The organism is Nostoc sp. DedQUE02 (genome assembly GCF_034531035.1).
GTDB lineage: Bacteria > Cyanobacteriota > Cyanobacteriia > Cyanobacteriales > Nostocaceae > Nostoc.
Window position 1 is genome coordinate 1 of record NZ_JAVRBY020000035.1, and the last position, 57671, is coordinate 57671.

At 40.3% G+C, this 57671-nt stretch carries 47 protein-coding genes, 1 pseudogene and 1 CRISPR repeat array (1 of these 49 running past the window's edge); of the genes and pseudogenes, 23 read left to right on the forward strand and 25 right to left on the reverse strand.

The annotated features are described in order from the left end of the window. Positions 1-239: 239 nt before the first annotated feature. Positions 240-429: pseudogene (locus tag RMX98_RS22900) on the reverse strand (hypothetical protein); the annotation flags it as partial. Between the two features lie 334 nt (positions 430-763). Here RMX98_RS22900 and RMX98_RS22905 point away from each other — a divergent pair. Beyond that, positions 764-1249, forward strand: a complete 486-nt coding sequence (locus RMX98_RS22905) for a DUF4174 domain-containing protein (protein ID WP_322676190.1) — start codon at positions 764-766, stop codon at positions 1247-1249. A gap of 12 nt (positions 1250-1261) precedes the next feature. Here RMX98_RS22905 and RMX98_RS22910 read toward each other — a convergent pair whose 3' ends face one another. Further along, positions 1262-1525 carry a hypothetical protein gene (locus RMX98_RS22910; protein ID WP_322676249.1) on the reverse strand — a complete coding sequence of 88 codons (264 nt, stop codon included), beginning with the start codon at positions 1523-1525 and terminating at the stop codon, positions 1262-1264. 984 nt (positions 1526-2509) lie between these two features. On the opposite strand from RMX98_RS22910, the gene RMX98_RS22915 reads away from it, so the two are divergent. The 5 genes from RMX98_RS22915 to RMX98_RS22935 all read left to right on the forward strand — a co-directional run bounded on the left by RMX98_RS22915 (position 2510) and on the right by RMX98_RS22935 (position 12371). Beyond that, the gene (locus RMX98_RS22915) at positions 2510-2689 is read left to right on the forward strand and encodes a chlorophyll a/b-binding protein (protein WP_322676191.1); all 180 of its coding nucleotides are present in this window, start codon (positions 2510-2512) and stop codon (positions 2687-2689) included. A 172-nt stretch (positions 2690-2861) separates the two neighbouring features. Further along, a complete protein-coding gene (locus RMX98_RS22920; protein ID WP_322676192.1) occupies positions 2862-3185 on the forward strand; it encodes a hypothetical protein in 324 nt (107 codons plus the stop codon). Between the two features lie 358 nt (positions 3186-3543). After that, a CRISPR array of direct repeats spans positions 3544-4380; the repeat unit is 37 nt; unit sequence ATTGCAATTAACTAAAATCCCTATTAGGGATTGAAAT. Between the two features lie 377 nt (positions 4381-4757). Then, positions 4758-5303 (forward strand): RidA family protein, encoded by a 546-nt coding sequence (locus RMX98_RS22925; protein ID WP_322676193.1) that lies wholly within the window; start codon positions 4758-4760, stop codon positions 5301-5303. A 630-nt stretch (positions 5304-5933) separates the two neighbouring features. Continuing rightward, the gene (locus RMX98_RS22930) at positions 5934-11369 is read left to right on the forward strand and encodes an AAA family ATPase (RefSeq protein WP_322676194.1); all 5436 of its coding nucleotides are present in this window, start codon (positions 5934-5936) and stop codon (positions 11367-11369) included. Positions 11370-11966: 597 nt separating this feature from the next. Then, positions 11967-12371 (forward strand): pentapeptide repeat-containing protein, encoded by a 405-nt coding sequence (locus tag RMX98_RS22935; RefSeq protein ID WP_322676195.1) that lies wholly within the window; start codon positions 11967-11969, stop codon positions 12369-12371. Positions 12372-12556: 185 nt separating this feature from the next. Here RMX98_RS22935 and RMX98_RS22940 read toward each other — a convergent pair whose 3' ends face one another. Next, the gene (locus tag RMX98_RS22940) at positions 12557-13243 is read right to left on the reverse strand and encodes an HAD family hydrolase (protein ID WP_322676196.1); all 687 of its coding nucleotides are present in this window, start codon (positions 13241-13243) and stop codon (positions 12557-12559) included. 553 nt (positions 13244-13796) lie between these two features. Beyond that, the gene (locus RMX98_RS22945) at positions 13797-14669 is read right to left on the reverse strand and encodes a D-alanyl-D-alanine carboxypeptidase family protein (protein ID WP_322676197.1); all 873 of its coding nucleotides are present in this window, start codon (positions 14667-14669) and stop codon (positions 13797-13799) included. Positions 14670-15192: 523 nt separating this feature from the next. Here RMX98_RS22945 and mnmG point away from each other — a divergent pair. The 3 genes from mnmG (at position 15193) to RMX98_RS22960 (ending at position 18878) form a co-directional block, all read left to right on the forward strand. Next, entirely contained in the window at positions 15193-17115 is a 1923-nt protein-coding gene (gene mnmG / locus RMX98_RS22950) for a tRNA uridine-5-carboxymethylaminomethyl(34) synthesis enzyme MnmG (RefSeq protein ID WP_322676250.1), read from the forward strand. A 47-nt stretch (positions 17116-17162) separates the two neighbouring features. After that, on the forward strand, positions 17163-17324 hold the full coding sequence (locus tag RMX98_RS22955; protein WP_322676198.1) for a hypothetical protein: 162 nt from the start codon (positions 17163-17165) through the stop codon (positions 17322-17324). 195 nt (positions 17325-17519) lie between these two features. Further along, positions 17520-18878 carry a hypothetical protein gene (locus RMX98_RS22960; protein ID WP_322676199.1) on the forward strand — a complete coding sequence of 453 codons (1359 nt, stop codon included), beginning with the start codon at positions 17520-17522 and terminating at the stop codon, positions 18876-18878. A gap of 292 nt (positions 18879-19170) precedes the next feature. Here the strand turns inward: RMX98_RS22960 and RMX98_RS22965 are convergent, their stop codons facing one another. The 6 genes from RMX98_RS22965 to RMX98_RS22990 all read right to left on the reverse strand — a co-directional run bounded on the left by RMX98_RS22965 (position 19171) and on the right by RMX98_RS22990 (position 24475). Then, positions 19171-19791: a hypothetical protein gene (locus tag RMX98_RS22965; RefSeq protein ID WP_322676200.1), complete on the reverse strand. Its 621-nt coding sequence runs from the start codon at positions 19789-19791 to the stop codon at positions 19171-19173. A 136-nt stretch (positions 19792-19927) separates the two neighbouring features. Then, positions 19928-21292: a tRNA (N6-isopentenyl adenosine(37)-C2)-methylthiotransferase MiaB gene (gene miaB, locus RMX98_RS22970; RefSeq protein WP_322676201.1), complete on the reverse strand. Its 1365-nt coding sequence runs from the start codon at positions 21290-21292 to the stop codon at positions 19928-19930. A gap of 143 nt (positions 21293-21435) precedes the next feature. After that, entirely contained in the window at positions 21436-22002 is a 567-nt protein-coding gene (locus RMX98_RS22975; RefSeq protein WP_322676202.1) for a retropepsin-like aspartic protease, read from the reverse strand. A gap of 302 nt (positions 22003-22304) precedes the next feature. After that, positions 22305-23096 (reverse strand): nucleoside phosphorylase, encoded by a 792-nt coding sequence (locus RMX98_RS22980; protein ID WP_322676203.1) that lies wholly within the window; start codon positions 23094-23096, stop codon positions 22305-22307. Positions 23097-23147: 51 nt separating this feature from the next. Continuing rightward, on the reverse strand, positions 23148-23732 hold the full coding sequence (locus tag RMX98_RS22985; protein WP_322676204.1) for an ISAs1 family transposase: 585 nt from the start codon (positions 23730-23732) through the stop codon (positions 23148-23150). Positions 23733-24331: 599 nt separating this feature from the next. Next, positions 24332-24475, reverse strand: coding sequence for a hypothetical protein (locus RMX98_RS22990; RefSeq protein ID WP_322676205.1), 144 nt, complete (start codon positions 24473-24475; stop codon positions 24332-24334). 1175 nt (positions 24476-25650) lie between these two features. On the opposite strand from RMX98_RS22990, the gene RMX98_RS22995 reads away from it, so the two are divergent. Further along, positions 25651-28494: a calcium-binding protein gene (locus tag RMX98_RS22995; RefSeq protein ID WP_322676206.1), complete on the forward strand. Its 2844-nt coding sequence runs from the start codon at positions 25651-25653 to the stop codon at positions 28492-28494. 137 nt (positions 28495-28631) lie between these two features. Here RMX98_RS22995 and RMX98_RS23000 read toward each other — a convergent pair whose 3' ends face one another. Then, positions 28632-29204, reverse strand: a complete 573-nt coding sequence (locus RMX98_RS23000; RefSeq protein ID WP_322676207.1) for a dual specificity protein phosphatase family protein — start codon at positions 29202-29204, stop codon at positions 28632-28634. Positions 29205-29431: 227 nt separating this feature from the next. Between RMX98_RS23000 and RMX98_RS23005 the strand changes: the two genes are divergently transcribed. Continuing rightward, positions 29432-29641 carry a hypothetical protein gene (locus tag RMX98_RS23005; protein WP_322676208.1) on the forward strand — a complete coding sequence of 70 codons (210 nt, stop codon included), beginning with the start codon at positions 29432-29434 and terminating at the stop codon, positions 29639-29641. 8 nt (positions 29642-29649) lie between these two features. Here RMX98_RS23005 and RMX98_RS23010 read toward each other — a convergent pair whose 3' ends face one another. Both RMX98_RS23010 and RMX98_RS23015 read right to left on the reverse strand, forming a co-directional pair. Further along, positions 29650-29910, reverse strand: coding sequence for a hypothetical protein (locus tag RMX98_RS23010; RefSeq protein WP_322676209.1), 261 nt, complete (start codon positions 29908-29910; stop codon positions 29650-29652). A 175-nt stretch (positions 29911-30085) separates the two neighbouring features. Then, positions 30086-31210, reverse strand: a complete 1125-nt coding sequence (locus RMX98_RS23015; RefSeq protein ID WP_409881465.1) for a sulfate ABC transporter substrate-binding protein — start codon at positions 31208-31210, stop codon at positions 30086-30088. Positions 31211-31479: 269 nt separating this feature from the next. On the opposite strand from RMX98_RS23015, the gene RMX98_RS23020 reads away from it, so the two are divergent. Together RMX98_RS23020 and RMX98_RS23025 are read left to right on the forward strand one after the other, a co-directional pair. Continuing rightward, positions 31480-31683, forward strand: a complete 204-nt coding sequence (locus RMX98_RS23020) for a hypothetical protein (protein WP_322676210.1) — start codon at positions 31480-31482, stop codon at positions 31681-31683. A gap of 83 nt (positions 31684-31766) precedes the next feature. Beyond that, positions 31767-32276, forward strand: a complete 510-nt coding sequence (locus tag RMX98_RS23025; protein ID WP_322676252.1) for an HAD family hydrolase — start codon at positions 31767-31769, stop codon at positions 32274-32276. Positions 32277-32593: 317 nt separating this feature from the next. On the opposite strand, the gene RMX98_RS23030 is transcribed toward RMX98_RS23025, so the two are convergent. The 5 genes from RMX98_RS23030 to RMX98_RS23050 all read right to left on the reverse strand — a co-directional run bounded on the left by RMX98_RS23030 (position 32594) and on the right by RMX98_RS23050 (position 39541). Beyond that, positions 32594-33466 (reverse strand): sodium:proton symporter, encoded by an 873-nt coding sequence (locus RMX98_RS23030; RefSeq protein ID WP_322676211.1) that lies wholly within the window; start codon positions 33464-33466, stop codon positions 32594-32596. Positions 33467-33593: 127 nt separating this feature from the next. Beyond that, on the reverse strand, positions 33594-35960 hold the full coding sequence (locus tag RMX98_RS23035) for an arylsulfatase (protein WP_322676212.1): 2367 nt from the start codon (positions 35958-35960) through the stop codon (positions 33594-33596). Further along, entirely contained in the window at positions 35950-36906 is a 957-nt protein-coding gene (locus RMX98_RS23040) for a formylglycine-generating enzyme family protein (protein ID WP_322676213.1), read from the reverse strand. Before RMX98_RS23040 ends, RMX98_RS23035 begins: the two co-directional genes overlap by 11 nt. A gap of 728 nt (positions 36907-37634) precedes the next feature. Continuing rightward, a complete protein-coding gene (locus tag RMX98_RS23045; RefSeq protein ID WP_322676214.1) occupies positions 37635-38282 on the reverse strand; it encodes an HAD-IA family hydrolase in 648 nt (215 codons plus the stop codon). A gap of 257 nt (positions 38283-38539) precedes the next feature. Further along, positions 38540-39541 carry a TauD/TfdA dioxygenase family protein gene (locus RMX98_RS23050; RefSeq protein ID WP_409881467.1) on the reverse strand — a complete coding sequence of 334 codons (1002 nt, stop codon included), beginning with the start codon at positions 39539-39541 and terminating at the stop codon, positions 38540-38542. Positions 39542-39836: 295 nt separating this feature from the next. Between RMX98_RS23050 and RMX98_RS23055 the strand changes: the two genes are divergently transcribed. Further along, on the forward strand, positions 39837-41108 hold the full coding sequence (locus RMX98_RS23055; protein ID WP_322676215.1) for an MFS transporter: 1272 nt from the start codon (positions 39837-39839) through the stop codon (positions 41106-41108). Between the two features lie 244 nt (positions 41109-41352). Here RMX98_RS23055 and nifE read toward each other — a convergent pair whose 3' ends face one another. Then, the gene (gene nifE, locus RMX98_RS23060) at positions 41353-42765 is read right to left on the reverse strand and encodes a nitrogenase iron-molybdenum cofactor biosynthesis protein NifE (RefSeq protein WP_322676216.1); all 1413 of its coding nucleotides are present in this window, start codon (positions 42763-42765) and stop codon (positions 41353-41355) included. A gap of 668 nt (positions 42766-43433) precedes the next feature. On the opposite strand from nifE, the gene RMX98_RS23065 reads away from it, so the two are divergent. The 4 genes from RMX98_RS23065 (at position 43434) to RMX98_RS23080 (ending at position 47063) form a co-directional block, all read left to right on the forward strand. Beyond that, entirely contained in the window at positions 43434-43610 is a 177-nt protein-coding gene (locus tag RMX98_RS23065; RefSeq protein WP_322676217.1) for a hypothetical protein, read from the forward strand. 128 nt (positions 43611-43738) lie between these two features. Continuing rightward, positions 43739-44743 carry an aldo/keto reductase gene (locus RMX98_RS23070; protein ID WP_322676218.1) on the forward strand — a complete coding sequence of 335 codons (1005 nt, stop codon included), beginning with the start codon at positions 43739-43741 and terminating at the stop codon, positions 44741-44743. Between the two features lie 7 nt (positions 44744-44750). Beyond that, positions 44751-45485, forward strand: coding sequence for a CatB-related O-acetyltransferase (locus RMX98_RS23075; protein ID WP_322676219.1), 735 nt, complete (start codon positions 44751-44753; stop codon positions 45483-45485). Positions 45486-46532: 1047 nt separating this feature from the next. After that, the gene (locus RMX98_RS23080) at positions 46533-47063 is read left to right on the forward strand and encodes a hypothetical protein (protein WP_322676220.1); all 531 of its coding nucleotides are present in this window, start codon (positions 46533-46535) and stop codon (positions 47061-47063) included. Between the two features lie 299 nt (positions 47064-47362). On the opposite strand, the gene RMX98_RS23085 is transcribed toward RMX98_RS23080, so the two are convergent. The 4 genes from RMX98_RS23085 to RMX98_RS23100 form a co-directional block, all read right to left on the reverse strand. After that, on the reverse strand, positions 47363-48850 hold the full coding sequence (locus RMX98_RS23085) for a helix-turn-helix transcriptional regulator (RefSeq protein WP_322676221.1): 1488 nt from the start codon (positions 48848-48850) through the stop codon (positions 47363-47365). Between the two features lie 387 nt (positions 48851-49237). After that, positions 49238-49474 carry a hypothetical protein gene (locus RMX98_RS23090; RefSeq protein ID WP_409881469.1) on the reverse strand — a complete coding sequence of 79 codons (237 nt, stop codon included), beginning with the start codon at positions 49472-49474 and terminating at the stop codon, positions 49238-49240. An 88-nt stretch (positions 49475-49562) separates the two neighbouring features. Beyond that, positions 49563-50045, reverse strand: a complete 483-nt coding sequence (locus tag RMX98_RS23095) for a hypothetical protein (RefSeq protein ID WP_322676223.1) — start codon at positions 50043-50045, stop codon at positions 49563-49565. Between the two features lie 227 nt (positions 50046-50272). Further along, positions 50273-50728, reverse strand: coding sequence for a CAAD domain-containing protein (locus RMX98_RS23100; RefSeq protein WP_322676224.1), 456 nt, complete (start codon positions 50726-50728; stop codon positions 50273-50275). 751 nt (positions 50729-51479) lie between these two features. Between RMX98_RS23100 and RMX98_RS23105 the strand changes: the two genes are divergently transcribed. The 3 genes from RMX98_RS23105 to RMX98_RS23115 all read left to right on the forward strand — a co-directional run bounded on the left by RMX98_RS23105 (position 51480) and on the right by RMX98_RS23115 (position 53512). Continuing rightward, positions 51480-52349 (forward strand): DUF2382 domain-containing protein, encoded by an 870-nt coding sequence (locus RMX98_RS23105; RefSeq protein ID WP_322676225.1) that lies wholly within the window; start codon positions 51480-51482, stop codon positions 52347-52349. A gap of 135 nt (positions 52350-52484) precedes the next feature. Continuing rightward, the gene (locus RMX98_RS23110) at positions 52485-52922 is read left to right on the forward strand and encodes a hypothetical protein (protein ID WP_322676226.1); all 438 of its coding nucleotides are present in this window, start codon (positions 52485-52487) and stop codon (positions 52920-52922) included. A gap of 68 nt (positions 52923-52990) precedes the next feature. Beyond that, positions 52991-53512: a hypothetical protein gene (locus tag RMX98_RS23115; protein ID WP_322676227.1), complete on the forward strand. Its 522-nt coding sequence runs from the start codon at positions 52991-52993 to the stop codon at positions 53510-53512. Positions 53513-54010: 498 nt separating this feature from the next. On the opposite strand, the gene RMX98_RS23120 is transcribed toward RMX98_RS23115, so the two are convergent. Further along, on the reverse strand, positions 54011-54304 hold the full coding sequence (locus tag RMX98_RS23120) for a hypothetical protein (protein ID WP_322676228.1): 294 nt from the start codon (positions 54302-54304) through the stop codon (positions 54011-54013). A 340-nt stretch (positions 54305-54644) separates the two neighbouring features. Here RMX98_RS23120 and RMX98_RS23125 point away from each other — a divergent pair, with 340 nt between their 5' ends. Continuing rightward, the gene (locus RMX98_RS23125) at positions 54645-56672 is read left to right on the forward strand and encodes a GAF domain-containing protein (RefSeq protein WP_322676229.1); all 2028 of its coding nucleotides are present in this window, start codon (positions 54645-54647) and stop codon (positions 56670-56672) included. 97 nt (positions 56673-56769) lie between these two features. After that, on the forward strand, positions 56770-57153 hold the full coding sequence (locus RMX98_RS23130; protein ID WP_322676230.1) for a response regulator: 384 nt from the start codon (positions 56770-56772) through the stop codon (positions 57151-57153). 232 nt (positions 57154-57385) lie between these two features. On the opposite strand, the gene cheB is transcribed toward RMX98_RS23130, so the two are convergent. Then, positions 57386-57671, reverse strand: partial view of a chemotaxis-specific protein-glutamate methyltransferase CheB gene (gene cheB, locus RMX98_RS23135; RefSeq protein ID WP_322676231.1) — the 3' portion only. Its footprint extends 845 nt past the window's final position; the window shows 286 of its 1131 coding nt (coding positions 846-1131); the start codon falls outside the window, past its right edge — the gene reads right to left on this strand; the stop codon is at positions 57386-57388.

Consider the following 57671-nt stretch of genomic DNA (forward strand, 5'->3'; position numbering starts at 1 on the left):
AACCCTTTGCCGGAGTATATTATTGGAACCGTGCTTTACAACAAGCACAAAACTTGCCAGGTAATTCTGCGATCGCTTTGAAAAAATTTTTAGTATCCGTCCGTGCAGACCGGGGTAGCATTTTTCGTACACATCAGCTGCTTACGGGGGACAAAAAGGGCTAGGATGGAGATAAAATAAGCCTCATAGCCCTTTTGCCATATATCTATTTCAGGGTATTTTGTCTCCCCTCAAGCATCAGCTGCTGCAATCAAATAGTTCGACTTTTGACGGCTGTGACCAAAGCGAACGCGGCAATATTCTTCAAAGGTTTTATGCGTGGAGCGATGTAATCTGCGATCGCCTACGGCGTAGCCCATCGCGCAATTCTGCCAGTGCCTTACCTGCCTCAAAAAACGCTCTTTCCATACGGCGCTCTAAGTGAAGGCGGTAAGCGTAGCCATGCCGACTATGTAGTTTTTTTGAGATATCTCAACAAGATAAATTCTGTGGCTTGTTCCAGCAGATTTGTAGTTAAAATGACTAAATATGCAAAATATTAATTTAGCGATCGCTCTCTAGTTCGAGTCATCCCAATACTTGTCGGTTAAGGGGAAAAGGGGAAGGGGAAAGAAAAAACCTTTAACCTTTACCCTTTAACCTTTTCCCCAAACCCAATGCCGAGTTGAAAATGCACAAAGCGTGCAGTATTGTCACCGGATAGAGTCAGAGAGAGAAAATTAATGATAGGTTGAGATGATAGAACGCTCATCTCAACCCCAAAGTGAATAACTCAGCATTAATCGCCCTCACCCTTACCACGTCTATAGTTTTATCGCCAATCAGCATTGCTGCTACTGTCCAAGGTTCAACTCATGCCATCAAAATGTCTTCATTTAAGCTTAGTTCCCAAAAATGGCAAAACCGCGTGTTACTAATCTTTGCACCGTCTGTTGATAACCATAGCTATCAGCAACAGATGCAGTTATTTAACCAGCACCAAAATGGTTTTAAAGAACGTGATTTAGTTCTTATTCGGGTTTTACCAAATGAAAGCTATACCAACGGACAGTTAATAGATGAGTCTTCTACTGTTAAGTTGCGAAATCATTTTGGGGTTGATAAAGAAAGTTTTCGCGTCATTTTGGTAGGTAAAGATGGTGGTGTTAAACGCAGTGACAATACACCAGTCCAAGCGACAGCAATTTTTGAGCAAATTGACGCTATGCCGATGCGCCAGCAAGAAATGCAAAATAGAAGCAGAAAATAATACAAGGGTAATTTAAGATACTTTCGGTTGCTGCCATAAAATGAGTTTCAATTCAAGGCAGTTGCAAACCCCATTACTAATTTCTCCTTCGTGGTTGGCTAGCCAATCATAAATTTGTGCAGCTTTTGCTAATGCTACTTTTTCTGAATGATAAAGCCGAGGAGTAGGGCAGTAGGTTTGACCATTGATGTGTATACCTGCAATCTGCCAATAATCGCTCTCTGGTATAACTTCTAAAAACCCATTACTGTAAGACTCGATTATTCCTAAGTTCATACAACCATCAAACTTTTTAACGTTCGCCACAACAAAGCCGATGCCAGCCAATTCTTACTAGTCAAAGCTGGAATCACCAGGAGATGTAATAGCAACCCCTATTAATGATTGTGGGTTTGTAGTCAACGAAAATCTGAATTATTGGTCACTTTTTGGCTTTATTTCGTTATTGACAGCAGTCCTTCGTAAATTTTGCCTTTGACAGCTAGTTTTTGCAACAACCTCGAAGGACGATACCGAGAATTTGGTGTTGCTGAATCGAGGTATGAATTTGGATGTAGAGACGTTGCATTGCAACGTCTCTACAAGGATTTTGAAATAACGCAAAATTATTTTTCATACCGCAATCAGCAACGCCGAGAATTTTAATTGAGGATTGAGAAAGATGCAGCGCCGATAAAACATTATAAGCGATCGCTAACCGATACTGAACCGAGATACTGATACCATCGGCGAATTACAGCCGCCATATTTTTCTAAGGCTTTGCAAAGAATCTTCTTATCGCTGCTTTATAACTTCTGGATGCTATAGAAACCGCAGATATGACTAAATTTAAGATATCCGACTCAAGACAATGGCAATCTCTGCCCTTGGTGATAGGTCGCACTATTGTTATTTTTACCAGCATTTTGCTATTTTCAGAATCAAATGTGGCAATTGCTAGGCATATCCGGTAAATATTGCACAGATGACGCAGACAAATTCGGCGGATGCAAGTCTCGCTGCGGCTGAACTTGCATATCAAGAAGGGAAGCAATTATATGAGCAAGGAACAGCAGAATCTTTGCTACAGGCGATCGCATAATTTGAGGTAGCACTTCCACTATATCAGCAGGCAGGCGATCGCTCATTTTGGCAAAATCTATTCAGATTTTTCTTCAGCTTTTCTTTATTCACTCAATGTTGCATTTTGTTATACATTTGTTACATTACTTTACAGACAGTTAAAACTGCTACAACACTTGAACTTTGGAGTTTTACTCATGTCAGATTTTAAGAATCCTGCGCCTATTGTTTCAGAAGATCCTAATGCTGTGCGTTTTGGCTTCACTCCTCAGAGTGAAAATTGGAACGGTCGTCTTGCAATGATTGGTTTTCTATCTGCGATTTTGATTGAAGCTTTTTCTGGTCAAGGCTTACTCCATTTCTGGGGTATCCTCTAAATTGATGGTAGTAAGGTAGCACAGCTGTGCTACCTTAAACAGTCAGTCTACCAAGTAATTCGTTTTTAACTTATGGCGGTTGTTGAAATTGGTGCAAAATATCAGATTTTTCCGGTTGAGCCAAAATATCAGTGAATAATTACTTTACATTGAATATGTATAGCTAAAACTCATGGAATTACCCCAACGCGTATCAGTCCGCTACAAAGACGCGTCCTTCAGCACTAATGAAATCCGTTTGAGAACTTTTCGGCTTGGGTTACAAATATGGGAAGAACAAACCAAACCTAGAAAAACAGAGCTTTATCAGTTTATATCGTCTTGCCTGAAACAAGTTGACCGCCAAGATCGTTTTATGTTTTCTCTGCTGTTCATAGAATTAACAGACCTCATACGCAATTCTTCGCTAGAAAGGGGAACAAAGGAGGTTCTGATTAAAACAGCTTTTAGAGAATTTGCTTGTGCGATAACAGACTTTGAAGACGTTGCCAAATAAGTTTGTTCATAAGGGTGCTGGTATTGCATAAGCGTAGCCTAACCCAGGCATTGCCCTGAAGTCAGCGAATCTAATCAACTAGGATATTTATAAGTAAGCTGCTTTCTGATTAGATTAGTTTTTTCGCTGAGTACGCGGATGGGTAGGTGTTCGGGAAGGGGTGACTACAAAAATGGCTGAATTATCCTATATGCAACAATTTGAGAGCGTTAGCATTTCTAAACCATCCGCGCACCTTATGGGGACTAGTTTTCAGCCATTTCCCTCTAGCCAAATCACAACTCTTCGTGTTATGATTTTCCCATTCGCGCAACCGAACCTTGAAAACCAAATACAGCAAGACTTTTAAAAGCCAGCGATTGCAATTAACTAAAATCCCTATTAGGGATTGAAATAGCAGGCAACAGAGTACTTGAAATATGCGCTGAATTGCAATTAACTAAAATCCCTATTAGGGATTGAAATAAAAGCAATTACCTATTATCAGCGATAGATTCTCTAAATTGCAATTAACTAAAATCCCTATTAGGGATTGAAATTCTGATGAACTTTTGTATTTCTACATCTTCCATATTGCAATTAACTAAAATCCCTATTAGGGATTGAAATATGAATTCTAATAGAGCTGCTAGTAAAGCACCCATTGCAATTAACTAAAATCCCTATTAGGGATTGAAATTATTGGGAATTGCTTGTCAGATTGGTACAGTGCAAATTGCAATTAACTAAAATCCCTATTAGGGATTGAAATCATATCATCCAACAATTTACGCCATACCCTATTAATTGCAATTAACTAAAATCCCTATTAGGGATTGAAATACGTTGTCGCCAGGATATTCAAAATCACTCTTTTGATGATGACAGAATTGCAATTAACTAAAATCCCTATTAGGGATTGAAATACGTTGTCGCCAATAGCGTTGACACTTGGCTAACGATATTGCAATTAACTAAAATCCCTATTAGGGATTGAAATATCATTGCCTTTTTTATTGCCTGGTATCCCATCGAGATTGCAATTAACTAAAATCCCTATTAGGGATTGAAATGTGACAAATAACCAAGGCGGGAAACAGAGTAAAGTATTGCAATTAACTAAAATCCCTATTAGGGATTGAAATCAAATTCTTAATACTTTGCAATCAGGATTTGGTAATTGCAATTAACTAAAATCCCTATTAGGGATTGAAACTTGCCTATACCTCCCTTGAATCCAACGATTGTAAGATTGCAAAAGCCTACAGTGATACTGAAAGCTTTGGCTTTAACCCAGTCTCTGCGGGAAATAACAGAGTACATTGCAGTTTGTAAGCGATCGCTGATATCTTTGAGTAAATTAACCCGATGCTTGTTGTTCAAAAAGCTCAGTTAGAGGTTATCTCTTCTCTTCATCGCCAAGATTTCAGTTTTACTTGTTTGTGCCAAACCAACAAACCCCGATTTAGGTGTTGCAATTATATTAAAACTATACTCAGTACTATTGAGTAGTGCTTTTTTACTCTAATTTGATAGATAATAGAACTAAGTATGAGCAAAAATAGAGAACTCATACATATCTAAGGAGCTTTAATGACTAAACGTATTACCAGTGCTGTAAATTCAGTAGTGGCAAACTTATCGCGACGAAATGCACTTTTGTGGCTTGGAGGTAGTGGAGTAACTACCGCCTTGATGGTGGGAACACAAAAGGAAGTAAGCGCTAAAGACAACAAAGAGTTGAAATTAGTGAACCCACCAATGTTATATGATGCAACCCGAAATGGTTATAGTCATATAGCTGTTACACCACCAAGGACGAGAACCGTCTATATTTCTGGTCAATTTGGTTCGGATTTACAAGGTAATCTTGTCTCCGATGACTTTGAAAAGCAGTTAGTACAGGCTTTTAAAAACCTCCGTTTTGCCTTAGAAGCGGTTGGTGCACAACCAAGTGATGTAGCAAAAACTACTATTCTTATAGTGGATCACAACCAAAGTAAATTGATTCCGTTAGGACGTGAAATTGGCAATTTGTGGGGGTATAAACCACCAGCAAACACACTTATTCCCGTTCCGAGGCTTGCACTTGACGGTATGTTGTTTGAAATTGATGCTTATGCGGTAATTCCAGAATAAATGTGATTGAAGGCTGGTTCCAATATAACCCTTTCCAATAACAGCAGGTGGAGTAAGAAACTACCGCTTCCGTCCATTAATAATAAGTAAGTCGGCGTAAAGAATTATCGTTGAGATAATGGAGGGAAAAAAAGGGTTTGAGCCTTGTTTAGTTTTTTTCACACATTTTGGTTTTCTTTTGCCGACTTATTTAGTTTCTCCCATTTTAGCAGGTAATTGCCTCTATTCAGACTACGAAACTTAACTATAAATCCCAGCAATTGCTAGTAGTTTGCTCTCATAAACTTGACTTTTAAAGGATAAAGGGAAAGGTTTTTAATACCTTTCCCCAGCCATCACAAGCGCATTTTTAGGTTGGCAAATTACTAGCTTACGCTTTACAGCTTCCTATTGAGTAGCTCGACATTTTTGTGTGGGGGTATTTTATGTCTGCATTGACTGAATTAAAATATTCTCTCCACTGCTGAACTTTAAAAACAAGTCTGGAAAAATTTGGTTTTCACCAAGTTTTATCAATAGCCTGGGAATTGTAAATCTAAAGTGAAGTCACAATAATATTTCCCAATTAACATTAAACTGTCGTTACTAATTTGGGAACAATAAATTTAGTAATCCCTAAGATTTAGCAGTATGTTCAGCACTCGTGTTAGTATTCCCGGATATTATATCATTAAAGAAATCTACAATAGTTCGAGAACCATAGTTTATCAAGGGTATCGAGAAATTGACTCTTTACCTGTAGTGATTAAACTGCTGAAAAATCCATATCCTACATTCAATGAACTGGTGCAATTTCGCAATCAGTACACCATTGCCAAAAATCTAAACTCATCCCTAATCATCCAAACCTACAGCCTGGAAGCGTATCAAAATGGCTATGCGTTGGTGATGGAAGATTTTGGTGGCATTTCTCTCAAAGATTATTTTACTCGTGACCATAGGCGAGATATCAGGTTTTTACAAGAGTTTTTAGAAATAGCGATCGCTCTGTGTAATACCCTAGAGATACTCTATAGTCAGCGCATCATTCATAAAGACATCAAAGCGAGCAATATTTTAATTAATCCTGATTCCAAACAAGTTAAATTAATCGACTTTAGTATTGCCTCTCTATTACCAAGAGAAACGCAAACGTTAATCAGTCCCAATGTATTACAAGGGACACTAGCTTATATTTCTCCAGAACAAACAGGAAGAATGAATCGGGGAATTGACTACCGGACTGATTTTTATTCAGTTGGTGTAACTTTCTACGAATTACTCACTGGAGTTTTACCTTTTCAATCAAATGATCCAATGGAATTGGTGCATTGTCATATTGCTAAAACAGCCCCTTTAGTACATGAAATTAACTCGTTAATCCCACCGATAATTTCGGCGATCATCAGCAAATTAATGGCAAAAAATGCTGAAGAACGCTATCAGACTGTATTAAGATTGAAGTATGATTTAGAAAATTGTTTTGCTCAACTAAAGACAACAAATAAAATTGAAAATTTCTCAATTGCTCAACGAGATGTATGCGAGAGATTTATTATCCCTGATAAACTCTATGGACGAGAAGCAGAAGTAGAAACCCTACTACAAGCATTTGAAAAAATCAGCATGGGTGCAACTGAAATAGCGCTGGTAGCTGGTTTTTCGGGTATTGGTAAAACTGCGGTTGTTAACGAAGTTCATAAACCGATTGTCCGTCAACGTGGTTATTTTATCAAAGGCAAATTTGACCAATTTAATCGGAATATCCCTTTCTCGGCATTTGTCCAAGCTTTCCGTAACTTCATGGAGCAATTACTAACAGAAAGTGATGTCCAAATACAAGAATGGAAAAATAAAATTATTCAAGCATTAGGTGAAGATGGACAGGTAATTATTGAAGTGATTCCCGAATTAGAGAAAATCATTGGCAAACAACCACCCACACCAGAATTATCAGGTAATGCCGCCCAAAATAGATTTAATTTATTATTTCAAAAATTTCTCCAAGTATTTACAACTAAAGCACATCCATTAGTCATATTCTTAGATGACTTGCAGTGGGTAGATTCGGCTTCATTAAAACTCATACAATTATTAATGAATGAAGCTAATCAAGGATACTTACTATTAATTGGTGCGTATCGAGACAATGAAGTTTTTCCAGCACATCCGTTGATGTTGATGTTGGATGAAATTCGCAAGACAGGTGTAACTGTGAATAGCCTTACCCTGAAACCGCTCAACCAACTACAATTGAATCAATTTGTAGCCGATACCTTAAATTGTGCGGAGAATGTAGCATTATCTCTTTCACAATTGATTGATCGTAAAGCTCAAGGTAATCCATTTTTTGCAACTCAGATTCTCAAATCGTTACATCAAGACCAACTGATTCAATTCAATTTTCTAGAGGGATGTTGGCAATGTGATATTTCCCAAATAAATCAGCAAACTCTAGCAGACGATGTGGTTGATTTTATGGTCTTCCAATTACGAAGACTACCAGAATCAACTCAACAACAATTGAAGCTAGCTGCTTGTATTGGGAATGAGTTCGATTTAAAAACATTAGCGATTGTTTCCAAACAATCGGAGTTAGAAACCGCAGATTGTTTGTGGAAGGCTTTACAACAAGGATTGATTTTGCCGCAAAGTGAGGTTTATAAGTTTTTTGTTGGTTCAGAAAATCAAGCAGCTACTCAAGAACATTCTGAGATGGTTGTATACAAATTTTTACACGATCGCGTCCAACAAGCTGCCTATTCACTCATTCCAGAAGCACAAAAACAGTCAACACACTTGCAAATTGGGCGATTGTTGTTGCAGAGTACACATCCAGATCAGCAAGAGTCAGGAATTTTTGCGATCGTTAACCAATTCAATTACGGATTGGAGTTATTGGAAGAACCTGGCGAACGAGAACATCTATCTCGGTTAAATTTGATAGCTGGTTGTAAAGCCAAAAACTCGACTGCTTATGCAACAGCAGTGGAGTATTTAAAAGTTGCGATGCTTCTGTTACCGATAAATGCTTGGCAAAGCAGCTACGATTTGGCCCTGGCTGTTTACGAATCTGCGGCTGAGGCAGAATATCTCAATATAAACTTTGAGTCATCAAAATCATTAGTAGATATTATCCTCAAAAACGCTAAATCTCCATTAGAAAAAGTTCGTACTTATGAAATTCAAATCCAATCTTATACAGCGCAAAATAAATTTATTGAAGCAATAGCCACAGGTAGAGAAGCACTCCAATTACTAGATTTGACATTACCTGAAGACGGCAATACTCAAATGATTTTTGATGAACATACTCAGTTACAAAAAATGTTTGTTCATCAATCGATTGCAGCATTGGCAGATTTACCAGAAATAACTGATACCAAAAAATTAGTTGCACTCCGCATTTTATCAGGTTTGTTTGCCCCGGTTTATATAGCTAAACCAATGTTGTTGCCTCTGAAGATTTTTACAATGATCAGAATTTGCATCCAGTCTGGCAACTCACCACAGGCAGCTATTGCTTACAGTCTCTATGGATTATTTTTGTGCAGTATTGGTGCAATTGAAGATGGGTATAACTTTGGCAAACTGGCAGTACAGCTTTTAGATAAATTTCAAACCAAAGAACTTAAAAGCAGAGTTTATCTAACATTTAGCTTGTTTATTAAACACTGGAAAGATTCAATAAAATCCACATTAAACTTATTTTTGGATGGATTGCAAAGTGGATTAGAAACTGGAAATTTAGAATATGTAGGTTATTGTGCTAATTGCTATTGTCAGTTTCTCTTTTGGAGTGGAGAGAACCTAGAGAATGCTGTGCTGGAGGCAGATAAATATTGCGATCTAATGCAGCAAATTAAACAAGAAGTATCTCTGGTTTGGGGAAATATTTGGCGGCAGACAGTTATAAATTTACAAGGAGAAACGAACAACCCCTGTTGTTTAATTGGGAAGCATTTTCACGAAGTAGAAATGTTACCAGTATTGATTGAAACTAACAATATTAATGGGATTTGTTATGTCTATCTAGCAAAAACGCTACTGGCTTATCTTTTTGGTGAATACGAGTCTGCTTGGGAATATTCCCAAAAATTTGAGCAATATGAGCAGGGAGCAGCAGGTTTATTAATTGTACCTTTGCGAAATTTCTATCAATCTCTGAGTTTGTTAGCTCTTTGTTCTCAGGTAAATGAAGCACAGCAACAACTTTATCTCCAAAAAGTAGCCCAAAACCAGGCAAAAATGCGAGAATGGGCAGATCATGCACCAGTCAATTATCAGCACAAGTACCATTTAATCTTGGCTGAACAAGCTCGTGTAAGTGGCGATCGCCTACAAGCCGCAGATTATTATCAAATAGCCATCGAAGAAGCGATCGCCAATGACTATGTTCAGGAAGCAGCGATCGCTAACGAACTTGCTGCCAAATTTTACCTAGAATGGGCTAAAGACAAAGCCGCAGAAGGATATCTGCAACAAGCATATTACTGCTATGCCCATTGGGGAGCAAAAGCCAAAACTGATGACTTGGAAAAACGCTATCCCAAATTACTCAAACCCATTTTGCAACAGCAAGAATTCAACTTCAATCCCTTAGAAACCATAGCCAGTATTGCTCGTACATCTTCTACTTACCCTACCAACACTACTAATATTTCTGATGCTCTAGATTTGACTTGCATTCTCAAAGCCGCTCAAACTATCTCTAGTTGTATCGAATTAGATGCACTTGTCAGCAGTCTCACTCGCATTATCTTAGAAAATTCTGGTGCAAAAACATCTGTATTAATTCTTCCCCAAGAAGATGTTTGGCAAGTGCGGGCAATTACCTTTATCGAGCAACAGTCAAATTCCCAGACTGATGTCAAAACCATTCTTTATTCACAACCACTAGATGCTTGTCAAAATATCCCGATAAAACTGATCAATTACGTTAAGAATACTCAAGAAAGCGTGATCATAGACAATTGCCAAACAAATATTCCTGGTGTAATTGGGGAATATATGCTCCAACATCAACCTCAAAGTGTATTATGTATGCCCATTGTTAACCAAGGTCATTTGGTGGGGATTCTCTACCTAGAAAATAAACTGAATCAAGGCGTATTTACTAATAACCGTCTCCAGGTAATTAACCTACTGTCCTCCCAAGCAGCAATTGCCTTAGAAAACGCCCAGCTTTATCAGCAAGCGGGGCAAGCTTTACAAGAGTTGCAACAAGCTCAATTACAAATTGTCCAAAGTGAAAAGATGTCTGCATTAGGTAACTTGGTTGCTGGGGTAGCTCATGAAATGAATAATCCTTTAGGTTTTATTGCTGCTAGTCTCCAACAAGCTAAACCCACCTTTGCTGAGATTATTGAACATTTGAAACTATATGAAAAAAGGTTTCCTACTCCTGGAGATGAAATTCTTACCCATGCCGAAGAAATCGACTTGGAATATAGCTTAGAAGATTTGCCCAAGATGATTGATTCGATGATGATAGCATGTGACAGGCTGAAAAATATCAGTACCAGTCTCCGCACTTTCTCCCGTGCCGATAGAGATTACAAAGTACCGTTTAACATTCATGAAGGCATTGATAGTACAATTTTAATTTTAAAACACCGTCTGAAAGCCAATGATATTCGTCCGGCAATTGAAGTAGTGACAGACTACGGGAATTTACCCCAAATTGAATGCTTTCCTGGGCAACTAAATCAAGTATTTATGAACATTTTAGCGAATGCTATCGATGCCTTGGATGAATCAAATACAGAGCAGAGTTTTGAGGAGATTAAAGCCAATCCTAACTGGATTAAAGTTACCACCTCCTTAAAAGAAAGACAGGTTGAGGTGAAGATTGCAGATAATGGTAAAGGAATGAGTGAATCAGTTAAACAAAAAGTATTTGACCACTTGTTTACCACTAAAGGTGTTGGTAAAGGAACGGGATTAGGATTAGCGATCGCTCAGTCTATTATTGTAGAAAAACATGGTGGAACTTTGAATGTGAGTTCTATTCTTGGCGAGGGAACAGAATTTGTAATTACCTTACCGATTCTAACCAAGATTCCAGGTTATACTAATTCTATTTGAGCCTGCATAGAATTCACAATCACGAATTAGGCGTTAAATAGATTTAAAAATAAAATCAATCAAATATTTCAGACATTTAACTGAAACGATTTATGCTGCATTTTTTTATTTAGTGAACGCCAAATAATACTTAATGAAAAAACTTGTTAAGCTATTACTATTTTGACTTCCAAAAAACAACCCTCAAGAATACCACAAAATCCTTATGCAAGAGTTTCTATATTCATCACAAGCCTCAAAGATCATACAGTAGATTTCAAGTTAATGAAGTACACAAACTAAGTCCCAAGGCAGATATAAAGCCTGTTTTACTCCTGAATTCTGACTCCTGAATTCTGAATTCTGTATATTGACGCAAACGTGCTGTGAACAACCAAATTTATTACCTATTGCAGATTGATTTAACCTTAAACTGCGACCAGAGAGGGTAGTTTGGCGAGACTCCTTAAACAATACAAGAACAAATTTCACCCTTTGACTAAGCCTATGGTGCAATGGCAAAAGCCTATCAATTGAGTCAATCTGTTTATAGATATTGTTAATCCATTGAGTCAAAAATTTCGATTAATAGTATCTAAGCGTTTTGAGGGAAGTCAGATGAAACTGATGATTTTAGCTACCACAGCATTACTAAGTACGATTTGCTATACCATTCCGGTGCAAGCTGCAAATCCCGCCCATGTTAGACAATTACTGAAAACAGGGAAATGTCCGGGGTGTGAATTGGCTGGAGCAGACCTGCGTAATGCTCATTTAATTGGTGCTGATTTAAGAAATGCTAACTTAAAGGGAGCTAACTTAAGAAATGCTAATTTAGAAGGTGCTGATCTCACTAGTGCTAATCTGACTAGTGCCAACTTGAGCCAAGTATTTGCAAGTGATATTGACTTAAGCGCTACTAACTTAACAAATGCCAAGCTAACAGATGCCAAGCTTCATAATGCTAACTTGGAGGGTGCTGTCTTGGCTGGGGTTGATCTTAAGGAAGTTATATTGTACTGAGATGTTTCAGTGACTTAATATTTAACCTTTTCCCCGAACTCGATTCCGAGTTGAAAATACACAAAGCCAGTAGTATTGACTGTGATTTTTGCCCAAGCCTTGTTTGAGATTCCGTGGGAGAAATAATTATATGGAGTTGTGGTCAAGTAGAAATCAGTTTTTTACTTGACCACTTTTGATAATGATTATGTCCTCGTGGTTGCTTTGGTTGCTAGAGGTGAATTGTCATAGTGTGTTAACAAATCAGATGGATCATCATAAATGGCGATCGCATCCTTTAATTGACTATCATCAAAACCACCACAACGAAGCGCAATCACGCCAACACCAGCTTTATTTGCAGACTCAACATCATAGGGAGTATCCCCCAGCATGATCACAGAGGATGGTTGCATATTCAACTTGCTCAAAGCAGCTTCGACAATATCTGGTTCTGGTTTAGAAGCTTCGGCATCGTTAGATGTTGTCGCCTCATCCTGACTCAGCAAGTCATCAACTTGTGCAGCTTTCAACAATACTGTCAGTTCTTGATTCGTTGCTGAACTGGCGATGATTAAACGCAAGCCAACAGACAGCATCTTCAATATTAGTTGCCGCGCACCACTGGTGGGAGCCAGATTTGTTGCCAACTTGTTGACGATCAGTTCTTTACGTTTGTCAGCGATTTCCTTACCTTTTCCTTGTTGATCGGAAAGTCCTGGAGCGAACTTCGGAATAATGTGGTCGCCTCCCATCCCAATCAATGGTCGGACTTGCTCGAACTTTACCTCATAGCCAAAGGCAGCAAATGCTTCTACCCAAGCTTGAGCATGGGCATCATTACTGAGAACAAGTGTCCCATCTACATCCAAAATTACACCTTGATATGTCATTGAGAAATTTCTCGGTTACTTTAGTGCCTCTACGCTACTCAAAAATTGTTGCCATAACCTCTACCTCAGTTGTTACTTCCAATGAAGAAGGAACATTGGTATATCTTGCGTCGTAGAATATGACAGATGACGCAAACAGTATCCCCAGAGAGATTAATTTTCGCATTACTGCAATCTATCAGCCCAACAGAGATTGCAGACGATTAACTAGATCAAACAATAAAATTATAGGAATCCGGTTTGATTACTGAAATCACTTGCGTAGGAAGGCAATAGGCAAAAGGCAAAAGGCAATAGGCAAGAGGATTTCAGAAGATTAAGGTATACCAATCCAATATGAGTCCTATATTATTGAATCTGATAGAGCAACTAAACTCAAAAATCAAATAAATAGAACAAGAAAACCAAAAACTTTCATGATATAAGACTCATATTTAATTTCTGAAAAAATTCAGTAGAACTCAAAGAGGCTTCTTGACTGTTACCTATTGCCTATTGCCTCTTACCACCTACGCAAATAATTTGATACAAATATGATTACTACATCTAACACTTAAAGTGGCGTAATCCAATAAATAATACCTCGAATAGTTTGTTTCTTAAAACCAAACAGAGGTAAATTATCTTCAGATAAACCCACATAAGTCCAATGCGGAAGATCGTTTTCTACAGTTTGAAACCAACCATTTTCATTAAGAGCTTTTCTTTGTTCTTTACTGCCTACGCGTAAATCAATTGCTAATCCCCAGAGATGTTGTGAAGTTCCAGGAGGTGCAACTAAACCAAGAATTTTTGTTTCTTTACCCTGTTGAACTTTTGCTAAAACTTGATTGTTAGCATATTTATGCCAAAATCTTAAATTCGTGTTGAAAGTGCGAGTACAATCACCAGAACCATAACCAGATTTTAGTGGAATCTGTTGCTGGATTCGTGCTTTATTTAAAGCATCAGCCGCCGATTTTTGTAAGTAACAATCGTTAGTGCCATCAACATGACCCATTGTTAAATTAGCTTGAAAATCTTGGGTTTCTTGTTCACTAGCAAAAATATCTTTTGGCGGTAGTTTAATCCCAATATCTGGATTTACGAATACTGCGCCATACATCCGCAGCAAAGTATATTCATAAGTACCAGGCTGAGGAATTGTGGATAATTTTCTGGCGATCGCAGATAAAAAACGCTGTTGAGCATTTAATTTGGCATCGGGAATAAATGGTTCTAATGTTGTCTTTTTAGAGATATCTGTACAAGATAATGAATCAGCAGTCAAGCATCCGTTTAATGGTTGGGCAGTTATAGCAACTTTGTGGTGGGTAATTTCATTGCTAGCTACTAAGACAAAAATCATCAAGATAACTATACCGATGAAAGTTGCCTTTCTAATAATTCTATTAATATTTCTATTCTTCTTGATTGTAAGTTTCATTTTTAAGTAATTGCTTATTAGTTTAAATAAACCCCTAAATTTCTGACAAATATTTGTTATTTACATAATATATAAAGATTTAATTGATATTGACTTATGTTTCATTAAACAATTAATCCTTATAGACGGTAAATTAATCTGTGTTGCTCTCCAACTATAGGATTCATATTTTATTTCTGAAAAAATTCAGTACAACTCAAAGAGATTTCTTGATTATTGCCTATTGCCTATTGCCTCTAACCTCTTACCTCCTACGCAAATAATTATGGCTACGCCACGCCGCGCGAACAGAAATAAAAACGGATTGCTATATATGAACAATAGGCATGATAACTAACCCGGAAATTTTCACAAAAATTAAAAAACATTATATTTTTAATTAATAACTAAAGGTTAAAAGTATAAATTTGCCTTTAATTGAGTCCTAGTAAATTTGATAACTTTTTTATCAGAAAGATACATCCATGAAATCACTGGAACAGCTAAAATTGAAAAGAACTCTAAGCTTGCCGATCCTGTAAGTATGACCATGCACAATTCCGTTGAATTCCAAGACGCTTTTGATGTCATAGTCGTCGGTGCAGGTCACTCCGGTTGCGAAGCAGCTCTCGCCTCTGCACGCCTCGGTTGTCGTACCCTGCTATTGACGCTCAACTTGGATAAAATCGCTTGGCAACCTTGTAACCCAGCAGTGGGTGGCCCGGCCAAATCTCAGTTGACCCATGAGGTAGATGCACTTGGCGGAGAAATTGGTAAAATAGCAGACCGCACCTACCTGCAAAAACGTATCCTCAACTCTTCACGGGGGCCTGCTGTTTGGGCATTACGCGCCCAGACGGACAAGCGCGAATATGCAGCAGTGATGAAAAATATTGTCGAGAACCAAGAAAACTTGACAATCCGCGAAAGTATGGCAACAGACTTGGTGCTGGATACTAACGGTGAAGTCATCGGCGTTGAAACTTATTTTGGTGTAGGGTTCCAATGTAAAGCAGTCATCTTGACAACTGGCACTTTCCTGGGAGGTAAAATTTGGGTTGGTAACAAATCAATGCCAGCCGGACGTGCTGGAGAATTTGCGGCTGAAGGTTTGACACAAACCCTAAATCGCCTGGGATTTGAAATCGGCAGACTTAAAACTGGAACTCCGGCACGGGTAGACAAGCGATCGGTGGATTATAGTAAAATGCTTATCCAGCCAGGAGATGAAGATGTGCGCTGGTTTAGTTTTGACCCGGATGTGTGGGTAGAACGGGAACAAATGCCTTGCTACATCACCCGCACCACCGCCGAAACCCATCGTTTAATTCAGGAAAATTTGCATTTGTCGCCAGTTTATGGCGGTTGGGTGGAAGCTAAAGGGCCGCGTTATTGTCCCAGTATTGAAGATAAAATTGTGCGCTTTGCCGATAAAGAAAGCCACCAAATCTTTATTGAACCGGAAGGAAGGGATATACCCGAACTTTATATCCAAGGATTTTCTACAGGGTTGCCAGAAAATTTGCAGTTGCAAATGTTGCGAACTCTCCCCGGTTTGGAAAAATGTGTGATGCTGCGTCCCGCCTATGCAGTGGAATATGACTATTTACCAGCAACTCAGTGTTACCCCACACTGATGACTAAGAAAATTGCCGGGCTGTTTTGTGCTGGGCAAATTAACGGTACCACAGGTTATGAAGAAGCTGCTGCTCAAGGGCTAGTGGCGGGAATTAACGCAGCTCGATTTGTTCGCTCTCAAGAAATGATTGTGTTTGCGCGCGAGCAAAGTTACATTGGGACGCTAGTTGATGACCTGTGTACAAAAGACTTGCGGGAACCTTACCGGATGCTTACCAGTAGGTCAGAGTACCGATTGATATTGCGTTCTGATAATGCCGATCAACGCTTAACACCCTTGGGACGAGAAATTGGTTTAATTGACGATCGCCGTTGGGATATATTTACCAAAAAACAGGGTAATATTACCACAGAAAAACAAAGATTGCAAGCAACAAGAGTCAAAGAACATGATGAAATGGGAATAGCGATCGCATCTGATACCCAACAAGCAATTAAAGGGTCAATTACCCTCAACGACTTGCTGCGGCGTCCGGGATTCCATTACGTTGACCTCGATAGGTTCGGACTGGGAAACCCCGACCTCAACCGCGCTGAGAAAGAAGGCGCAGAAATTGACATTAAGTATTCTGGCTATCTCGCTAGGCAACAAAATCAGATTGACCAAATTGCCCGCCAAGCGCACCGCCAATTACCTGCGGATTTGGATTACACAACAATTGATACCCTATCCAAAGAAGCACGGGAAAAGCTGACTCACGTAAAACCACTCACTCTTGGTCAAGCTGCACGTATAGGTGGTGTAAACCCAGCAGATATTAATGCCTTATTATTATATCTAGAATTGCGTAGAACTAAGAGCCAGTCAGAGTTTCCAGCGTTAGCTTAACACCAAGTTCATAAACACTGAGTATAGTAGTAAGGAGGGAGATTGGTATGATAGATGACATAAATATTAGTAGTGCCATCATCAACAATCCCCAGATTGAAGTTGAATTTAATACCAACACTCAATCAACTCGTCTCAATATGATGGGGGATTGGATGTTTCATTATTCAGGAGGCAGGAGTAATCCACACGCAACTGTGTGGAATTGAAGCAAAGAAGCTTTGTATATCGCGGCACTTGACGCTCAATACAATTCTCCTTCTTAAAACGGGTAATGACCCAGAACTCAAATTTTTATTCATACTTCTTTCCTCCTGCCTCCTGCCCTCTACCTCCTGCCTTCTCTTAATAATCTCGGCAGTAGGGGTGGCATTTCCCCGTCCTAGCAACAACCCAGAACGTCTATGTTACAAGAAGCCAGCACCCGTCTCATAATACCAGAACCATCAGAAGACTTAATCGCCAACGAGCCTTGGTCGATAGAAAACTATGCTGATGGCCTTATGGATGAACTCTTTGCCGATATTGACTGCATTCTGGATGTTAGTGGTAATCTGCCTTCTCAAACTGTTAGGCACAGTAGTCAGAACAAATCAAGCCACTCTGTTGCTGGGGTTTCTGCCCAAGTTCAACGCCAGTCCCCTCCAGAATACGTGCCTCTGCAAACAGTTACAATACCGCAGATTATTTTACCGAACACACTGAATCAACCAGTACAGTCAGTTGCTCAAAATAATCACAAGCAATTGAGTACCGTTGTATTTGACACTGCTACCGTTAAACCAGTTAGTAGAAAGCGTCAGAAAACGAGTCCTACTTTGGGCAAACTGCTGATTGTGGGAACAACTTTAGGCGTGGCGATCGCTAGTATGATCTACTTGGTGCAGTCTGGAGTCGTATATCTTTTAAATACCAAATTGCCTGAGTCAGCGCTTTTGCTGTCACAACCGCAGTCACAGTTGCCTGTAAAAACAGAAATTGAGGCAGAGTTAGTTGACTATATGCTTCAATCGCTAGCTGTTATAGACAAGCAAGGAGCAAAAAGCAATCAAAAATCTTTCAGTCCGGGATTCTCCAGTCAGGCAAATACTAATCAAATAGCCCTTGGCCGCGAGCAAGTAACTGGTAATCTACCACCACTTCCACTAGCTAACAATACACCACCAGCCTCCAACCGTTCTGGAAGCGTTGTTGAGCGTATCTACGTTCCCGTTTATCAAGCGCCGTCACCAATGCGCTACGCCCTTCCAGCCATTCCTGGGAGTCCCACACTTTTACCACAAGTTGCCAGTGCGTTACGGGCATCTCAACCTAATGTTGTAAAAAGTGCCCTGAATACAGTGCGACAAGCTGCCAAGCCTGTAACCGTCAACATGTTAGCTGCGGCTGTACGAGCCGAACTCAAACCTGTGGCGGCGAAAACTGCACCCATTAGCGTGCGGCAAACACCTAAGCCTCTGCCTGCATTACCAGTAGTTCCCTTACGTGCAGCACTTGCCCCAGAGTCAGAACCAACTATTACCCAAGAACAAGTGTATCCGCCAACTGCGATCGCAGAAGCTCCCACTAATACCTTAGAGGGACTACTAGAGTTGGGCAACAAATCAGCTGCTTTGTTTAAAATTGATGGCGTAACTCGCCGCATCAATATGGGTGAAAGCATTGGCTCAAGCGGTTGGACACTAGTAGATGTTAGTAATGGCGAAGCAGTCATCCGGCGTAACGGCGAAGTGCGATCGATTTACGCAGGGCAGAAACTATAATAAATTTTTTAAACCTCTGTCTGCTTGAAGAGAGGTTTAGAGAGTGGTGAAATTGAAGGTATTAAACTCACCAAGAATTAACTCCTGACAGGTGGGTTATACCAATTCAAAATTCAAAATTCAAAATTCAAAATTAGGGAAGCTAGACAGAACAAAGGTTTGGGAGTATGTATCTGTCGCATTCTTTTTTAAAATTGGTATTAATTTCAAAATAAATGTGATTATTGTTACCAATCAGAGCAACACAAAGTCTCTCTCTAATTAGCTGTTGATCGTTGAAAAATCTAATAGCTTAATAAATATTTCGCCAAGCTTTTACCGTACCTTTGCCAATTTTGCTATCAACAGTTTGACCTCCCTCCAATACTAGTCTGATATCTAAATTATCATCTGGAGCATTTTTCAAAGCAGTGGCTAATTCTCGACTGACACCAAACGTGCCGGTTGAACCGTCTAATTTAAAAACTTTTCCCCTCACTTTGAGCAACAGTTTATCGACTTTTTTGCTAGTGACAAACCTCAAAAAATCAGGTCTAGGATATATATGACCTGCGGTGTAGAAAGAAGAACTTGCTTGACCAGAATTTACTGTTACCAATACTCGAATGCTCGAAGGTGTCCACAAACTAATAACTTGCGTTGAACCCTCACGGAACAAGTAGCCACCTAAAGAATTGCGATCAAAAACCCCAAAAAACTCCCCTTCAAAGGGATCAACAATTCTCACGGTTTTTGACCAGGGCACATCCATATCAGGGGAAAGTCCTGCTGATTTGACCACTGGCAAATCGCTTGATGCTTGAGCCAAACTAACTACTTCTTGAACAGTGAAAGCAGCACAAAGTTGGGGGGAAGTTACAGCCAAACTAGCCCCAAAAAGAAGAACTGAAATCGTCTGCGGTAACTTCATCATAAGTAAGTTAGGGGTGTAAGGACTTCCAGTTAAAAAAACATCCCATCATAGCGGTAAAAGGCTTTGCGCCTCTACAAATCTACAAATAATTTGGGATAATTTATTTTTTGCAAATCCCATAATCTTCAACTAGTTATTACTGCAAAACGGTTTGCCTTACTTCAACTGGTTCACCAGTCAAGCTAAAAGGGCGGACTTCGGTAATTTTTACCTTCACCAACTGTCCTTTGAGTTCTTTGATGTTGCCGCTAAAAAAGGTCAAACGATTACCGCCAGTGCGCCCCATCACCTGGGTTGGATCTTTAGGATTTTGGTCTTCTACTAAAACTTCTTCAATCCGTCCAAAGTAACGTTGCGATCGCTCTGCTACTTTTAAGTTTCCCAGATGATTGAGCCGTTGCAGGCGATCGCTTTTAATTTCTTCACTTAGCTGATTGTCCCACAAAGCGGCCGGTGTCCCTGGACGCGGCGAATATGCTGCTGTATTCAACATATCAAAGCCAATATCTTCCACTAGTTTCAGGGTATTTTCAAACTGTGCTTCTGTCTCCCCAGGAAAACCGACAATCGCATCGGCACTAATGGAGGCATCTGGCATATACCGCCGAATGGTATCGATAATCCGGCGATATTTTTCATGGGTATAACCCCGCGACATCGCCTTTAAAAGTTCATTATCGCCAGATTGAAAAGGAATGTGGAAGTGTTCGCACACCTTGGGCAATTCAGCACAAGCCTGAATTAATCTCTCAGTAAAATAACGGGGGTGACTAGTAGCAAATCTTAATCTTTCAATCCCCGGCACATCATGGACGTAATAAAGCAAATCTGTAAAATTGTGCAGATGTCGACCTTCTGATGTCACTCCAGGTAAATCTCTGCCGTAAGCATCAATATTTTGACCGAGTAGAGTAATTTCTTTGTAACCTTGCCGTCCTAGTTCTTCCATTTCAGCCCGGATAGCTGACGGTGTGCGAGATTGTTCGACACCGCGCACATTGGGAACTACGCAATAGGTACAGCGTTCATTACAGCCGTAAATCACATTCACCCAAGCGGTCACTGTACTATCCCGTCGCGGCTGGGTGATATCTTCAATAATGTGAACTGCTTCGGTTGCGACAACTTGGTTGCCCTCAAACACCGACTCCAACAAATCTTTCAGACGGTTGGCGTGTTGTGGCCCCATTACCAAGTCTAATTCTGGAACTCGCCGCAACAGTGCTTCTCCTTCTTGTTGGGCAACACAACCAGCAACGATGAGGGTTAAATCAGGCTGCTCATGTTTGCGCTTCGCTTGTCTGCCAAGATAGGAATATACCTTTTGTTCAGCATTATCCCGAATGGTGCAGGTATTGTAGAGAATTACATCTGCATGATTTGGGTCTTGGCACCACTCAAAGCCCATGTCTTCCAAAACGCCAGCCATGCGCTCTGAGTCAGCTTTATTCATCTGACAACCGAAAGTAGTAATGTGATATTGGCGTTTAGAAGTGGTCATGGGCAATGCTTAATCAGGGTAATGAATGTATGTAAGGTTTATTTCTATTCTATAACGCTCTTAACCTGCATCAGGAATGCTGAATAACCAAAATGGAGGAACGGGCGGGATAAAAACTGAAAGGAAGTTACAAAGTGTAAACATTAGCGGTGATGAAATTCGACCTCTTTTTCCAGAATCTTAATATCATAGTTGCCAAAGAAATCGTGACCTAGTAAGCCGATGCTTGCTTTTGGTGCGATCGCTACTTGAAGATTATTGGCTGTAACTCCACCTACTGCTATAGATTTTACCTTACTGGTTGAGAATTCTACTTCGCTACCATCGGCAATTTGGGCTTGCATTGTACCCGTAGCCTGGAGTTGAAGTGTATTGGCCATACCTTGAGTGATAATGGTTCCACTAGCACCTGTATCTACAATCATTTCAAAAGTTTTTTTGTCGTTAAAGGTGACATCAATCACAGGAGTTCCACCAAAACGGCGTTTAACTGCGACTCGAAAAACTGTGTTGTCTGAAGGTGCAGCTACATTACTATTGCCACAAAGCCTTCCCAATCCCACAGTTTTACCAGAGGAAGTTATCATGTAACATGCTCCTGGATCGTCTGCTGTGGCCCGATGAGAGAATGCTAAAAACATCTGCGTCGGCATTAGTGCGATTGCAACTAGGTTAACGGTCGTAATCCAACGCCTCCAAGCATTCTTCATGTTATATTTATCTCCAATTGTCGTGATGAATCTTAAATTTCTAATATCAAAAATCAGAATTTATTTATTAATTAAAAAGATAAGAATTCAAATTTTATCCGTTTTAAAATAGATATTTTTAACCACTTTTTGTAGCTTTCAGTTAGCTGATAAGATTTTTTATGTAATCTGTCTCAACCAGGTAAAATTTTATCTGACTCAATACATCTTACCTAGAATTACTGATTGATAAATTAAAGATTAAGTAAAGACATGATAAAACTACTTAGACCAGATTAAATCTGACATACTAAGAAATTGGCTTAGAGAAATTTGTTAGCTTGCTCAAAGCTTGCAGCTGCATTTACAGCAGTTGCGATCGCATTTTTAACGGCGATATCTTTTTGTTCTAAGATGATATTTTCACTAACAGTACGCCCAGCAACTACACCGCAAACAGCAGCAGCAGCAAAATTATACACTCCTGCCATTTTGAATAGTGTGCCGCATTCCATCTCATAATTCAAGATATTCAAGCGCTGATATTCTTCTGTAATGCCGTGCAGCGATCGCATTAAATTTGGATTGGCAGAATCAGTGCGTTCTTGTCCTTCGTAAAAAGTATCAACTGATGCCGTAATTCCGATGTAGTGTTCAACTTTTAATTCTCGCGCGGCTTTAACTAAAGCGACTGTCAAAAAAGGATCGGCTGCGGCTGGATATTCCACAGGTGCAATGTCATTTGCTGCACCTTGGCGACACAATGCTGCACTGCTAATAACAACACTACCGACTGGTATATGAGGTTGAATCGATCCGCAAGTTCCAATGCGAATAATTTGCCGGATTCCTACTTGTACCAACTCGTTGACAACAATACTTAATGAAGGCGCACCCATACCACTTGTAGCTGATAAAATGGTGCGACCATTCGGTAAGTATCCTACATAGCTATTGAGTCCGCGATTTTCGGATAATAAGCGGACATCTTGTAGATAAGTTTGGGCAATTAAGCGCGATCGCTCCGGGTCGCCAGATAATAAAGCAATGCTAGGAGGTGATGAACCTAAATCATCTTGTCCAAAACCAATGTGATAAAAGCGTTGATTTGGCATTCAATTTTAGATTTTAAATTTTAGATTATTTTACTTACGAACCGTCTTTACCTATAAAAAACTTGCAAGTTTTTTTTGGCAATGTAAAGAATCAAAGCTGAATACAGCATCTTTGAGATCCAAAGCTGCAATTAAATTTTGCACAATTACAATTTCGCTCTCCTGTTTATTTTCAAATTTTTCCATGCCTAAAACTAGTCCTCTTTTACTTGCAAAGACTGAGACTATGCTGACAAAGTTCTGACATGATTTTTCGTGGTCGATGACTGTTCCTTTAATGCTTTTACCATCAATTCCACACCAATCAGATGCTTCTAAATCAACGTATTGGTATGCCCATTGATTGAATATTGCAACAAGTTTCTCAAAATCTACTCCCATTACTACACGCCTGATAGTTGAGTATGAAGGTACACCATGTTTTTGAATGCCAAACATCTCTATTAGTACCTGACGATGCCGCTTGACAAAATCCCCCCATGCACGATACCCAACATATCCACTCATAGTGCCCATTATTACAAATAGCAACACCAACCAAAGTCGATGTCTTCGACCATCAGTCGTTCTGAAGTCTTCTCTTCGAGAGGCTTCGCCAACAACTTGTCCCAGATGTTCAATCAGAGAAGCACCCATATTTTTTATCCCCTCAACACTTGCAATTTTACCTGTTTTAGGGAATGAAACAGCCCTGCCTTTTTAAGGGGGGCAAAGAACTCTCAAAGTCCTCCTTTTTAAGGAGGATTTAGGAGGATCTACGACAATTTTGGTTTTCTAGAGAGATGTGTGTACACCGTAGCGATAAATTGGGGGGCAAAGAACTCTCAAAGTCCCCCAATTTATCGGGGGATTTAGGGGGATCTACGACAATTTTGGTTTTCTAGAAAGATGTGTGTACACCGTAGCCCGAAGAGCGGGGAGGGGTTGGGGGTGGGGTTCTTTTCTTATGGTTAATTTGGCGGACATGATATGACAAATTGTTGAGATTGTGGTGCGTTTCACTTTGCGACAACGCACCCGACATTAGGATGCGATCGCATAATCGCAGATGTGCAAAATGTGAATTTAAAAATTTCCATTAAGATTTTAAGTAGTAACCAAAAGTTAGTCAGGAGTTGAGATTATCTCTTTGAGAGAACAATGGTATGCTGCGCGATCGCAAGTCAAGCACTGTCCTGGTTGAACGTCGATTTGACACAGTTGCAGTGTAACAACCATTTTCTTCTCCGTAACGCTCACTTTTGGAGATTAATTCCACACTTCGGTAAAATCCAACACAAACCCTGGTAAAACATCTTCCCCTGATGAATTTGCAACGGAATGAAGCGGGATACGCCCGCAGCGATCGCGTCACTGTTGCTGACTGTAGATCCACCCACATCAACTCCGAGCTTTTCTTAGTGCCATTCCACTTTCAAGCGTTTAGCCAATTGGCGTTGCGGCCCTTCTTGGGCTTCATAAGCATCTATCACACTTTGGCGTAAATCAGTTGAGTAAGGAGCAGGCATAACTATGAGTATTTTTGCTGCCTCTCCAGTTTACTAAATTTGTGGTCTATTCATCTGAAATCAGGATAAAAGCAATCCTCAATTAGTCAAAAAAACTCGTTCTAAGTTTCCGTCTAAAAAACCGCTTCATAGAGGCATTGGAACTTAACACCAGTCACTCAATTTTTCCATTCTTAATACTGCTTAATTCTTAATCCGTTTTGCAACTAACACCTGGGACTTGATATAGCTTTAATCTTCTTATCTACTTAGGTAAAGTAAAGTCAATATAAATATGTTGTTTCTGAATGTGAAGAGTTAACAAAGATGACTACCTAAGTAGAAAAGTTAGTATATAGTTATTATTGTGTTATTAGATGTTTCCTATTTTGAAGCTAGAGAGCTATAGGCAATAGCCTACAGTGAAGTTACATAGATTCCTATTCTCTATCAGCTGTTTGATACTTTCAATACAGTTGAGCTTACCAATTGATAAAAGCCAACGGAAAGTACAATTTCAAGCATTTAAGCTTGTTTTCCTAGACTTTTTCAATGAAGAGTGCAATGGATAACATGTGCATTCATCAATGATAGTTGGAAAAGCGCCAAACTCAATATTCATTTCTTTGTATAAGCTAAAGCTGAAATAGTCCAAATTGTTCTTCGATAGTACGACTTTTGAGAAAGCAGAGGGCAAAGGGCAGAAGGTTTTATTAAAAAAGGATTCATATCCGTCCTTAATAAGAGCGACCAAATTTTTAATTTGGTCAGGGTTTTAAGCCTTTGTCTCTAACTTTTAAAGACGCTGCGTGAACAGCCACAGCAGTGACCAATAGTCAGAATTACTTTCAGCATAGCTGCCCTCTGCCTTTATTCTATAAGCTAATCAAGAAGGTTAAACTTCAAGGACAATATTCATCTTTAGAGGTAGATGGAACTAAGCCAAAAAAAGTTTTAATTTTGGCATAGGTGTAGCCCATCGTAGACATCGCTTTGTGTTGTCAAATCTTACTAATTGCAATTAAAAACTTAAATTACCGCAGAAACACTTTAGGTAGGTAAAAGTTATGGCAAGGATAATTGGAACCAACGATAACGATACTTTAATAGGTAGCAACAGAGTAGATGAGATTAATGGTAATGCAGGTAGCGATCGCATTGAAGGTAAGAATGGTAACGACGTACTGCGCGGTGATGCTGGGGACGATACCCTAATAGGTGGTGCTGGAAATGACGTACTCATTGATAGTTCTGGTAACAACGTGCTGGAAGGCGATGCAGGAAATGATTCCTTTTATTTATCCGCCTCGAAGACTACGCCTTCTTCCTTAATAACTCAAACTGTAGATGGAGGAAAAGATTACGATTACTTGTCTGTAGATTTTAGCCAATCCAATGAAGGAATAACTTCAACTTTCAATAGTTTCACCAACGAAGGTTTGATTACATCTGGGAACAATCAAGTTAGCTACAAAAATATTGAACGATTAAAGATTGTAGGCACAGCCTATGACGACCAGATTTTCGGCAGTAATGGCAACGATACCATTCTTAGCGGTAAAGGCGACGATTACATCAGTCTTGATTACTCAACTGCACCCTATTCCTTAATCACTAAAAAGATAGACGGAGAGACTGGCAATGACCGCTTATCTTTATATTTGACCAGCGCTACAAGCAGAATCATTTCGACTTTCAATACTACCACTAACGAAGGCAGCATTAAAGTTGGTACGAACCTGATTAACTATAAGAATATTGAAGGATTAGAGATTAGGGGCACTATCTACGATGACTATATTGTAGGAACTAATGGCAATGATTACCTCTTCGGAGGTAGCAGTGGCAACGATACAAGTTACGGTGACGATCAAATTTTTGGTGGTGCTGGTAACGACTACTTGAGTGTTGATTATTCAACCAGTAATAACACACTCATCGGTGGCACTGGTAACGATAACTTAAGCGCTGACTATTCCAAGGGTAATAACTTACTCTCTGGAGGTAATGGCAATGATAACTTATCTGTCTCTAATTCATCTGGTAATAACACACTCATTGGTGGTGCTGGTGACGATAGCTTAAGCGGTGACTCTTCCAAGAGTAATAACTTACTCTCTGGGGGTGATGGCAATGATAACTTATCTATCGGTAGAGATTTTTTTAACAATTCGTTTCCCAACTCTGGAAATAACACGCTCATTGGTGGCGCTGGTGATGATAATTTGAGTGTTGACAATTCATCCGGCAATAATCTGCTAGACGGTGGCGATGGCAATGACACTCTCTTTGTCTCTAGCTACTACGACTATTTCGGAAGAAATACACCTGGATTTGGCAATAATACAATCATTGGCGGGAATGGCAATGATTCTATCTATATCATCTTAGAAACTTCTCCTGCTTCTTTAAAGGTTCAAACAGTAGATGGGGGGGCTGGCAAAGATGTCTTGAAATTCTATTATGCTTATCCTACCGAGGGAATCACTTCAACTTTCGATGCCAGTACTAAGAAAGGCTCTATTACTGCTGGTAATAATCTGATCAACTATAAAAATATTGAACAATTAGAGATATCAGGTACAAGCTACGATGATCAGATTATCGGCAGCAGTGGCAACGATTCCTTGGATGGGGGCATTAATGGCAATGACTTGATAGATGGCGGTGCAGGAGAGGATTTATTATCTTTTTATGGCTACCAAGCTACCGCCGGAATCACCTCAACTTTCAATGCTACTACTAACCAAGGCACAATTAAAGCTGGCTCACATCAAATTAGCTACAAAAATATTGAACGATTGGAGATTGTAGGCACACGCTACGATGATCAAATTGTCGGGAGCAATGGTAATGATTCGTTGGATAGCGGTGATGATGGAAATGATACGATAGATGGTGGTGCAGGGGACGATTTATTATCTTTTATTAACTACCTGCGTAGTGAAAGAATCACTTCCACTTTCGACGTAACTACTAACCAAGGCACGATTAAGACTGGCTCAAATCAAGTTAGCTACAAAAATATTGAACGATTAAATATTTTAGGTACAGCCTACGATGATTATATTGTCGGGGCCAATGGCAACGATGTTCTCTCTGGTGGCGGTAATGGTAATGATCAAATATATGGCGGTGCAGGTGACGATAGTTTAAGCACTGACTATTCAAATGGCAATAATCTGCTCGATGGTGGCAATGGTAATGATAATATCTTTGCTTCTGGATCTTTTGATGAGTATCGTGGTGAGCTTTACATCAATACTACCTCTGGGAATAATACGCTTATTGGTGGGGCTGGCGACGATAGATTGATTGCTGACTATTCATCAGGCAATAACTTGCTCATTGGTGGCGATGCCAATGATTATCTCTCTGCTTCTGGTAATGATTTGTATACTGAATACGGGGTTTATTCAACCACTGGAAATAACACGCTCATTGGTGGTACTGGTGACGATAGATTGATTGTTGACAATTCATCAGGCAATAGCTTACTCATTGGTGGCGATGGCAACGATCATCTTTCTGCTGTTGGTGCTGTTGGTAATAATAGCTTTAACGGTGGTCTTGGCAATGATATCCTGACTGGAGGTAAAGGTGCAGATACCTTTATTTTCGAGAGTTACAATCAAGGGCTAGATCGTCTTGAGAACTTCAGCACAGTTAATGATCGTATTCAGATATCCTCTGCTGGTTTTGGTGGCGGGTTATTAACAGGTACACTTAAGACAAGTCAGTTTACTCTCGGAACTTCTACAACCACTAGCGAAGAGCGATTTATCTACAACAGCGCTACTGGTGCATTGTACTTTGACCTTGATGGCAGCGCGTCCGGGTTTACTCAGGTACAATTTGCACAACTATCTACTGGATTGTCACTAACCAACAACAATTTTGTGGTTGTTTAATCGGAGTTAGCGCTCTGCAAGCCAACCAAGTGGTAAGGTTTGCGGAGTGCTTTTTTTTAGTATCTCGCATCTATTTTGCTCAATGCAAATGGCATCCGCGATCGCCGTAATTGATTCAAATACAGAGGATAGCTTTGTCAACTAAATTCGTCAGGATTGGTCGAACAGACTACTAGACGGCAATCATTTAAAAGTACATTAAGTTCCTGTACAGCTTTCAAGGGATTTTTAAAAGTAAACATAGATGCGATGGCAGCTTCATAAGGATTTCTGCCTGTTCTTTTGACGGCGGCTAGCGCATCTTTATTGGAGAATGCCCGAATACTAACCAACCATGCAGCTAGCACATGACCAGTGCGGCCAATACCACCCGAACAGTGTACAACTACTTTTTCATTTTGTTTGTCTGCTGCTACTAAAAAAGGAATTATTCTTTGGGTGAGCATTTCTAAATTAGCGAATTGAAAATCTGTAATCGGTGCCCAACAAACTTGCTGCTCACCAAATTTTTGTTGATATATGCCTAAAAGATTTGAGTAACGAGCTAGTTGCTTTTGAGGGAGAAGACAGCAGACTCGTTGGATATTTTGTTTTTTCATGAACTCAATCCAATCAGATACCTGTTGATTAGAGTAACCAGGTCTGGAAGCACCAAATACAATCGGTTCATCTTCCCAAGCAGCAGCAAACTTGTATGGATTTCTAGTCATTTGTTCCAATGCCTGTGGGTTGTGTTTATCCCACATCTATAAATTTGTTTTATATCAATTTTGTTTCTTAGCTACAAGTGCTTGCTGCATACAAATCAAACCATTCCATGAGAAGCACTAACAGGAAAATTAGCTAGTAATTAAGCTTTCGTTAAGATAAGGTTATAAAAGAGAGCTTTTCACTTGTATAAGTTCATTTTTCAGAGCTAACAGCTTTAGGAGCGTTATTGCAGACCCCAAACCCTGTTCAAGTAGGAGATAAAGTTTTGATTCTACGTCCTTTTTATGTAACTGGAAAAGTTGGGGTAGTTTGTGGTCGAGAGTCACACTCAGATGGTCAATCAAGCACCCGATGGCTCATTCAAGTAGATTCAGATGAGGAAAATATTATAGTTTCACTCAGGAAGAATGAGTTTGAGGTGATTACCCCGGAATAAAAGTAACTTCAGGCTGTTGTCGGTGGTTCATCACCAATTCCCAGTTTCTTCTTACTGCACTTTAATTGTTTCCAAAGTTCCTTAATTTGCTGGTAAGCCTCTTTGGGGTCAAGCTTACCATTACTTTCTAAACTGGTGATAATCGCAACTTTTTGAGCAGATTCTTGCAAGTTAGCATTAAACACTAAGTTTTCTGGTTTAACTTGTTCGTAGTAGCGACCACGAGGGTAAAGGAATTTGTTTTTGTCTTCCTCTTGAGACTGGTTCATTACTTAGCCTCCCTACTAATAAGTTTTCATCAATAATGTCAACCCAGTTTAAACGATCTCCTCAATCAAATGGTTGTTGAAAAATATAGTTAGCGATCGCTGGAATTATGAGCCTTTTTTTAGTATGGCTCATAGTCCAGAGTCCTCAAATTTAGAGTCGAAAAATTTCAGCAATTTAGCTTAAAGCTTTCTGAGCTTGAATTTTGTCAAAAATAGCACCTTCACTAAAAAATTTCTGCCCAATACTGTTCCAGCCTCCTAAATCCTCAACTTTCAACAAAGTTTTAATTTGAGGAAAATCGCTACTGAGTTGTTTTGCGATCGCAGTATCAACAGGACGAAAACCTATTTTGGCAAATTCTCTTTGTACCTCTGGAGTGTAAAGATATTGGACAAATGCTTCTGCAACTTTTCGAGTAGCGTGTTGTTCAACATTTTTATCTACTACAGCAATAGGATTTTCAATAGAGATATTCACATCAGGGACAACATACGAAAACTTTTCGCCCTTTTGTTTTGATAGGATCATTTCGTTTTCATAATTGAGTAAGGCATCACTCTGACCTTGTTTAAAGAACAATTCGCTGGCATTGTGAGCAGTCTTGGGCTGCAAGGGTACATTTTTATAGACCTTGGAAATAAAATCTAATGCCTGACTCTCATTGTTGCTAGTTTTTATCGCGAAACCCCACAAACTCAGAAAATTCCAGCGCGCACCACCTGACGTTTTCGGGTTCGCTGTTATCACACTCACACCAGGGCGTGCTAAATCTGACCAAGTTTTAATATTTTTGGGATTCTCTTCACGAGTGGCAATTGCAACTACAGATTGGGTCACAATTGCATTATTTGGCGCTTCTTTTTCCCAGGCGGGTTGAATAAAACCTTTTTGAACAAGTTTCTCAATATCAAGGGCTAGTGATAGGTGTACTACATCAGCCTCTAAACCATCAATTACATTTAGGGTTTGAGAACCAGACCCATCATAACTTTGAGTAAAAGTCAGATTTTGATTATGCTCTTTTTTCCACTTATCTACGAATTTGGGAATGATCTGCTCGTATGCGTCTTTTGTCACCGAATAGGAAACCAACGTTAGCTTGACATCACTAACAGAAGTTGCCTTAGTATCACCAGTCTTATCAACGTTAACACCAGAGCAAGCCGTCATGACTAGGCTTAAGCTGATTCCCACCAAAAAGAAGGATATAAACCGTCGATGTTTTATAGCTTGCCAAAGCTTGACAATGTAAGAGTGAACTGGCTTGGTTGTGTATCTATGGTGTTGTTTGATACTCAAAATTTTCCCCTTAGGTAATAAATGCGGTATTCCCCGCGATTTACTGTAGTTTAAAGGTATTATAAGGTAGTTCCTGAAATTACATAACCTTTTATTAACCTAAATTTAAACAAGTTGTAGATTATGTACTGAAAGAGGCTTACTGTTGCCAAAATGAGAGCCTTGTTCGTACTTGTTTACGATTGCGGAAGCGAAGGATGGTTGTTAATGTTCTTACTTTTGAATTTTCTGCAAAATGTTTCAGCTACCTTGTATAGCTAAATAAATATATGATTAAAGCCGTACTTTTTGACCTTGACGATACGCTTATAGATCATGATGCAGCAATTAGAGATGCGGCAAGTGCATTATTTAATAAAATCATACCTAATAGCAAAGATGAGCTAAATATATTTCAAGAACAATGGATATCCTTGAATCGAAAGTGGTACAAGAAGTTCTTTGCCAAACAAGTTATACCAATTCAAAATTAAAAATTAAAAATTAAAAATTAGGGAAGCTAGACAGAACAAAGGTTTGGGAATATGTATCTGTCGCATTCTTTTTTAAAATTGGTATTACGTTTCAAGAATCGGGTAGAGGAAAACTACAAGAAGCATTCTCAAAATACGGTTATCAATTTTCAGATACAGATGCTGATACCTTACTCTCGGAGTACTGGGAGCATTACGTGAGTATGTGCCAGTTATTTAATGATGTCGATAAATGTTTTGCACAGTTACAAAAATGCAAGATTGGGGTAATAACAAACGGTCAGGAGGCGCAGCAGGTTGAAGTACTTAAACGATGCGGTATTCTGTCAGTTATGGATGTCGTTTTTACCTCAGAAGCGGCGGGATTTGCGAAGCCTGCGTCCCAGATTTTCCAGTACGCTTGTGCCAAATTGGAAGTACAACAAACACAGAGCGTCTATGTTGGAGATAACCTTGAACTAGACGCGTTAGCGGCCAAAGATGCCGGATTAATAGGAGTTTGGCTTAACCGTTTTAACCGTGGTTTGCAAGCATCTCCTCAGATTATAAAACGAATTAATCGGTTGACTGAACTATCAGAGTTAATATCATAGAAGCTGGCATCAAGTCCAAACTAAACTGTACTGTATTGTTGATTTTTAGCAAACAGTACCGAATTTGGTACAACTGCCCAAATCCACGCCGACTCAAAACATCAAATAGCGATCGCAGAACTAACAGTGACAGTTGTGACGCTATTCTTAGTGCTAGGGGCAGACACTCTATTCAAGCTGTAAATCTTTTAATTAAAGTTAGCAAAGTTGTTGTCAGCTAACGCACATCTGGACGCAGAGCTATAAAATCTTGTAATGAGTGCGATCGCTCGCATCAAAGGCTGTTCCTTCTGCCTTCTGCCTTTTTTCGGTCAAGTTTATACCTCTACCTGTTTGATCTCTGCATCTGTTGCTTGGTCTATTTCTATAAACTTTGGCCCAGCAATGAGAACTATCACCATCATTAATAGACTTGTCACCATGATGATGCTGACCACGTTGGGATCGTCAAAATTACTCGTAGCTACTAATAATGCTGCGGCAAAATTGCGTTGGGCAGTTCCGACTCCTAGTACTCTTTGAGTATCAATGCCAGGCCCACCTAAAAGATAACCGACGCTAAAGGAGAATATAATAAATATCGCACAAACAAAGATTGCACCTGTTTTTAATAAGCTAATGATATCGTTGGTGTGAATGAAGAGTCTGACTACTAAACCAAAAAGTAATCCATAACTAGATAATTTGAATAAAATTGGCTGGATAATGGGAGCGATCGCAGCAAATTTGGCTTTGATAAATAATCCCATCATTAACGGACTAACCATCAGCAACAACAAGGGTTTAGCAATGTCCCAAGAGTTGATTTGCACACCTTGCACTACTAACGGCAGAACCATTGGCATATAAAAAATAGTACCCAGCATCAGCAACATCATTAATCCCACAGAAAAAGCTATATTGCCCTTGACTATTTGAGCAAGTTTAGGCAAAGCTGGCGGCCCTGATGCTACTGCCATAATTAGTAAACCGTCTCTAATTGGTTCGCTTAAAGGTACTACTTGCACTAGCAAATAAACAAAAACTGGCACTAATACAAAATTTGTTAGTAAAGATAAGATGACGAGTCGAGGGCTGCGGAGTGGTTTCCAAATCTGTTGTACCGTTAAACCTAAACCTGCACCTAACATAGTGCAAACAATGAATGTGAAAAGTGCAAGTTTGTCAATTACTACTAAAATTTCATTCATGATTTAATTATTTGTCAAAATAAAATATCTAGTTGGGATAGAGAACAGGGGACAGTAAATTAATCCAAAGATTCGAGTTGTACTGAAGCCTATTCCCTATTCCCTATTCCCTATTCCCTATTCCCTATTACTTCAACTCCAGGCTGACTTGCTGTAAGTTACCAGTAAAGGCAAACGGTACTTGATAAGTATCAACAACGGGAGTACCTGTATCTCTGCCAACATCAAAGGTTTCATCTAGGGCTAAACGGTAAGCGATGGTTTTTTCCACACGTCCTTCGGCTACCTGTTGGTCATTGATGAATAATTTACCGATTCCGCCTGCACCTACAGCGCCGCCGTCATAATCAAAGTTGAAACGAAGTGTAGATTTACCGGGGGGCAACTTTTCTCTTGATTGGATGATGTAGCGCGCAGTGTTGGCGTAGTTGTAGGCATAGGTAGGCTTGCCATCCTCAAGGAAAAAACTCCAACCAGCAAAGCGTCCGCCTTGGGTCAAAAGGATACCCTCTGCTCCACTTTCAGGAATTTCTACATTAGCTGTGATGTTGAAGGATCTATTTTTCAGGTTTGGGGCGCTACCTTCTGGGATGCCGAATGTACCTGGATAGTAAGTGAAAGTTGTGCGTCCTCTGGTGAGGCTGGGGCGAATTTTAACATCAAATCTTTCAGCGATGCGATCGTCTAGTGGTAATACTTGGTGTTTGCTGGCTTCCTTTAAAAACAACTTTTGCAGTTTTTCTAGCTTGTCTGGGTTTTCCTTTGCTAGGTTGTTTGCTTCGCTGAAATCTTCTGTAATGTTGTACAGTTCCCACTCATCTGTATCAAAGTTCCCTTTGACAGTTCGTTCCCAAGGTAAGCGACCGTGACGCGCTGCCGCTACCCAACCTTCATCGTAAATGGCTCGGTTGCCCAACATCTCGAAATACTGAGTTTGACGATGGGAGGGAGCATCAGGGCGATCGAAGGTATAAACCAGGCTAGTACCTTCGATTGGTTGTTGCTTAACACCATTCACTTCTTTAGGAGCAGCAATTCCCGCTACTTCTAAAATGGTGGGTGCAATATCAATTACATGATGGAATTGGCTACGAATGCCACCTTGGTCTTTAATATTTGCGCCCAAGGAAATCACTAAGGGGTTACGAGTTCCGCCAAAGTGAGAGGCGATTTGCTTTGTCCATTGAAAGGGAGTGCTGACTGCCCAAGCCCAAGCCGCCGGAAAATGGTTAAATGTTTTGGGACTACCCAAGTCATCATAAGCAGCTAGCAGTTGTTGCAGATTTTCGGGTACACCGTTGAAGACTTGGAGTTCGTTGACGCTACCTGTTAAACCGCCTTCTGCACTAGCACCGTTGTCTCCAACAATGTAAATGACTAGGGTGTTATCCAGTTCACCAAGTTGATCAACGGCATCAATTAGCCTGCCTACTTCATAATCTGTATGACCTAAAAATCCAGCAAATACTTCGGCCATGTGGGCATAGAGTTTTTGCTGTTCTGCTGTGAGGGAATCCCACGCTGGTAGTTCTTGGGGGCGAGGAGTGAGTTGGGCATTGACAGGAATTACACCCAGTTGTTTTTGACGGGCAAAGATTTCTTCGCGTAATTTATCCCAGCCTTGGTCAAATTTGCCTTTGTATTTATCAATCCAAGCTTTGGGGGCGTGGTGGGGTGCATGGGTGGCTCCGGTAGCAAGATAGGCGAAAAAGGGTTTTTCTGGTGCAATAGATTGTTGGTTGCGAATCCAGGCGATCGCATGGTCTACTAAATCAGGAGTCAGGTGATAATCTGGCTTGTTGGTTGGTTTCTCTACTCGCCTAGTATTTTCTACTAAGGCAGGACTCCACTGATTAGTATCACCACCAAGAAAGCCGTAAAAGTATTCAAATCCCAACCCTGTAGGCCAGCGATCGAAAGGCCCAGCAGCACTAGTTTCAAAGTCTGGGGTGTTGTGCCATTTACCAAAAGCTGCTGTGTTATAGCCATTTTGTCGTAGTATTTCAGCAACGGTGGCGGCACTCTTAGGCAAAATTGTTGTGTAGCCAGGATAACCTGTAGCTAATTCCTCAACAACCCCTGTATTCACTGAATGGTGATTGCGTCCAGTTAACAAAGCTGCCCTAGTAGGCGAACACAGGGCTGTGGTGTGGAATTGGTTGTAGCGTAATCCTCTTTCGGCTAGGCGCGTCAAATTCGGAGTGTCCACCGGGCCGCCAAAAGTACTCGCTTGTCCAAAGCCCACATCATCTAGGATCGCTAGCAAGACATTGGGTGCTTTGGCTGGGGCGGTTATGGGTTGGGGAAAGTCTGGTTGTGATTCTTTGTAGGTGAGGCCGATTTTACCTTTGAACTCTGGCTGAGGAACAGGTAAAACTTGGGATGTAGCTGCTAGGGCAGGGCCATTGACCATCAACAAAGCGATCAGCAAAGATAAAGCGATCGCCTTTGCAATTTCTGGAAACAAATTCCAGTGCTTGGATTCAAACTTCATTCTTCATCCTTTCTATAGTCAGGTTTTTCACTAAGCGAAATCCGATATGGGTAGTTCCCGTGTCGGGGGCTTGAGATTCTCGCGCTGCTGGGCGGAAGCGGCTGCAATAGTTGATCGCACACAAATAAGAGCCACCTTTGATTACGTGTAGGGCGTTTTCGGTGGGTTTGTTGGGGTCAAAACTTTGTTCTGGGCCTTTTGGGTTGACACTGTGGTTTTTTTGGTTGTGTCCTGGACGAAACCAATCGGAGGTCAATTCCCAGACGTTACCTGTGATGTCATACAGACCATAACCATTTGGCGGAAAGGAACCAACTGGGGCAATACCTGCGTAACCATCACTTTTGGTGTTGAAAAAGGGAAAAATTCCTTGCCAGGTGTTAGCTTTTTTCTCAGAGTACTGGTTGCCCCAGGCGTAAGTTGCAGCATCTAACCCACCACGGGCGGCATATTCCCACTGAGTTTCGGTGGGTAAGGATTTTCCTGCCCATTGAGCGTAAGCTACAGCATCTTCGTAGGCAATATGAACGACTGGATAATTATCTTGATGTACGATTGCACTTTCTTTTCCAAATGGATGTCGCCAATTCGCCCCAGTCTGCCAATGCCACCAACTCAGCAGCTTTGCTCCTGGTTGTGCGATTTCAAACACCAAAGAACCAGGTAATCTCTGCTCATCTGGCAAGTCGGGAAACTGTTCTTTTGATAAAGGGCGCTCTGCAACTGTGACATAACCTGTTGCTTTGACAAACGCTGCAAACTGTGCATTTGTCACTTCATATTTATCGATACAAAAGGAACTAACTCTTACCTCTTGAGCTGATAGTTCTTCTATCAAACCAGAATTATTCGATCCCATTGTGAATGTCCCATCGGGAATCATTACCATTTCTGAGGGACAGGAATTTACGGTAGCGGCAAAAGCAGGAGGAATGATCAGTGCCATCGCTACCCCTGTAATTAATAACAATGCTAAAAAACTTTTCTTTAACACAGTGGTGTTGACTGCTAACAAAAATAAATTAAAATTCAGGCTAAATATTTCTAAAACATTTACTGTGTAAAGCTATGACGTAATTAATAGGCGAAAATCTAGCAATTTTTTATCAAAAATCACCATCAATGTGAGCTAATTTAAAAAACTTTAGTTTGTTTGAAATTAGTATTATACTTTATACTGATAGATTTACCGTACTTAATTACGATATTGATAACTTACCTCTTAAGCAAAAATAAGTCAAGAACTTTTTTGGCTGACATGATATAGTCCAATACAGTTCAGTTAAGGCTAAAACTCTGTTAACAAAGTCAATTTTTTAACGAACTGCCAAAGCGCAGAGAAGCCAGTGCGTCCTTGCGGTTCCCCAACTTGTACTCCTTCGGGGATCTTGCTACGCCCAGCGTCTCCCCTTGAAAGAAGCAACTAGCGCGACGCATAGAGAAGAAATAGATGCTTAATCCAAGCGTATTGTGATATAGCCTGAGAATTGATATCTGATTCGTACAAAAATCTAAAGACAACTGAATTTGGCTTGACTACTGACTACTGACCCTGATAAAAACTCCACCCACGGATCGGGGTTTTTTATTGTTTAGGGATTTTTTATATTTTTTTAACCCAACCTTTTAAAGTTGACGCGCTACTACAATGAATTCTCAATAAATTGTATTGAATTATGAGCGATCGCATTTCATAAAGGAAATTTTATCGAGCAGTTTTCTAAGATATTTCATATTAGAAAAGACATTATTTTGTTTTTCTACTTCCTCCTCTCTAGAATATTTCAAAGCATAAATTCCTGCTGAATGTGCAGCTTCAATTCCCACATCGCTATCTTCAATAACAACACAATATTCAGGCGAGAATCCCATTCTATTTGCTGCGTATAAAAATAAACCGGGATCGGGTTTCCACGAGCCAATATCATAAGAACTAAACAAGCGATCGCCAAAGTAATGCGACAGAGCAGTTACATTTAAAGCCTTGCGAATTTTTGCTATTGGCGCACTTGAGGCAACACAAACAGGATATTCGAGAGTTTTTAGCATCTCTGGAACGCCTGTGATTGGTTGCAAGTAAAATTCAAATAATTCATCTACTCGGTGACGATATGTTGCCTCAAAATCTCTGGGCAGCTTTTCGCCATACTTCATTTCTATATCCGCTAAGATTAAAGCTAGCTTTCTGCCACGATATCGACGAATCAGACTTTCAACGGAGTCGTTGATAAAAGGTAGCAAATCGATAAATGCTTGGTTACAAAGCCGCTCACTATCAACTAACGTTCCGTCCAAATCAAAAATCACACAAATATGCTTCATGTTCACAACTGATCGTCAGTTAATATGAGGAATGAATTTGGATGTAGAGACGTTGCAATGCAACGTCTCTACAAGGATTTTGAAATAACGCAAAATTATTTTTCATACCGCAATCAGCAACGCCCCTTAGATTTAGGGCTATACGATCAACTGGTCATGCAAAATTTACCCTTGTTGCTCTACAAGGGTTTATGTCTGCATTCATAAGTACTGAGTACTTTTTAATTTACTCAGCACTCATGACTTATAACTCAGCTTTACAAAAGAACTGGTTGTGCTTCCTTAAACTCAGCTTTCTGCTTGAACACGCTTGGTACTTCAGCGCTGAAAGCTTCACCTTGAACCACTTCTGAACGTGAACCATCAACTCCTACTGGAACATCGCCTGTGATGGTGGTGCGATAAAGGAGACGTTCGACATCCAAATGATCCAAATCTTGAGGAGCCAAATGCACGGTGGCGCGGTTGTCCCAGAAGGCGATATCACCGTTGTTCCAACGGAAGCGGGTGGTATATGCAGGTTTGGTGACTTGGTTGAAGAACAACTCTAGCAACAGTCTGCTCTCTTCTGGTGACACATCAACAATGCGAGAGACAAAGCCAGGGTTGACGAACAAGGCACGCTCACCAGTCTCAGGATGAACTCTGACGACTGGGTGAATAGAAACTAGGGGATTGACAGCAATGCGCTGGTCGAATTTATTGTTGCGGGGTTGATAACCGCCCCCATTGAAGCGATGTTCCGCTTTTAATGTATCAGCTAGCGATCGCAGGGGTGCTGAGAGTCCCTCATAAGCTGCCACAAGATTACTCCACTGGGTGTCACCACCGAAACTAGGGACATTAACTGCGCGTAAAATTGACGCTGCTGGTGGGTTGATCGCCGCCGTTACATCTGTGTGCCAAGGGCCGCCAGTGCGAAAACCATACTGCTTTTCATAGAGCTTACGGTCTACGGGTTTGATCTGAGGAAATCCCGGAACTGGTTCAGGCTCTCCCAAGGGATGGGCGAAAGTCACTTCGCCAAAACGAGATGTGAACTCGACCTGGGCAGCATGATCGATGTTCTGACCACGAAAGAACAAGACTTTCCACTTTAATAGTGCTTTGCGAATTTCTTGGACTTGATCCTCAGAAAGAGAGCGGGAAAGGTCTACGCCGCCGATTTCTGCACCGATGAAACCAGCTACCTGTTTAACTTCTATATGTTTGTAGCCCATTAGGATTCTCCAGAGTTTTATCTGTCGGGAGGTGTTCATACTCGCCTATTTCCTTGGGAATTTTGCCGATACCCAATATCTGCTAGCAACATTCCCATACTGGGAGCATAACTGAAATTATAATACACTATTCCGATACAATTAAAGTAGTATGCAGTTGCTAAATAGTAACTTCCTACGTTTTTGCAGGCCAATCATCTTCTATAACGATCCGATGTCACTTTGCAAAAGCCTTAGCTCAGACAGATTAGCGATACCTGGGCAGCAAACTACGCGATTATTTGACAGTTCTTAGTTAATCTAATTATTAGTAAACCATAATAAAATTTTCCTCATGAAAATTTGGCATAGACAACTAGGGGAAAGCATCAGTAATATTACTTACCACTACTTACCCGCCTTACGCTGGCGTAATTTTCGCCTGTTTTTTGGGGGACAGTTACTATCAATGTCTGGAACATTTATGACCCAGCAGTTAACTATTCCTTGGCTGGTATACGATTTGACTCAATCGCCTTGGTTGTTGGGAGTTGCAGGGTTTGTACAATTTTTACCTACGTTATTACTGATTCCCTTTTCGGGCATATTGTCCGATCGCTGGAGTCGTCGTGACTTGTTAATGGTGGTGCAGATATTGGGAATTAGCGTTTCCCTGGCTTTAACGATTCTCACCTTTACCAATTGGATTACCTTTCCTATCCTCTTGGTACTGAGTGCTTTCAATGGTTTGCTCAAGGGATTAGATATGCCCGTGCGCCATACAATCGTCACCGAAACCGTAGACGATCGCGCCGATTGGAGTAATGCGATCGCCTTGAATTCAGTAATGTTAAGTTCCTCTCTCGTAGTCGGGCCTGCTATGGGCGGGATTTTGATTGCGACACTAGGGGTAAAATATTGTTTTCTTTACGATACCCTCAGCTATATCCCTGCCATATTTACCTTGCTAGCGATGCGGCTGCAAGCCAGACAGATGCAAGCCCTTACGGGCATTAGCGATACTTTGGAGAAATTGCGGGAAGGCTTTGAATATGTCTCGAAATTCCAGCCGATTAGAGTAATTTTATTAATGCTAGCGTTACATGGTTTCGTCGGGATGTCTCATGTCGCGCTGATGCCTGTTTTTGCAGCAAAGATTCTCAATGGGAACGCAACTACAATGGCTCACCTCAGCACTTCAGCACCGATTGGCTCGTTGTTTGCTTGTTTGTATCTAAGTGTCAGACGAGGGATTGTAGGCTTAGAGCGTTTGATTGTAGTCGCTCAAGTTTTGATTGGGATGAGTTTGATATTCTTTTCACTCTCACGTCAAGTTTGGCTATCTATAATCATTCTGGTATTTGTAGGCTGCTTTTCTATCCTCAACATTACTAGTAGTAATATGATTATTCAAACCCTAGTTACCGAGGATAAGCGCGGACGGGTAATGAGTTTTTACGCCCTAGCAATGGTGGGTACAATGCCCTTTGGAAATTTGTTAGCTGGGACTTTAGCAGATAATTTTGGTGCGACTAATGCCTTGATTGTCTGTGGTAGTTTGATTATTTTAGGTGCGCTCTGGTTCTCTGCACAATTGCCAGCAGTAAGCCGTTGGATTGCTCGCTAAACAAGTCGCTTATTTTTGTACAACAAAGCAGATATTTGGAAAACAAGCATCTTCCGCCACACCTTAAAAGTGTAGTGGAAGACGATCAATTACATCAACTTGGCAGAAGAAAGTTGCACTTATAGCTCAATACAGTTCAGTTAAGTATTTCTTCCTCCTCCTCCTTTGCGTTCTCTGCGTCCTTTGCGGTTTGTTAAAAAATTGAATTTGACAAAGAGTTAAGCCTTAACTAAACCGTATTGACTTATAACTGATAGCTGATTTTTGCATCCCAAGGAGCAGGTTTGCTAATTTGCTTCCATATAGGACTATACAAGGCTTCATGTAGTTCTCGTGCTAGTACCACCAAACCTGCATAACCTGCATAAGCATGATGACGTTCATGGTTAATGTCTAAAAAAGGAATTCCCGTTTTGAGTGCTGTATATTTATTGCCAGCCCCAGTAATCAACACATCAGCTTTTGTTTGGTGCAATACCTTTAATAATGCCTGGGGAGTTGTGTCAGACAAAAGCATTGCATCTGCACCAAGATATTGTTTAATTTTAGCTTTCTCCTCTTCTGTTGTTTTGCCATCTGTAGCTGCAATAACTTCCATTCCCAAATCTTGGGCTGCTAAAATCAGCGACCAACTTTTCACACCACCAGTAGAAAGAATAATCCGCTTACCTTTTAAATCAGCAAGGTAAGGAGTTAAGGCAATATCTAGAGCAGCATTTTCTTGAGCAATTAACTTTTCTGTACGTTCTTGCAGTTCCCAGGCAATAACACTATCTCCCAAGGATATACTTAATTTGGTCGCAATATTCCGCAAGCAATCGTTTAAGTTGGTCGCACCATAGAAGGATTCTTCAATATAAGGAATTCCATAGCGTTCCGCCATAGTTTGCGCCATTTGTATAGCTACATTTGAGCAAAGCACTACATTTAATTTGGCGCGATGAGCATAGCAAACTTCTTGATAACGAGCATCACCTGTAATTTTAGAAAGAACGCGAATTCCCATTTTTTGGAATAATGGTAAGATATTCCACGTTTCACCTGCAACATTATAGTCACCAACAATATTAATATCGAATGGTGTAGTAAATTCCGGTTCGACTGTACCAATGACAGCATTCAATAAAGTTTCATTACCGATGCGATTCCCTAAATTTTTACTACCAAGAAATCCAGGCGCATTTACATAGATAACTGGGACATTAACTTGTTTTGTAGCAAGTTGGCAAACACTATCAATATCATCACCAATCAAAGCAGACAGACAAGTAGCATAAACAAAAATGGCGGCAGGATGATAGCGTTGAGCAACATCCACAATCGCTTTGTACAGTTTCTTTTCTCCACCAAAAACGATATTACCTTCACTAAAGTCAGTAGTAAAAGCAGTTTGGTATAATTGTGAGCCTGATGATAGGCTGCCATGAGTTGCCCAAGGATTGTGAGTACAAGAAACAGCACCATGTACTAAATGAACAGCATCAGTAATAGCTCCGACAGAAACCATCGCTCCATCAAAAGGGCAATTTCCTTGGGTTGCACCTGGTTGTGGTGGTTTTGTGCAAGTGAGTTTTTTCTGACCATTAAGCTGTTTATGGTTAGATTTGCAAGGTGTTTCGCTAAGAGGTTCGTTAACTTTTACTTGAGTGTTTTTCATGCTTTTCCTCGTGCTAAAAATAAGTACAAAACAGCCAATAATGAGGAGTTAGGAGTATTATTTTTTCTCTATCTCCTATTTTTTTACTTACCAATTTTGCCGCCTAGTCTCCACTCGTCTTTATAGATGCTGGTAGACAAAGTTGATTGAGACTGATTTCTGAGAAATTACAAAAAACAGCAATTGATGCACTAGCATTTCAGATAAAACAAGCAACTCCTCTGATGCATCCTGTATTTTTAGAAAGGCTTGTTATGGCAGCCCTCGCATGAGTTACATTTTCGCCTGTAGCCCCTCACCGCAACGAGATGTAACTCACTCAGACGATAAACACTATAATTCTTTAGCTAGTGTTAGCTTATCTAAATATTAGTATAGCTAATAATATCTGAAATCAAGTATTGTTTTGAGATTTTTAGAATATAAATTATTAGATAATAAAATAGGATGATTTATACATATATTTTCTATGTACCTTATATTATTTTTTATTATTTAAGCAATAAATTTAGTTTTTACTAATAGTATTTCAGGTATTTTTTTAACTAGAATAATAATCTATCCAGGTAATTGTAGCCTTAACTATTTTAAAAGGCTCTAAAACTATCGATAAGTATAACTATATTAAAAATTTTCTTGAAATTTGAAAACTATACACTGTTTGAACTATGAGCTTTAGCCGCAGCCCTGGTTGGATTCACGGTGGCGATCGCTTTGCAGATCCGAGAGATTCTCCCAACAGCCCCCTCTGCCAAATATTTCCTGATTCCCTGTTCCATATTTCTCATTTATATGCAATTCTTAATATTATAGCTAATAACTCCGGTAAATCGATTGATATATAGTATTTTGTATCCTGGCTTTTGCAAAGCAATGCTCATAGCTCTGCAATACTCTAGGCAAATCACTGTCAAAAGGCTATATAAATATCACAACCTTATTAAGCATCCCAACAAAAAGTAGAGCAAACCGTATGACAAAATATGTAAATCTTGGCAAAACTGGACTCAAAGTATCCCGGATTACACTAGGCACAATGACTTATGGCTCGCGTAAATTGCGCGAATGGGTATTAGAAGAAGAAGAAAGTCGTCCATTTATCAAACTGGCTTTGGAATTGGGGATTAATTTCTTTGATACCGCCGATGTCTATTCCTTGGGGAAGAGTGAAGAAATTGTCGGACGAGCGCTGAAAGACTTTGCTAAACGAGATCAAGTTGTGATTGCTACTAAAGTACATGGCAAAGTCGGCGATGGGCCTAATGATCGAGGACTATCTCGCAAACATATTTTTGACAGCATTGATGCTTCTTTGCGGCGGCTACAAACTGATTATGTAGACTTGTACCAAATTCACCGTTGGGACTATGAAACACCAATTGAAGAAACCCTAGAAGCATTGCATGATATTGTCAAAGCAGGTAAAGTCCGTTACTTAGGAATTTCTAGTGTTTACGCATGGCAGTTTGCTAAAGCCCTTTATACAGCAGACATTCACGGCTGGACTCGTTTTGTATCAATTCAAAATCACTACAACCTAGTCTATCGGGAAGAAGAACGAGAAGTGATACCCTTAGCTCTAGATCAAGGAATTGGTATTATTCCTTGGAGTCCCTTGGCGCGGGGCTTTTTAGCAGGGAATCGCAGTAAGTCAGACCATGGCCAAACACTGCGCGCAAAAACTGACGAATTTGCTCACAATCTCTACTATCAAGATTCAGATTTTAAAGTAGTCGATCGCGTAGTTGAATTAGCCGGAAAACGGGGTGTGAAACCCACACAAATTGCCCTAGCTTGGCTATTGCATCAACCAGGTGTGACATCTCCGATAATTGGCGCTAGTAAGATAGAACATCTTAAAGAGGCTGTCGAGGCAGTGGATTTAGAGCTTTCTGATGAAGAGCGCAAATTCTTAGAAGAACCTTACACACCCCATCCGATACTAGGGCATCAGTACCCGTCTGGAAATCGCCCATAGAGTAATCTTGCACCAGGCGACTGGAAGTCACGGCTACACAGGTAAAACCCGCCTACGCGGGTTAAAAACCTTGATTTTACCTTTTATGACTATGCTTGAATACGCGCCTCCTCCGATTTGGCTAAATGCTCACATTCAAGACCCGCGTATCAACGTTGGAGATTACACCTACTTCGATCAGCACATCAGTTTAGCAATATTTACCCCTGACGACCGGATTGAAATCGGAAAGTTTTGTTCTCTGGCTAAGGATATCATCATTTTTGCTGGAGGAAACCACATTATGACAAGAGTAACGACATTTCCTTTCAAGTGGTTATCCGCAGAAGCTGTGCCAGAAGAACGTTACACCGATGCGGCTTCTAAGGGGGCAACGATTATTGGTCATGATGTTTGGATTGGGTATGGAGCAACGATTTTATCAGGGGTGAAAATTGGCAACGGTGCAGTTGTGGGTGCACAGGCTGTTATTGCTTCCGATGTTCCTGCCTATGCAATTGTGGTGGGTAATCCAGCTAAGATAATTCGGTATCGGTTTAAACCTGAAACGGTAGAACGGTTGCTAGAACTATCTTGGTGGGATTGGAAGTCAGCGAAGATTGCGGCTAATTTAGATTTGCTATATACAAACCCGGATGAGTGGCTACCAGAGATCCAGTGGAAAGAGCCACAAGGAGATGTATTGAAATTTATCGGGATGCCACCAGCAGAACAACACGATGGAGCGGATGTTTCTGTTTAATTACTTGTCGATGGCATCCATCCAAAATCGCTCTGCCTCCGTGAAGATATCTGCGAGCCTACCGCATTCCCTAAAAGACTTTCAGCCAGGGGAGTGTCAATCAATCTTGCATTATCCTGCCTTACCCTGTTCAAAATTCTAAGTTGTTGAGTTGGATCTTTGTCAGTCCCTCAATAGCAATTTTCTGTTGTCCTTGTCTGATGCCAGATAGCAAGCGACTTTGAAGTGCTTTATTTAAATCTTCTTCTAGAGAACTGAGGTCTGAATATTTCTCTAAATGATAACGTATATCATTACTGGTCGGAACATTTTTTAAAACTTTAGTAATGTTTTCAATGCTGTCTCTTTGAGTAGCTACTCGAATTAAAATTTTAAATATATTTTTTTGTTACCAATTACCTTGAGTTTTAATTGGAACATTTTCTGCTAAACAGTTAACCACTTCTTTTAACGTTTGATTATCGGTTAAAACCGGGGTAGTTGTAGTCATAGCCAAACGAATTAATCCTTGAAGTCAAAAATTTTACTTCTTCACCTCAATACTTTACAAAAATTCTAAGACACAGCGCCAGAAGATTGTTCTGGTGCGGAAGCTACCCTTATCTTTTTCTCCAATTTATTAGTTTCGCTTATGTAATATTTCTAAACGATTTTTCCGAAAACCGTATCAAAAAGTACAGTTTTTCAGACAATAATCAGGTTTGCAAGTATCCATCACTGAGCGATACCTTCTCTACGAGACGCTACGCGAACGGTGAGCTTTGCTAACGCAGAACTTTTCGGTCTACTGACAGAGTTTGCTCGAACCTCACTGCCTTTGGTGACATCTATACACAGCAAGGCTTTTCGATGTCACGGCAGACTTCGCCGATTTATTCTGCCACTTTGTAACCTCACCTGATGCGGCGAAAAAAGTAGCTTTTCACTGGATTTAAAATGCTACTGTGAAAAATAGTTATATTGCGATCGCCTCCGGTGGGTGGTTGCGCCATCGCTAAATTCTCGGCAATTCTTTGTTATGTCTATGTTTGGATATGGTATTAATTAATGCTCATTTGTGCTAACACCCAAATTCCTTTTCCCCGTTCCCTGGTTTATGCTACCTATCGGGACAAACTAGTTGAGCTAGTTCCTTATATGCCAAACGTGCGCGACATCAAAGTTAAATCACGTAGTGAAGTAGGCAGTAATATTTATACTGTTAATGAGTGGCATGGTGGTAGCGAAATTCCAGCAGCAGCAAGAGTTTTGCTCAGTGAAGATATGCTCTCTTGGACAGAATATAATACTTGGAATCAGGCTCTGTTTACAGTTGAATGGCGTATTGAAACTCACGCTTTCACAAAAGCAGTCAAGTGTTCTGGCAAAAATCGCTTTCTGTCAGATGGCAATACGACAATAATTGAAAGCCGTGGTGAACTAGCGATCGACCCAAAACAAATCAACGGAGTACCATTCTTTCTGACAAGTACAATTGCTAATGTAGTTGAAGATTTTTTAGGAAAAAATATACAACCTAACCTACTAGCAATGAGTGCGGGAGTGTGCCAGTATCTAAAACAAAATGCTAGAGACTGAAAGTCAATTTGGCAAGTCGTTCTTTCTCTATCATCAATAACAATGAAACGTCAGACAAAGAATACTTTTTGAGAGGGTTTTTACGTTTCAGATAAAATAACGCACAATTAGTTGAACAAGCAGAAAAATTTAAAGCTTGGCTTGTCAGAAAAAATAAATGTAGTAGTGCAGTTATCAGTCACTCAGAAAGATTAGCTACTGAATGGGAGGTAAAAGCTTGGCCCTGTCTTTGCAAGTTGCAATGAGCAATAATACGTAGCAAAAATTACCTCAGAAAACTAAGAAAAGTTTAGTTGAAATCAATACCTGTTAAGGTGTAGTTCCAGTGTATTGAGCAACTTGGGCAAATCCTTTTGAGAAACCTGACGTGTACCCGTCTCGACTGCATCAACCCAAGAAACGCTTTTCCCCATCGTTGTAGCGAAAAATGCTCTAGACCAGCCTTTTGCTTTTCTCGCTTCTCTAATGACATTACCTGATACAGGCTGGATATTGTTTGCATTTAGCTGATTCGAGTCCACGGTCAAGCGTTCCTGTACTTCTGCTGGTAAATGAAAACGCCATCTAGAATTGAGTATTTGATTCCAGTAACCTATAGGTCTTTTAGCAGTTTTGCTGCTTGTTAACCAAGGTGGGCCTGTTTCCAGTTCTGCTTGCCATCCAGCTTCTTTGACAACTTTCAAGTCAGTTTCCAAATCATCAGCCATTTGCCGTCTAAGCTGTCTGTCTTGCTCTGCTGTTGATACTTTGTCTGCACCGTAAGCAATCTCCATCAGATTCTTGCCCATTATACAATCCTGGAATTCCGGTTTGATTTGGAAGGTTAGCCAAACTAGCATTCTAGCCGCGCCAGCATTTTGTTTACCAATACTAAATAGTTTCTGTACGGTTTTCTTGGTAATAATTCCAGTGTAGTAGTGGTGTTTAGATTTGTTAAGGAAGTATTTTGTCCATACTCCAGCTTGACCTATTACCTTTAAACCCACTAGCTTGTTATTGCCAGCTTTATCTGTTTCAAAATCCCGTATTATGCTGATGTCCCAAATCTTTAAATCAGCAACAGTAAAAGCTCCAACTTTCTCCTGTTTAGGCCATGCAATACAAGCTAGTACTTGAGCAGGTTGTCGTAACAAGTGGTACAAAATAGTCAATTTTTCATGTTTGCATAAGTCCCTGCGTTTCACAAGCCCTGTGTACTCAAGTAGTTGCTTGTCATCAATTACAAAATTACCTGACCAAGGTTTATCTAAGCTAGCTACTAAGGCACAGTAAATCAGGTGAATAGCACACGCCCTTGGATCAAATTCATCTATAACAACTAAAGCGGCTTCTTCTGCCAGTGTTTCTGGTTGTGGAGTTTCGGGATTATCTGTTACATAGTAAAAGATTTTTCCTTTTCCAGTTTCAGCTTCTTTTTTGTAACTAAAAGTATTATTTACTTGATTCCATGACAGATTCATTTTTTGAGATAAGACTTCAGCAACTCCATACAAAACTAGCGACAATGCAGCAACATTAGTCTTACTATCAGGAAATAAAGAAGCTTTTTTAAATTGCCGAGGCTTTGCTGAATCCTGGTAATTTAATTCTAAGTTTTGCTCAGATTTATTAACTCTGTCTTGAAGAGGAATTTGTTTTTTTGATTGGGTAGTTGAGTTTTCCAGAGATTCGTCATCAAGAGCAACATTAGTTTTGTTTGTATTTGGATTACGGAAAATGGTAATTTCCATTACCTGATAAAATAGATGCAGAAGTTTACTATATAATGTTTTTGCTAACTGTTTCATTTTTCTACCAATCTGCTGCTGACGTAGGTAATTTACAATAATGAAATTAAGCCTGACTTTTTTTCTACTTGACCTTGCTAGAATATAACTCTCAGCCGCTTTTAGTTGCTTTAAACAACCACCAACAAGGCAAGAGATTTTCCACCAGGTGATACCAATCTAATAAAAATTGATCGAGTAAAATATCAATTTTTTACTTTACTATAATTATCAGTAATGAGTTCAAGCTTTCACTGATTGTAATTACGAATTGCAGCTTTGCTGTTTCAGGTTACTAGCGGTACTGTTGGTCAGCCGGATCGCCGTAGAGGTCTTCGCTAGCTGGGCGGACGTTACCATACTGCCCGTAATTTCCTTGGTTGCCTCTTTGCATCAACTTTTTGACAGCTAGTAGTGTACCAACCCAAAATTGCTACGTGGAGGTAAGCAGGGGAGCAGGGGAGAAACGTTGCAGTAAGTCTTTCCCCTCTGCCCCCTGCCCCTCCGCTCCTCTGCTGACCACAATGCAAAGTTTCCTTGGCAGACTGCTAGGGCGGCGATACCAGCCATCGCTCCCTTGGCTAATGGATTGCTCATTATGTTACCACCTTGACCTCCTGTAAAGCTTCCCGCAGCACCACTCATAATTTGACTGAGTATATCTGGTTGTTGCTGGTGAACTTAAAAAATAGAATGACGGTTAAACGCCATCTATTTATAATCTGTACAAAAATTAATTTGTTGGAACAGTACCTGCACCCAAACCCCTTAAGTCTCGCCCTGTAGGACTGTTATTATATCCTTGAAAGTCCCGGTATTGTTGTGCCTCCTCCTCTGGAACACGAATGCCTTCTTGTGGCGGTGTTACCCAGACAGGGCGATTTTGAGCATCTCGATAGTAAACACGCCCATTCTTAGAAAGGTAGTATTTCCCTTGCTCTCCCTTTCCTTGGGCATTCTTTCGCTGATTGTAGAGGTAGTAAAGTCCAGCAGCACCAGCCAAGATTGCTACTTTCTGCCCTGTACTTAATCCCCTCTTAGCTTGGGGTTGATTTATGGGAGCGCGATTATTTAAATTTCTCCCAACAGTATCGTCAATTGGGGGTGGGGTAGCATTTCGGGAACTTCCGCCGCAGCTATTAAGCAGAGGGACTGTTAGCAATGTTGAAAGAAATACTGTTGTTGTCAGCGAAGCTAATTTATTTGTCTTGATCATACATTTTCTTTTTCGGCTAATTTAGCTGATGTGGTATAAGATAGGACTTACGCAAAGAGTGCTAAAAAGCTTAATTTATCTATCTGCCATGAGAGGCTTCCGCCAACGCGTAGCGTCTGGTTAGAGAAGAACACTAAGAATCTACAGTTTTATACAATGGTCAAGCAAAACTCAGCTTTTTACTTGACCAAAGTTTCAGATACACTGTATCCGCCACCATAGTTTAGTTAGCTTAAAGTCTCTGATTCTTCTCTGCCTAGAATTTGTTTTTTAAGCAAGCGAGTTTCTTCTGCTAGTTCTTGCCGAGTCGAATCTTTGAGCAAATAGCGGGAAGTAAACCAAATTGTGTAACCAAGCCCAATTAATTGAAGAAATGGAGAAACTAGGGGAATATCATTTATTGCATTGATTACCGCTAGGAAAATCCTTAGTGCCGTAACTGTTATCACAAGCAACGCAAAGCTGATAATCAGCAATTTGTATTCTTGGTAGAATCTACCTATGTACTCAGGTATTTTTGCCAAAAATATAGAAATCTGTCTACCAATTTTTTGCCATTGTTCTTCATTTTCTGAGGCGGGTGGCAACATTGCCAGGTTTCCAGACTCTGAACCTTTAAGTGCTTCTATCTGGTTTGGGGAGGCAGTATCGACATACTGATCTTGCTGTAATTCTGTAGCCATAATTATCTCCTGATTTTCTGCAATAAGAGCAGTTTTAAAGTTTACACTCTGTTATTATCAATTTTTACAACACTTGCTTTGCAACTATATTTCTTACTCCTTAGCGACACAGCTAAATATCTACAGCAATTTTCATTTGCATGAAGTACAAATTTACGGGTTTTGAGGCAGGAGGTAGAAGGTAAGAGGTAAACACTCTTTATATCTGAAAAATCAGTCCTGAATTTTGTACCTCATTTACTTGCAATCTGCTGTATTTGCAAATTTATTAGTAGTTTAATAATATTAAGACATTTTTAGATTTCCTTCTCATCAATCTTTTGGCATAGATTTTGTCTTCTCTAAGTGTGATAGAGCAAGTATTACAACTTAAGTAAATAAACCTTTAACAATGTAAGAATATTTAATTTAAGTGTAAGGTTTTAATAAAAATATCGAAGTATCTAGATTTGTAATGTGTATTGATTTAACTAATTTTAATTTTGACATTTTCTGCTAGAAACTAGTCACATAAATGCTAGAAACTAGTCACGTTATTTACAAAAATTTAGTGATACTGCATTTTATAAGTAGTAATACATTAATACCAAAAACCTGTTTTGTATCATACTTGTGGGTTATAAAAATATATTTAGTTACTTCGATTGATTAAATATCAAGATGATTTAACTCAATCCTCGGAGAGAAGATGTATATAAACTAAATTGTGTAATTTATAAAAAGACACAGCAAGATTTTAAGGAATAAAATCATGCCACTCCAAAAAATAAGTGAATTCGATCCAGACTACCCTAATACTCTTGAAGGTAACGACATCAAAGGAATGGGTGTGTATGTTCAAGGAACTGATGAGAAGATTGGTACAGTAAATGATGCTGTAGTAGATGATCAAGGAGCATTCCGCTATTTAATTGTTGACATAGGCTTTTGGATTTTTGGCAAGAAAATCTTACTACCAGTTGGTAAATCGCGTATTGACTCTACAGCAAACCGTGTATATGTCGTTGGTTTAACAAGAGAGCAAGCGGAAAATTTACCTGAATATCAAGAGCATACAACGCTTGACTACGACTATGAAGAACAGGTGCGTGGAGGATATCGCACACCATCTGTAGAAAGTTCAGCTAGGCTTGGAGCGACCTCTGGCCGCACTACTCCGAATCTTGATCCTAATAGCTACACCTACGCACACGACGCGGATCTGTATGATGTCAGCGCTCACGAAGACCAAACCTTCAAACTTTACCAAGAAAGGCTAGTTGCTAATAAACAGCGCCGAAAAAGCGGAGAAGTATCGATTAGTAAGCATGTTGAAACCGAAACTGCAAAAGTTGCTGTTCCGGTGGAAAAAGAGCGAGTCGTGATTGAGCGAGTGACTTCTCAAGACACAGGCAAAGTTGTGTCTGCTGAAGCGACTGACTTTTTCGAGGGTGAAGTAGCGCATATAGACCTCTATGAAGAAGTTCCAGACATCCAAAAGGAAGCTTTTTTGCGCGAAGAAGTCAGAGTGCAGAAAGTTGTAGACAAAGAAACTGTTGAAGCTCAAGAAACCATTCGACGCGAAGAATTAGATGTTAATACTGATGGAACTCGAATAGAGAATAAAACTGGCCGAGGTTAACCTACTTAAACTACGAAGGTCATTACTTTTGAGCTAGTGAGCTAGTAGGAGCGGGTTTTTTACCTACTTATACTCAAAATACTTTCAGTAGATTGATATTGCAGAAAAGTCATTAGTTTAGATGAGGTGGTTAAATTGAAAATAATTCAAAAGTTTCGTCGGGTTTTAACAGCTTTAGTCTTGGTATTAGTACTAACAACGACTGCCGCCTGTAGTGGTACTGTTCAAGCTAAACAACCAACTCAATTACCGTCTGGAATCAGTGATAGTGCCGACTATGCCTTGTTGTCACGCGGTAACAGTGTACAGGGCCAAGATTTTGGGAACTGGGTTGTCAGCACAGCCAAAGGAATTGTCCAAGATGCTTATGTACGTGACAACAATAAGTTAGGTGTCGTGATTGCGCCTCAAGTTCGTCCGACGGAAGTGCGACCATTAGCAAAATCCTTACTCCAAGGTTTTCACAAAAATTTCCCCAATCAAGACTTAAAAGTTTTGATGTATGCACCAGACAAAAAACTGATTTTGACGGCTCAGTATGATGTGCAATCTCAGCAAGTTGAGTATAAATAGGGACTCATTTTTTGGAGAAAACCTGAGTTAATTCAGTTGATTGCAAGTATAAAAAGGAGACATTTAAAATGAGCAGCAGTGACAAGTATAAACGCGAAATTCTCAACGAGTTGGCTCATGGTAATACAGAGTCTTTAGATGATGTTTCATCTGATCCAACCAAGGAATACCAAAATTTTGATGATTTTGCTCAACGCTCATCCCACGAAGAACGTCGTCAATTATTTGGTCGATCTTTCAACCATAACAGCATTCCTCCCAGCCAGATGGAGCCAGAATTGCAGAAGGCGATCGCTCAGATTAAGCCTAACGAACGGGATGATGTTGCACGGGCATTTTTCAAGCACTTAAAGCAAAGAGGTCTAGACGAGCGCCATCTGGAGCGAGATTTGGGACTTTCTACCCACAACCCTAACCGCATAAGTGCAGATGACCTCAGCAAGCTGGCATCTTTCACATATCATAGCCATCCTGACATCTTCCAAGAAGTAATGGCTGAACAACCAGCGATTCTGAAGTTTCTCAGTAATCCACTGGTAGGAGCAGCTTTAGGAGCGATCGCCTCTAAATGGTTTGGTCATCATAAGTAGGCATTTCCAAGCTTGATACACATAGTAGTTTGCTAAGGGAACGCAAGCGGGGTAAAGGGTAAGGGGTAAGGGGGAAAGGTTTTAAATCCCTTACCATGAGTCCCTTTCCCCAATCAAGAGCCATCACAAGCGCATTTTTGGGTTGACAGAGTAATAGTCCTTTGTCTGTAGGCTGCAAATATGATGATTGTGACTCAGAATAAATTGAGTTGTTTAATACTTTCCAAACATCCTCTAAGACTAGTTTATTCACAGTTGCCCAAGCACTTACCACTTCGTGCGATCTATTCGTGGGTCTTTTATTCCCATAAAGTGGTCAGCAATTGTGATTTTTGGTTTGAGCTTCATAGAGAGGAACTGGGAGAGCGTTATTCTTTTTTGGCGTTGCATAAAACAGGGATGAATTATTGAACCGTGAAGACGCAGCAAAGTATTGTTGAATGGTGATTTTATTTATTAAAAAAAGAGAGGAGCTTGGTTTAAAATCTAGATAATGTTTTACTCCTGTGCCTCAGTAAGCTTTTGTTGATATTCTATGTATTCTCTATCTTTATGTTGCCAGTATTTCTCAACTGTTACTTTAGCAGCGTTCGCGTGATTGTATTCATCTCCACCTTGGCTTAATAATCGCTGTTTGGTTTGCTTTGGCAGATCAGAAACAACTTTGCCATTAACTTTACGCGTCTTTGACCAATCTAGAATCGCTTTAAGATAGTTACTAGCGTCAATATATTTCTTCTGCTCAATTTCTGGGAAAGTGTAGCTTTGCAGGTGCAAGATATAAATAGACAAGGCAGTTGTTCTGCCACGCCTGTAGCTCAAAATGAAAAATGTTTAGATTTGCGATCGCAAATCATCCAATAGAAGCAGCTCCCTTTACCTGGTTGGAGAGAGAACCAAGCTACTAATGAAGAGGTGAAGGGTTGTGATGAAGGTGATTCTTCTCTTCCGTTTACCATTAACAGCATCGAAGTGAACAGCGTTATACTTAAACTCGCATTCATAATTTGATTTAAAATATTTCTACAAAATAAAAACTTATAAAAACTAAAGCTTTAGAAAACTTAGAGTAGCGATTGCCAATGTACCTGTTTCAGTGTCAAATTAGCGATCGCACCTCAATTATAAAACTATGAAAATCCCTGAATTATTAGTTGATTCCATGCTCCCCTGCACCAACGAACTGACACGGCTCAAAGCAGTATATCAGTTTCAGGGTTTGGATGCTGTACCCAATCGAGCATTAGATGATTTAACAGCACTGGCAGCCGATCTGTGCGAAACTCCAATGGCACTGGTGAGTTTTATCGGAGCCGATCGCCAGTTGGTTAAGTCTAAAATGGGAATCACATTAACAGAAATTCGCCGAGACCTCGCATTTTGTAACTACACCATTCGCCAGCCAGATGTCTTTGTAATTCCAGATACCCTGGCCGATCCCCGCTTTGCCACCAATCCCTTCGTTATCAATGCTCCTAATATCCGGTTTTATGCCGGAGTGCCCTTGGTAATCACTAGCGGTTGTGTCTTGGGTACACTCTGCGTCATGGACATTGAACCGCGCGATCTGAATCAGAAACAACGGAAAGGATTGCAGACACTCAGCCACCAAGTGGTAGCGCAATTGGAGCTAAAGCGCAACACCACGAAGCTGCGTCAAACGATCCCGGAAATCAAACAATTAAAACAGCAATTGATTACTCAGGAATTGGTTGGTCAACAAGATTCAATTCTATTTAATCTGGCAAATCAAATCCGTAATTCTCTGGATCTGGACACGATTTTACAAACGGCAGTGAATGAGATTCATAGTCTGTTGCAAGTCGATCGCTGTGACTTTGTGTGGTGTCTGCCCAACAAAGATCGGTTCAATTTTATGGTGACTCACGAAGCAACTAGCCCAGAGATTCAGATGGCGTTGGGGGAACTTTCTCTTGACCCAGGCTCCGTTCTGGCAGAAACTATCTTAAATCTAGATATGCTAAGGATTGAGGATGTTTCTACTACCTCAGAGGCACTCACCCCGGAGGATCGCGCCCTGCTGCATCAACTGGCAGTAACCTCGGTGCTGTTGCTGCCACTGAGAACCCATTCTGGTCAATTGGGTGCTATTATTTGCCATCACTGTCGCGGTTCGCGCCAATGGACTGATAGCGAAGTCCGGTTACTCAAAGCTGTCACCGATCAAGTAGCGATCGCTCTCGATCAGGCAGAACTGCTTGCCCAAACACGAGCAACCGCCTTTGCCGCTCAAACTCAAGCCACCTATCTAGGAAACGCCCTGAGCCAGTTGCAGCAAACCCAAATGCAACTGATACAGCAAGAGAAGATGTCTAGCCTGGGACAATTGGTGGCCGGAGTTGCCCACGAAATCAACAACCCGGTCAACTTTATTAACGGTAATATTACTTATGCAACCAACTATGTTCGGGATTTGCTGGAACTATTGCATCTTTATCAGGCAACCTATCCCAATGCAACTGATGCTATTCAGGAAAAGATAGAGGCTATGGATCTTGATTTCTTGATGCAAGATTTGCCTAATTTATTGTCGTCGATGCAAATGGGTGGAGAACGAATTCGGCAAATTGTCCTATCTCTGCGGAACTTCTCGCGCTTGGATGAAGCCGAGATGAAACCTGTGGATATCCATGAAGGGATTGACAACTCGTTGTTAATTTTGAAGAGTCGGTTGAAATTAACCAGTGCCAAGTTTGAGATTCAAGTGATTAAAGCATACGACAATTTACCGCCTGTTGATTGTTATGCGGGGCAATTGAATCAAGTATTTATGAATCTTTTGGGTAACGCGATCGATGCCTTAGATGAAACGCCTAATCCGATCGTTACCATTCAAACAGAACTTATTAGTAGAGAAAAATCGGGTAGTTCCGATATATCCCAATTTTCGCACGCAGATAGTGTAGTGATTCGGATTCGAGATAACGGTTCTGGGATGACAGAAACAACCCAGCAAAAACTGTTCAATCCATTCTTCACCACCAAACCCATCGGCAAGGGAACCGGTCTAGGACTGTCCATCAGCTATCAAATTGTGGTTGAAAAACATGGCGGCATTTTAAAATGCTCCTCAGAACTTGGGAAAGGCAGCGAGTTCTTGATTCAAATTCCGGTTGAGCCTCTGGTTAAAAGTACTTGAAGTATGTATAAAATTATCAAAATATCAATTGTTCAACTTTTCCTTTGGGAATGCTAGGCTAAATGCCAACGATGATTGACTCATCGACTTGTAAAGTATGTCAAATGATACGACAAGCTCACGGATTGTTCTCGCACTTGATGACAGCCCTGTGATTCATCAAATGATTAAACGAGCGTTAGAACCGGGCTATCAAGTAATAACAGCCGCTAACGCGGTTGATGCCTTGTCGATCATTTATCATCAACCGATTTCAGTCTTGCTATTGGATGTGCAGATGCCGGATGTAAACGGTTTGGAGTTTTGCCGCACGGTGCGGAGTCTGCCCCAGTTTCAGCATTTGCCCGTGATTATGGTGACTTCTCAAGATTCCCCCTTTGATCGGGTGAAGGGTCATCTGGCGGGTGCAACAGAATATTTGATCAAACCTTTTGATGCTGAACAATTGCGCGAAGCTGTACGAAAATTTATTGGCTCTTGATGCAATACAGTTCGGATAAGCATTTTGAACTCAGAATAGGGTCTGGGGAAAAGGGTAAAGGTTAAAGGTTTTTTATTCCCATTTACCCTTTCCCCTTTAACCGAACCGTATTGACACCTAACCCAATACGGTTCGGATAAGCATTTTGAACTCAGAATAGGGTTTGGGGAAAAGGGCAATGGGTTTGCGGTTAAATGTTTTTTATTCCCCTTTAACCGAACCGTATTGACACCTAACCTAGCCGATAACTGGAAATTCGATTCAATAGCATGGGAGCAATTTCGCCGATCGCCAAAATATGTTGGGCGGCTCCCAGAGCGATCGCTTCTTTGGGCATCCCGAAGACAACGGAGGTTTGTTCATCCTGGGCAATGGTAGTGCCTCCGGCTTGGGCGATCGCTTGTAATCCATCTGCACCATCCCGTCCCATGCCTGTCAGCAAAATACCAACCGCCGATCGCGGGTAGCAGGTGGCAACGGCTTGAAACAAAGCTGTGACGGAGGGACGATGCCCGGAA

Excerpts from the sequence above, each read along its gene's own strand:
- RMX98_RS22910 (WP_322676249.1), bottom strand. The coding sequence starts at position 1,525 with ATGAACTTAGGAATAATCGAGTCTTACAGTAATGGGTTTTTAGAAGTT.
- RMX98_RS22915 (WP_322676191.1), top strand. The coding sequence starts at position 2,510 with ATGTCAGATTTTAAGAATCCTGCGCCTATTGTTTCAGAAGATCCTAAT.
- RMX98_RS22920 (WP_322676192.1), top strand. The coding sequence starts at position 2,862 with ATGGAATTACCCCAACGCGTATCAGTCCGCTACAAAGACGCGTCCTTC.
- RMX98_RS22925 (WP_322676193.1), top strand. The coding sequence starts at position 4,758 with ATGACTAAACGTATTACCAGTGCTGTAAATTCAGTAGTGGCAAACTTA.
- RMX98_RS22930 (WP_322676194.1), top strand. The coding sequence starts at position 5,934 with ATGTTCAGCACTCGTGTTAGTATTCCCGGATATTATATCATTAAAGAA.
- RMX98_RS22935 (WP_322676195.1), top strand. The coding sequence starts at position 11,967 with ATGAAACTGATGATTTTAGCTACCACAGCATTACTAAGTACGATTTGC.
- RMX98_RS22940 (WP_322676196.1), bottom strand. The coding sequence starts at position 13,243 with ATGACATATCAAGGTGTAATTTTGGATGTAGATGGGACACTTGTTCTC.
- RMX98_RS22945 (WP_322676197.1), bottom strand. The coding sequence starts at position 14,669 with ATGAAACTTACAATCAAGAAGAATAGAAATATTAATAGAATTATTAGA.
- mnmG (WP_322676250.1), top strand. The coding sequence starts at position 15,193 with ATGACCATGCACAATTCCGTTGAATTCCAAGACGCTTTTGATGTCATA.
- RMX98_RS22955 (WP_322676198.1), top strand. The coding sequence starts at position 17,163 with ATGATAGATGACATAAATATTAGTAGTGCCATCATCAACAATCCCCAG.
- RMX98_RS22960 (WP_322676199.1), top strand. The coding sequence starts at position 17,520 with ATGTTACAAGAAGCCAGCACCCGTCTCATAATACCAGAACCATCAGAA.
- RMX98_RS22965 (WP_322676200.1), bottom strand. The coding sequence starts at position 19,791 with ATGATGAAGTTACCGCAGACGATTTCAGTTCTTCTTTTTGGGGCTAGT.
- miaB (WP_322676201.1), bottom strand. The coding sequence starts at position 21,292 with ATGACCACTTCTAAACGCCAATATCACATTACTACTTTCGGTTGTCAG.
- RMX98_RS22975 (WP_322676202.1), bottom strand. The coding sequence starts at position 22,002 with ATGAAGAATGCTTGGAGGCGTTGGATTACGACCGTTAACCTAGTTGCA.
- RMX98_RS22980 (WP_322676203.1), bottom strand. The coding sequence starts at position 23,096 with ATGCCAAATCAACGCTTTTATCACATTGGTTTTGGACAAGATGATTTA.
- RMX98_RS22985 (WP_322676204.1), bottom strand. The coding sequence starts at position 23,732 with ATGGGTGCTTCTCTGATTGAACATCTGGGACAAGTTGTTGGCGAAGCC.
- RMX98_RS22995 (WP_322676206.1), top strand. The coding sequence starts at position 25,651 with ATGGCAAGGATAATTGGAACCAACGATAACGATACTTTAATAGGTAGC.
- RMX98_RS23000 (WP_322676207.1), bottom strand. The coding sequence starts at position 29,204 with ATGACTAGAAATCCATACAAGTTTGCTGCTGCTTGGGAAGATGAACCG.
- RMX98_RS23010 (WP_322676209.1), bottom strand. The coding sequence starts at position 29,910 with ATGAACCAGTCTCAAGAGGAAGACAAAAACAAATTCCTTTACCCTCGT.
- RMX98_RS23020 (WP_322676210.1), top strand. The coding sequence starts at position 31,480 with ATGATTAAAGCCGTACTTTTTGACCTTGACGATACGCTTATAGATCAT.
- RMX98_RS23030 (WP_322676211.1), bottom strand. The coding sequence starts at position 33,466 with ATGAATGAAATTTTAGTAGTAATTGACAAACTTGCACTTTTCACATTC.
- RMX98_RS23035 (WP_322676212.1), bottom strand. The coding sequence starts at position 35,960 with ATGAAGTTTGAATCCAAGCACTGGAATTTGTTTCCAGAAATTGCAAAG.
- RMX98_RS23040 (WP_322676213.1), bottom strand. The coding sequence starts at position 36,906 with ATGGCACTGATCATTCCTCCTGCTTTTGCCGCTACCGTAAATTCCTGT.
- RMX98_RS23045 (WP_322676214.1), bottom strand. The coding sequence starts at position 38,282 with ATGAAGCATATTTGTGTGATTTTTGATTTGGACGGAACGTTAGTTGAT.
- RMX98_RS23050 (WP_409881467.1), bottom strand. The coding sequence starts at position 39,541 with ATGAACACCTCCCGACAGATAAAACTCTGGAGAATCCTAATGGGCTAC.
- RMX98_RS23055 (WP_322676215.1), top strand. The coding sequence starts at position 39,837 with ATGAAAATTTGGCATAGACAACTAGGGGAAAGCATCAGTAATATTACT.
- nifE (WP_322676216.1), bottom strand. The coding sequence starts at position 42,765 with ATGAAAAACACTCAAGTAAAAGTTAACGAACCTCTTAGCGAAACACCT.
- RMX98_RS23065 (WP_322676217.1), top strand. The coding sequence starts at position 43,434 with ATGAGCTTTAGCCGCAGCCCTGGTTGGATTCACGGTGGCGATCGCTTT.
- RMX98_RS23070 (WP_322676218.1), top strand. The coding sequence starts at position 43,739 with ATGACAAAATATGTAAATCTTGGCAAAACTGGACTCAAAGTATCCCGG.
- RMX98_RS23080 (WP_322676220.1), top strand. The coding sequence starts at position 46,533 with ATGCTCATTTGTGCTAACACCCAAATTCCTTTTCCCCGTTCCCTGGTT.
- RMX98_RS23085 (WP_322676221.1), bottom strand. The coding sequence starts at position 48,850 with ATGAAACAGTTAGCAAAAACATTATATAGTAAACTTCTGCATCTATTT.
- RMX98_RS23090 (WP_409881469.1), bottom strand. The coding sequence starts at position 49,474 with ATGAGTGGTGCTGCGGGAAGCTTTACAGGAGGTCAAGGTGGTAACATA.
- RMX98_RS23095 (WP_322676223.1), bottom strand. The coding sequence starts at position 50,045 with ATGATCAAGACAAATAAATTAGCTTCGCTGACAACAACAGTATTTCTT.
- RMX98_RS23100 (WP_322676224.1), bottom strand. The coding sequence starts at position 50,728 with ATGGCTACAGAATTACAGCAAGATCAGTATGTCGATACTGCCTCCCCA.
- RMX98_RS23105 (WP_322676225.1), top strand. The coding sequence starts at position 51,480 with ATGCCACTCCAAAAAATAAGTGAATTCGATCCAGACTACCCTAATACT.
- RMX98_RS23115 (WP_322676227.1), top strand. The coding sequence starts at position 52,991 with ATGAGCAGCAGTGACAAGTATAAACGCGAAATTCTCAACGAGTTGGCT.
- RMX98_RS23125 (WP_322676229.1), top strand. The coding sequence starts at position 54,645 with ATGAAAATCCCTGAATTATTAGTTGATTCCATGCTCCCCTGCACCAAC.
- RMX98_RS23130 (WP_322676230.1), top strand. The coding sequence starts at position 56,770 with ATGTCAAATGATACGACAAGCTCACGGATTGTTCTCGCACTTGATGAC.